The organism is Edwardsiella anguillarum ET080813 (assembly GCF_000264765.2).
In the GTDB taxonomy this organism is placed as follows: Bacteria; Pseudomonadota; Gammaproteobacteria; order Enterobacterales; family Enterobacteriaceae; genus Edwardsiella; species Edwardsiella anguillarum.
On the sequence record NZ_CP006664.1, the window covers coordinates 2,871,856 to 2,928,728 of the forward strand.

55 protein-coding genes and 1 pseudogene (2 of these 56 only partly in view) are annotated in these 56,873 nt (G+C 60.3%); 28 read left to right on the forward strand and 28 right to left on the reverse strand.

What is annotated here, in order from left to right:
* From ETEE_RS21940 to ETEE_RS12940, 8 genes are all read right to left on the reverse strand, one after another.
* Positions 1-31, reverse strand: the 5' portion of a protein-coding gene (locus ETEE_RS21940; RefSeq protein WP_034163752.1) for a nucleoside triphosphate pyrophosphohydrolase family protein. Its footprint begins 458 nt before the window's first position; only the first 31 of its 489 coding nucleotides appear in the window; it begins with the start codon at positions 29-31; the stop codon falls past the left edge of the window.
* Between the two features lie 77 nt (positions 32-108).
* Positions 109-633 (reverse strand): host-nuclease inhibitor Gam family protein, encoded by a 525-nt coding sequence (locus ETEE_RS12915; RefSeq protein ID WP_034163751.1) that lies wholly within the window; start codon positions 631-633, stop codon positions 109-111.
* On the reverse strand, positions 608-910 hold the full coding sequence (locus ETEE_RS12920; RefSeq protein ID WP_034163749.1) for a hypothetical protein: 303 nt from the start codon (positions 908-910) through the stop codon (positions 608-610). Before ETEE_RS12920 ends, ETEE_RS12915 begins: the two co-directional genes overlap by 26 nt.
* A gap of 94 nt (positions 911-1,004) precedes the next feature.
* On the reverse strand, positions 1,005-1,259 hold the full coding sequence (locus ETEE_RS12925) for a hypothetical protein (protein ID WP_034163747.1): 255 nt from the start codon (positions 1,257-1,259) through the stop codon (positions 1,005-1,007).
* Positions 1,260-1,264: 5 nt separating this feature from the next.
* A complete protein-coding gene (locus ETEE_RS21945; protein ID WP_071881916.1) occupies positions 1,265-1,492 on the reverse strand; it encodes a hypothetical protein in 228 nt (75 codons plus the stop codon).
* Between the two features lie 2 nt (positions 1,493-1,494).
* Complete coding sequence (locus tag ETEE_RS12930; protein ID WP_034163745.1) at positions 1,495-2,433, reverse strand: AAA family ATPase; 939 nt, start codon at positions 2,431-2,433, stop codon at positions 1,495-1,497.
* A 67-nt stretch (positions 2,434-2,500) separates the two neighbouring features.
* Complete coding sequence (locus ETEE_RS12935) at positions 2,501-4,570, reverse strand: Mu transposase C-terminal domain-containing protein (protein ID WP_034163743.1); 2,070 nt, start codon at positions 4,568-4,570, stop codon at positions 2,501-2,503.
* A 2-nt stretch (positions 4,571-4,572) separates the two neighbouring features.
* Entirely contained in the window at positions 4,573-4,806 is a 234-nt protein-coding gene (locus tag ETEE_RS12940; RefSeq protein WP_034163742.1) for a helix-turn-helix domain-containing protein, read from the reverse strand.
* Between the two features lie 143 nt (positions 4,807-4,949).
* Between ETEE_RS12940 and ETEE_RS12945 the strand changes: the two genes are divergently transcribed.
* Positions 4,950-5,543, forward strand: a complete 594-nt coding sequence (locus ETEE_RS12945; protein ID WP_034163740.1) for a helix-turn-helix domain-containing protein — start codon at positions 4,950-4,952, stop codon at positions 5,541-5,543.
* A 257-nt stretch (positions 5,544-5,800) separates the two neighbouring features.
* Here the strand turns inward: ETEE_RS12945 and ETEE_RS12950 are convergent.
* Positions 5,801-6,361, reverse strand: a pseudogene (locus ETEE_RS12950) (N-acetylmuramic acid 6-phosphate etherase); the annotation flags it as partial.
* Positions 6,362-6,556: 195 nt separating this feature from the next.
* Between ETEE_RS12950 and hypT the strand changes: the two are divergent.
* Complete coding sequence (hypT, locus tag ETEE_RS12955; RefSeq protein WP_034163738.1) at positions 6,557-7,483, forward strand: hypochlorite stress DNA-binding transcriptional regulator HypT; 927 nt, start codon at positions 6,557-6,559, stop codon at positions 7,481-7,483.
* Positions 7,484-7,520: 37 nt separating this feature from the next.
* On the opposite strand, the gene ETEE_RS12960 is transcribed toward hypT, so the two are convergent.
* Together ETEE_RS12960 and cuyB are read right to left on the reverse strand one after the other, a co-directional pair.
* Complete coding sequence (locus tag ETEE_RS12960; RefSeq protein ID WP_034163824.1) at positions 7,521-8,822, reverse strand: anaerobic C4-dicarboxylate transporter; 1,302 nt, start codon at positions 8,820-8,822, stop codon at positions 7,521-7,523.
* Positions 8,823-8,899: 77 nt separating this feature from the next.
* Positions 8,900-9,619, reverse strand: a complete 720-nt coding sequence (cuyB, locus tag ETEE_RS12965) for a cysteate racemase (RefSeq protein ID WP_034163737.1) — start codon at positions 9,617-9,619, stop codon at positions 8,900-8,902.
* 457 nt (positions 9,620-10,076) lie between these two features.
* On the opposite strand from cuyB, the gene ETEE_RS12970 reads away from it, so the two are divergent.
* The 5 genes from ETEE_RS12970 (at position 10,077) to ETEE_RS12990 (ending at position 13,429) form a co-directional block, all read left to right on the forward strand.
* Positions 10,077-10,322 carry a DinI-like family protein gene (locus ETEE_RS12970; RefSeq protein ID WP_034163736.1) on the forward strand — a complete coding sequence of 82 codons (246 nt, stop codon included), beginning with the start codon at positions 10,077-10,079 and terminating at the stop codon, positions 10,320-10,322.
* 213 nt (positions 10,323-10,535) lie between these two features.
* Complete coding sequence (modA, locus tag ETEE_RS12975; RefSeq protein WP_034163734.1) at positions 10,536-11,282, forward strand: molybdate ABC transporter substrate-binding protein; 747 nt, start codon at positions 10,536-10,538, stop codon at positions 11,280-11,282.
* 6 nt (positions 11,283-11,288) lie between these two features.
* Positions 11,289-12,077, forward strand: a complete 789-nt coding sequence (locus tag ETEE_RS12980; protein ID WP_034163733.1) for an ABC transporter permease — start codon at positions 11,289-11,291, stop codon at positions 12,075-12,077.
* A complete protein-coding gene (locus ETEE_RS12985; RefSeq protein ID WP_034163732.1) occupies positions 12,064-12,684 on the forward strand; it encodes an ATP-binding cassette domain-containing protein in 621 nt (206 codons plus the stop codon). The genes ETEE_RS12980 and ETEE_RS12985 overlap by 14 nt, the downstream gene beginning before the upstream one ends.
* Before the next feature lie 100 nt (positions 12,685-12,784).
* Positions 12,785-13,429 carry a YoaK family protein gene (locus ETEE_RS12990; RefSeq protein ID WP_034163823.1) on the forward strand — a complete coding sequence of 215 codons (645 nt, stop codon included), beginning with the start codon at positions 12,785-12,787 and terminating at the stop codon, positions 13,427-13,429.
* A gap of 12 nt (positions 13,430-13,441) precedes the next feature.
* Here ETEE_RS12990 and ETEE_RS12995 read toward each other — a convergent pair whose 3' ends face one another.
* The 5 genes from ETEE_RS12995 to ETEE_RS13015 form a co-directional block, all read right to left on the reverse strand.
* Entirely contained in the window at positions 13,442-14,332 is an 891-nt protein-coding gene (locus ETEE_RS12995; RefSeq protein ID WP_034163731.1) for a dihydrodipicolinate synthase family protein, read from the reverse strand.
* A gap of 169 nt (positions 14,333-14,501) precedes the next feature.
* The gene (locus ETEE_RS13000; protein WP_034163729.1) at positions 14,502-15,392 is read right to left on the reverse strand and encodes a MurR/RpiR family transcriptional regulator; all 891 of its coding nucleotides are present in this window, start codon (positions 15,390-15,392) and stop codon (positions 14,502-14,504) included.
* 143 nt (positions 15,393-15,535) lie between these two features.
* On the reverse strand, positions 15,536-17,017 hold the full coding sequence (locus tag ETEE_RS13005) for a sodium:solute symporter family protein (protein ID WP_034163728.1): 1,482 nt from the start codon (positions 17,015-17,017) through the stop codon (positions 15,536-15,538).
* A 358-nt stretch (positions 17,018-17,375) separates the two neighbouring features.
* Positions 17,376-18,065 carry an oligogalacturonate-specific porin KdgM family protein gene (locus tag ETEE_RS13010; protein ID WP_034163727.1) on the reverse strand — a complete coding sequence of 230 codons (690 nt, stop codon included), beginning with the start codon at positions 18,063-18,065 and terminating at the stop codon, positions 17,376-17,378.
* 109 nt (positions 18,066-18,174) lie between these two features.
* Complete coding sequence (locus ETEE_RS13015) at positions 18,175-19,332, reverse strand: N-acetylneuraminate epimerase (protein WP_034163726.1); 1,158 nt, start codon at positions 19,330-19,332, stop codon at positions 18,175-18,177.
* A 315-nt stretch (positions 19,333-19,647) separates the two neighbouring features.
* On the opposite strand from ETEE_RS13015, the gene ETEE_RS13020 reads away from it, so the two are divergent.
* Genes ETEE_RS13020 through ETEE_RS13030 form a run of 3 tightly spaced genes read left to right on the forward strand, consistent with a single transcriptional unit; the run spans position 19,648 to position 22,766 of the window.
* Positions 19,648-19,887 (forward strand): DUF1656 domain-containing protein, encoded by a 240-nt coding sequence (locus tag ETEE_RS13020; RefSeq protein ID WP_034163822.1) that lies wholly within the window; start codon positions 19,648-19,650, stop codon positions 19,885-19,887.
* A 6-nt stretch (positions 19,888-19,893) separates the two neighbouring features.
* Positions 19,894-20,751 (forward strand): efflux RND transporter periplasmic adaptor subunit, encoded by an 858-nt coding sequence (locus tag ETEE_RS13025; RefSeq protein WP_034163725.1) that lies wholly within the window; start codon positions 19,894-19,896, stop codon positions 20,749-20,751.
* A gap of 14 nt (positions 20,752-20,765) precedes the next feature.
* Positions 20,766-22,766 (forward strand): FUSC family protein, encoded by a 2,001-nt coding sequence (locus ETEE_RS13030; RefSeq protein WP_034163724.1) that lies wholly within the window; start codon positions 20,766-20,768, stop codon positions 22,764-22,766.
* Here ETEE_RS13030 and ETEE_RS13035 read toward each other — a convergent pair.
* On the reverse strand, positions 22,763-23,077 hold the full coding sequence (locus tag ETEE_RS13035; RefSeq protein ID WP_034163723.1) for a hypothetical protein: 315 nt from the start codon (positions 23,075-23,077) through the stop codon (positions 22,763-22,765). The two genes, ETEE_RS13030 and ETEE_RS13035, sit on opposite strands and share 4 nt — an antisense overlap.
* Positions 23,078-23,701: 624 nt before the next feature.
* On the opposite strand from ETEE_RS13035, the gene yjjG reads away from it, so the two are divergent.
* Positions 23,702-24,376, forward strand: coding sequence for a pyrimidine 5'-nucleotidase (gene yjjG, locus ETEE_RS13040; protein WP_034163722.1), 675 nt, complete (start codon positions 23,702-23,704; stop codon positions 24,374-24,376).
* Positions 24,377-24,593: 217 nt separating this feature from the next.
* Here the strand turns inward: yjjG and ETEE_RS13045 are convergent, their stop codons facing one another.
* The gene (locus ETEE_RS13045; protein ID WP_005296746.1) at positions 24,594-24,797 is read right to left on the reverse strand and encodes a hypothetical protein; all 204 of its coding nucleotides are present in this window, start codon (positions 24,795-24,797) and stop codon (positions 24,594-24,596) included.
* Positions 24,798-24,974: 177 nt separating this feature from the next.
* On the opposite strand from ETEE_RS13045, the gene ETEE_RS13050 reads away from it, so the two are divergent.
* Complete coding sequence (locus ETEE_RS13050) at positions 24,975-25,262, forward strand: DUF2623 family protein (RefSeq protein ID WP_034163721.1); 288 nt, start codon at positions 24,975-24,977, stop codon at positions 25,260-25,262.
* Positions 25,263-25,365: 103 nt separating this feature from the next.
* A complete protein-coding gene (locus tag ETEE_RS13055) occupies positions 25,366-25,794 on the forward strand; it encodes a TOBE domain-containing protein (RefSeq protein ID WP_034163720.1) in 429 nt (142 codons plus the stop codon).
* A gap of 81 nt (positions 25,795-25,875) precedes the next feature.
* On the opposite strand, the gene ETEE_RS13060 is transcribed toward ETEE_RS13055, so the two are convergent.
* The 5 genes from ETEE_RS13060 to ETEE_RS13080 form a co-directional block, all read right to left on the reverse strand.
* On the reverse strand, positions 25,876-27,243 hold the full coding sequence (locus ETEE_RS13060) for an APC family permease (RefSeq protein ID WP_034163719.1): 1,368 nt from the start codon (positions 27,241-27,243) through the stop codon (positions 25,876-25,878).
* Between the two features lie 611 nt (positions 27,244-27,854).
* On the reverse strand, positions 27,855-29,207 hold the full coding sequence (gene yegD / locus ETEE_RS13065; RefSeq protein ID WP_034163717.1) for a molecular chaperone: 1,353 nt from the start codon (positions 29,205-29,207) through the stop codon (positions 27,855-27,857).
* 33 nt (positions 29,208-29,240) lie between these two features.
* Positions 29,241-32,273: a diguanylate cyclase domain-containing protein gene (locus tag ETEE_RS13070; RefSeq protein WP_034163716.1), complete on the reverse strand. Its 3,033-nt coding sequence runs from the start codon at positions 32,271-32,273 to the stop codon at positions 29,241-29,243.
* 178 nt (positions 32,274-32,451) lie between these two features.
* On the reverse strand, positions 32,452-33,903 hold the full coding sequence (locus tag ETEE_RS13075; protein WP_034163714.1) for a magnesium transporter MgtE N-terminal domain-containing protein: 1,452 nt from the start codon (positions 33,901-33,903) through the stop codon (positions 32,452-32,454).
* A 128-nt stretch (positions 33,904-34,031) separates the two neighbouring features.
* Positions 34,032-34,211 carry a YfgG family protein gene (locus ETEE_RS13080; protein WP_071844228.1) on the reverse strand — a complete coding sequence of 60 codons (180 nt, stop codon included), beginning with the start codon at positions 34,209-34,211 and terminating at the stop codon, positions 34,032-34,034.
* A gap of 349 nt (positions 34,212-34,560) precedes the next feature.
* Here ETEE_RS13080 and ETEE_RS13085 point away from each other — a divergent pair, with 349 nt between their 5' ends.
* The 3 genes from ETEE_RS13085 (at position 34,561) to proY (ending at position 40,306) form a co-directional block, all read left to right on the forward strand.
* A complete protein-coding gene (locus ETEE_RS13085) occupies positions 34,561-36,783 on the forward strand; it encodes an EAL domain-containing protein (protein ID WP_071881918.1) in 2,223 nt (740 codons plus the stop codon).
* 678 nt (positions 36,784-37,461) lie between these two features.
* On the forward strand, positions 37,462-38,769 hold the full coding sequence (brnQ, locus tag ETEE_RS13090) for a branched-chain amino acid transport system II carrier protein (protein ID WP_034163710.1): 1,308 nt from the start codon (positions 37,462-37,464) through the stop codon (positions 38,767-38,769).
* A 139-nt stretch (positions 38,770-38,908) separates the two neighbouring features.
* Positions 38,909-40,306: a proline-specific permease ProY gene (gene proY / locus ETEE_RS13095; protein WP_034163709.1), complete on the forward strand. Its 1,398-nt coding sequence runs from the start codon at positions 38,909-38,911 to the stop codon at positions 40,304-40,306.
* A gap of 86 nt (positions 40,307-40,392) precedes the next feature.
* Here the strand turns inward: proY and ETEE_RS13100 are convergent, their stop codons facing one another.
* Positions 40,393-40,659: a hypothetical protein gene (locus ETEE_RS13100; protein WP_034163708.1), complete on the reverse strand. Its 267-nt coding sequence runs from the start codon at positions 40,657-40,659 to the stop codon at positions 40,393-40,395.
* A gap of 131 nt (positions 40,660-40,790) precedes the next feature.
* The gene (locus ETEE_RS13105; RefSeq protein WP_034163706.1) at positions 40,791-42,068 is read right to left on the reverse strand and encodes a mechanosensitive ion channel family protein; all 1,278 of its coding nucleotides are present in this window, start codon (positions 42,066-42,068) and stop codon (positions 40,791-40,793) included.
* Between the two features lie 287 nt (positions 42,069-42,355).
* Here ETEE_RS13105 and malZ point away from each other — a divergent pair, with 287 nt between their 5' ends.
* The gene (malZ, locus tag ETEE_RS13110) at positions 42,356-44,146 is read left to right on the forward strand and encodes a maltodextrin glucosidase (RefSeq protein WP_034163705.1); all 1,791 of its coding nucleotides are present in this window, start codon (positions 42,356-42,358) and stop codon (positions 44,144-44,146) included.
* A gap of 54 nt (positions 44,147-44,200) precedes the next feature.
* Here malZ and ETEE_RS13115 read toward each other — a convergent pair whose 3' ends face one another.
* Positions 44,201-44,803 (reverse strand): peroxiredoxin C, encoded by a 603-nt coding sequence (locus ETEE_RS13115; protein ID WP_034163704.1) that lies wholly within the window; start codon positions 44,801-44,803, stop codon positions 44,201-44,203.
* 260 nt (positions 44,804-45,063) lie between these two features.
* Positions 45,064-45,645 (reverse strand): ACP phosphodiesterase, encoded by a 582-nt coding sequence (locus ETEE_RS13120; RefSeq protein ID WP_034163821.1) that lies wholly within the window; start codon positions 45,643-45,645, stop codon positions 45,064-45,066.
* Positions 45,646-45,884: 239 nt separating this feature from the next.
* On the opposite strand from ETEE_RS13120, the gene queA reads away from it, so the two are divergent.
* From queA to pgpA, 11 genes are all read left to right on the forward strand, one after another.
* Positions 45,885-46,958 carry a tRNA preQ1(34) S-adenosylmethionine ribosyltransferase-isomerase QueA gene (queA, locus tag ETEE_RS13125; protein WP_034163703.1) on the forward strand — a complete coding sequence of 358 codons (1,074 nt, stop codon included), beginning with the start codon at positions 45,885-45,887 and terminating at the stop codon, positions 46,956-46,958.
* 147 nt (positions 46,959-47,105) lie between these two features.
* On the forward strand, positions 47,106-48,245 hold the full coding sequence (gene tgt / locus ETEE_RS13130; RefSeq protein WP_034163702.1) for a tRNA guanosine(34) transglycosylase Tgt: 1,140 nt from the start codon (positions 47,106-47,108) through the stop codon (positions 48,243-48,245).
* A 140-nt stretch (positions 48,246-48,385) separates the two neighbouring features.
* Positions 48,386-48,718 carry a preprotein translocase subunit YajC gene (gene yajC / locus ETEE_RS13135; RefSeq protein WP_034163700.1) on the forward strand — a complete coding sequence of 111 codons (333 nt, stop codon included), beginning with the start codon at positions 48,386-48,388 and terminating at the stop codon, positions 48,716-48,718.
* A 27-nt stretch (positions 48,719-48,745) separates the two neighbouring features.
* Entirely contained in the window at positions 48,746-50,602 is a 1,857-nt protein-coding gene (secD, locus tag ETEE_RS13140) for a protein translocase subunit SecD (protein WP_071844197.1), read from the forward strand.
* A gap of 11 nt (positions 50,603-50,613) precedes the next feature.
* Positions 50,614-51,582, forward strand: a complete 969-nt coding sequence (gene secF / locus ETEE_RS13145) for a protein translocase subunit SecF (protein ID WP_034163698.1) — start codon at positions 50,614-50,616, stop codon at positions 51,580-51,582.
* 295 nt (positions 51,583-51,877) lie between these two features.
* A complete protein-coding gene (nrdR, locus tag ETEE_RS13150) occupies positions 51,878-52,327 on the forward strand; it encodes a transcriptional regulator NrdR (RefSeq protein WP_034163697.1) in 450 nt (149 codons plus the stop codon).
* 22 nt (positions 52,328-52,349) lie between these two features.
* Positions 52,350-53,471 (forward strand): bifunctional diaminohydroxyphosphoribosylaminopyrimidine deaminase/5-amino-6-(5-phosphoribosylamino)uracil reductase RibD, encoded by a 1,122-nt coding sequence (gene ribD, locus ETEE_RS13155; protein ID WP_095666560.1) that lies wholly within the window; start codon positions 52,350-52,352, stop codon positions 53,469-53,471.
* Between the two features lie 153 nt (positions 53,472-53,624).
* Entirely contained in the window at positions 53,625-54,095 is a 471-nt protein-coding gene (gene ribH, locus ETEE_RS13160; protein ID WP_012847839.1) for a 6,7-dimethyl-8-ribityllumazine synthase, read from the forward strand.
* A 21-nt stretch (positions 54,096-54,116) separates the two neighbouring features.
* Entirely contained in the window at positions 54,117-54,536 is a 420-nt protein-coding gene (gene nusB / locus ETEE_RS13165) for a transcription antitermination factor NusB (RefSeq protein WP_012847840.1), read from the forward strand.
* A gap of 109 nt (positions 54,537-54,645) precedes the next feature.
* On the forward strand, positions 54,646-55,617 hold the full coding sequence (gene thiL / locus ETEE_RS13170; RefSeq protein ID WP_034163695.1) for a thiamine-phosphate kinase: 972 nt from the start codon (positions 54,646-54,648) through the stop codon (positions 55,615-55,617).
* A complete protein-coding gene (gene pgpA, locus ETEE_RS13175) occupies positions 55,610-56,119 on the forward strand; it encodes a phosphatidylglycerophosphatase A (RefSeq protein WP_034163693.1) in 510 nt (169 codons plus the stop codon). Before thiL ends, pgpA begins: the two co-directional genes overlap by 8 nt.
* An 80-nt stretch (positions 56,120-56,199) precedes the next feature.
* On the opposite strand, the gene dxs is transcribed toward pgpA, so the two are convergent.
* Positions 56,200-56,873 carry the 3' end of a 1-deoxy-D-xylulose-5-phosphate synthase gene (gene dxs / locus ETEE_RS13180; RefSeq protein WP_034163692.1) on the reverse strand. It continues 1,192 nt past the right edge of the window, so 674 of the gene's 1,866 nt are visible here — the last part of the coding sequence; the start codon falls outside the window, past its right edge — the gene reads right to left on this strand; the stop codon is at positions 56,200-56,202.

Here is a 56,873-nt window from a genome sequence, read left to right on the forward strand (position 1 = left end):
ATGCTGCGTCATAGATTTCTTTCTTATCCATAATATTGCTCCGATAAATTTGGCGCGCACGAACCCATGACGCGAGCGCCAAATTAAAACAGGGTTTAACGTTCTTTTTTAAATGCCAGCGTCTTGTTCAAATGGGGTGATAGCAAAATCCTCTATTCCTGATTTTACAGAGATACCTGCCACACCCGCTACAGACGTCGGTTCGTTCAGGATAGCTTCTTTATTAACTTCCTCTTTAACTCTGATAAAACGCTCTAACTTGAGGCGTTTTAATGTTTCCAGAACCGAGTCCACCCCACGAATAGATACAGAGGGTGGGCGATTACGCCAGGCGACTTCACCCGTTACCATATTGGCTGTTTTTGTCTTGCCATTTTCTGTGAGTTCATCACGGTGAGACTCACACCAATTTTGAACCCCTTTAGAAAGTACCTCCAAGTCATTTTTAATCTTTTCTATTTCGGGTAAGCATCGCTGTGTAATTTGTGCAATATCGTCATTCATCAACGTTTCGAGGCGAACCGCCTCACGCTGGAGGTCACCGATTTTGCGGATATCACTCGCGGCCTCCGCTTTTGACTGCGGAACATATAGCGCTGCTGCGGATTTAATGCGCTTGGTTTTTGTTGCCATGACTACACTCCGTATTCTTTGAAATAAGTTTGGTATTAATAACTTCACCGCCACATGCGGCTACCGCACGATCGACCTCCATACTCACCAGCTTGATAATTTCACTGGATATTTCACTCATAGCAAGGGCATAGACAGCATCAAGCCCTTTCTTTTTGTCATTGATGCCATCAATAGATATGGTGACACCCACCTCAGTATTATGTTGAAGCCGCCCATCCTGTAACTTTGTTGAAGTATCGCCATCAACATGAAAATCAAAAACAACCCGCACCATAACTAGCTCCTTTTATTACAAGAAAGAATGATTGGAATGATCACAAAAAACACCAGTGCGATAAGATCATCATCTGACATTACCATTAATTACCTCAGCGATTTAAACGCTCCTTAATCAGTTTTGAAAAGTGCAATAGCGCGTCAACAGCATCATTCTGTGAATCGGCCTCCGGGATACCCGGAACATAAATTTCATGCCCGTTATACGAATGCCGTGCCAATACGATGACATTATCCATAATCTGTTGTTTATCGCCTTTGGCGATAGGTAATGCTCCAGGCGGAACACTGTTACCAAACTCAATCAAACCGCTAGCCCAGGCATAGGCGGTAATTTTCTGTGTCATCGCCTTTACTCCCAATAAACCGTGCAACCGTTGATTCTAACTGCATGAACGCGGCGACGTAGGCCGTCAGTTGTTACTGTGATTTCGATGGCTCCGTCAACGGGGGGATGCGTCATGCCTAATACCTCTACCGCTGGGCGCTGACGGTAACGCTTTGAGCGACCAATAACGGCACCTGTTGGCTCCACCATGCGACGAACGGCATTTACAGCATCAAACATATTTACAGGCATAATTAACCTCCTAACGCGATTAAGTCGGTATCAATATTCAGGTCTTTAAATGCAGCACGAATATTGGTCTCAGTTAGTTTCTCGCCATCTGCACTTGCCGTGATATGTGCAAGTCGCAAGGTATGCGATAGCACGCGTAATGCGCCGGGTTTCTCGGCAATGGCGTGCAATAACTTACGCTCTGCCTCGCCTTTGATATCCCAGGCATCCGCAATAGCATTAACATCGGCCTTTTTAGCCTTATGGATCCGTGATGGTTTAGCAATTCGACTAAACAACCGGGCCAATTCAATCGGACGGCGTCCATCACCGGTCATTTGTGACAATACCCGTAGATTACCAATTAGCACCATGCCAATTTTCGTCGCATCTTGCAGAGAACGCAGCTCCTCCAATGCCTCCATATTTAAATGATCTGCCTCGTCAACGATAACCAGGCCACTGGTGCCATTCATACGGCGGCGAATAGCGCGCGCCAATGGGCCTTTACGGCGAGGCGCATCGCTAATACCTAAAACCTCGGCTAGTTCGGTTAAACACTCCGTAACGGTGGCGCAGGAGGGGGAAGCCGTCATCATCCAAACGTTCGGCTTAATACTGTATTCGCGCGCCGCGACGGTTTTACCTACACCAGGGTTACCTGCAATGACGCTGATACACTCTGCTAACTGTGCAAACTGGAATACCGTCCAGATTTGGCGCACTGTTTGTGTTTCAACAAAGCGCGGAGGCTCGGCCAGTGTTGATTTTTGCTGGTAGTTATCCAGCCATACCTCGACGGCCTCCGCTACACGTCCATTATTCCCCTTGTAATTGCCATTGGCGAAAGCGGAGATCACCGCTACCGAGAAGCCGGTCTCGCTGGCAATTTGGGTCATAGTGGCTTTCTCTGCATCAACCATGTCACGGATAGTCTTGCTAATCGCATTAATATCGCTCATAATTCCCTCGTTTTATGATCTTTGTTGTTCCAGATAACCTGAGTGGCTGCTCGGGTTATTTTTTTGCTTAAATTCCGCTATTGCGTGCTTTCTGTTTGGCCAGCAATGCAACGCCTCGCTGGAATGCATCGTCGTCTTCTACATCTTCCACTTCCACCGTGACCGCTTTTAGGGCCGTATTTCCTATAGGGCGGTATACATTTGCTGGGAGCCACTCTGGCGCACCCGGTGCAGGTAACGTCTGTTGATTTTCGGCTTCGGCCAGTCGGATTTTTTCCTCGCCACGCTGGCGCATACCTTTGATCCGCTGCTGGCGGTTGTGATACGCCGCTGTAACCGGGAATGCCTCTTTTTTGTTGCCATCCCAAATCGCGTCACAAATCAGCGTGCCATCCATACGGCAGACAATAACTTTGGACGCATCATGTACGTCATAGCTCACCAACACCTGGCGGCCATGCTCATTGCGTAATGCTTCCGAGTAGTAAAGGTTATTGAATAACCTGACTTCACAACGGTTTACTGTTCGCTCAATCTGCGGCATAAACATATGGCGCAATTCGACGTTGGACAGCCATTCAAGCTGCGTACCCTCCTTTTCCAGCTTGTAACGCCGAAATTGTGCTGGTGTGAAATGCTCGCCATCACCCCGCTTAGGCAAGGATGAGTGGGGGCGATTGTTGTACCACTCAATCCCGTCTTCAATGGCGGCCACCATTGCGTCCCAAGAGGGCAAATCACGTAATGTCTGCTGTTGTTTGGCGGTTAACACCTTGCCCTTATCAACAGCGTTAAGCGCTGATTTAAGCGCTTTTCCCATACGCCGAACCGTGCTTTTATCTGCCCCGGTGCCGTAGTAGGTGGCAAATTGGCGCGCGATGCGCATCCCTAATGTGCGGTTAAGGCGCTCAATAATGCCCCGGCCCTGTGGGTTCTCTGGAATACCTAGCCGGTGATCGATACCCAGGCGAGGCAAAATACCCGTTATATCCGCATCAAATGCCGTATTAGTCTCACCACCACCATTATCTGAGTAATAAATCCAGGGCTTACCATTCTTCGCTATGCTGTAGCGCAGTGCATCGGCAACCGCGATCACACTCTCGGACAATGCCAGGCTCCAGCCCACGATGTAACGACAGCTACCATCGAGAATAAACGTCACCTCGGGTGAGAATGGGTTACCGTGGTCAGGATGCGCGACTTTAACCTTCATCCCATGACCATCGCCGATCCAGACATAATTCACCGGTAGGCAATTCCAGTCACGGCGGACAAAACCTTCAATCTGGCGAGCTTCGCTGCCCGTTATCCGGCCTTTTTGCTTCACCACCGCAGGTAGCTTGTCCATTGCATAGCGGATTGCATCATAAGAGGGCACAGCCGCCTGCATATCCGGCTGATCTGCATAGCGATCCATCCATTCCGCGACAAATGCCTCATAAGCCTCGGTCATCAAAATCCCATTGGGATCTCGCCAGTACTCCAGGAAAGCGGGGAGCCAGGCTATCTGCTCTGGCGGTACTGGCTGGCGCTTACCGGGAGCCAGCAAAACCAGACGTTCGGCAGCCGAGGAAGCCCGTTTATAGTCGGCAACCCAGCGCTTTAGCGTGATTTCACTCAGCGCACGGCTTTTTCCCTTTTTGGCATTGGCTTTTGCCGCAACCTCAGCGAGGCGCTTCGGCAATGCTCCCTCTTTGGCTTGCTTGACCAGCTCTCGGATAGCCTTAGCGCAGCTATAGCCTGGAATTGAACCCAGTTTTAACGCTTCTGCGACCAGCGCCATGCGAGCGTCAGCGGTTTCACGTTGTGCGGTGTTGAGTTCAGCCAGTTTTTGCTCCATCAGTGCCGGGCACTTGCGATAAAGGGCGATTTTTCCCTCATCACGACCTTTTCCCTGCGGTGTAACGGGAGCTAGGGCCGCTACTGGAGAAGTCATCATCTGTTTTACATAGCGAGTACGCACCTGCTCCTGGATAGCTGTCGGTAAGCAATCAATGCTGTACTCAAACGCCTTTGTGCCAGGGCGTTTCCGCTTCATGCCGTCACAAGCCCATTTGTTGAGTGCTGCACGAATTCCCTGCACTGTGCCAGGAAGTCCAGATATACCGACTAATTCATTTACAGAGACAAACATGATCACGCAGCCTCTCGTGAGTAACGGCTGGGCCAGATATCCTCAGGATTGACGCCTATTGCGGCGGCAATAATGCGCTCATATTTGGGACACTTTCTATAAAGCGCATTTTTTAGCGAGTCTTGCTTCAACCCTGCACCAAGGGAGAGTTCACGGAGGGTGAGCCCCTTGACATGGACAGCCGCTACAACATTAGCGGGGTGCCAGTCCTGCTTTACCACTTCATTTCTCATCATCGTTCGCTTATCCTTAAAAGTTATCTGTGCGGATAATCCCGCCGGATAATCTCTACAGATAAATAATTGATCACTACAAAAGAAAAGTAAAGCCTAAAAATCACTTTCTTTGGTTAAAAGTATCTACAAAAGGATAAATTGTTATGAATCATGATGTTATGAGAAAGGAAAGCGTTTTAAGTAAAGGTGATGATTTTTCTTTTCCCTTGATTCAAAAAGAAAGCATAAGAGCAAGGCTTAAGATGTTAATGAAGGGACGCTCTAAAAGTGCTGTAGCAAAGGCATGGGGGCTTCCGTTCTCTACTTTAAATAATTACTTTGAAAAAGATGCCATCCCATCTCTACAAGTAGCGAGTCAAATTGCAGAAGCAGAAGGAGTTAGCATCGACTGGCTTGCATTTGGCAAGAGCGGTGACTCCGTACCCGCTCCCGAGAGGCAGACTTGCACCCCGTTAACAATTTCTCAGGACGTTGTATTGCAACGTTTAATCGCCATTCTCAGTGCTCTTGACGTTGATGACGCGGAGGCGTTATCCAAGTTACTCGCTCTCAACGGTGCTCGCTATTTATCACGATTGCTAAATGCTGAGAACCAGAGTCTGCTGCGCTTAGAGGGGAGAAAACGTATAGCTGCATTGATGCTGGAAGATATGCCTGACGAGCGTGTCAGAGAGATTTTGGCTGAAATTGAAAACGATAAACAGGCTGCTGACGTTGTAAACGTAAAAGCGGGCTAGATCATGGATGTAAAGCCCGTCCTACCGCCAACAGGGTCAGACATGTTAGAATAAGCTTCATAGGGTTTTGAAAGTGTTTAAATCCCCTTGAAAGCAGTTTGAGTGAAGTATCAATAGTTTTCCCGATCGGGGCTATTTTTAGAAATCGGTATCAAAAGGCTGGATTCCCCATCAACAGCCTAACCCTTAGAAATCCCATCAGTTTTCACTTACTCCCGGTTGTTCCCACCAGTATCAAATATCTTCCCTAGTCATAGGCCGACGATCGGCGTCAGGAGGATATCGGCCAGCGGCGCCATCGGGCTGTCTGGGTTACAGCTCAGCGCCACGGTGGTCGCCCCGAGGTCGCGGGCGTAGCGCAGGGCGCCCAGGACATAGGGGGTGCGTCCGCTGGCGGCGATACCGACCACCACGTCGCGGGACGACAGCGCCAGGCGCTGCAGATCGTCCTGCGCCGCCTGCGGGTTGTCTTCCGCATTCTCTACCGCCTGCAGAATGGCCCGCTGTCCGCCGGCGATCACGCCGATCACCTGTCCTGCCGGGGTGCCAAAGGTGGGGGGACACTCGCTGGCGTCCAGGATCCCCAGGCGCCCAGAGGTGCCGGCGCCGCAGTAGATCAGTCGTCCCTGACGCGCAAAGGCGGCGCTGACGGCATCCACCGCCTGGGCGATCTGCGGCAGGATACGGGCAATGGCCGGGGCGACCTTACTGTCTTCGGCGTTGATCAGGTTCAGAATGTCCAGGGTGGACAGGGTATCGATGGCGGCGCTGGCCGGGTTACGGCGTTCGGTCATCATGGCGTCAAGGTTCAGGCTCATGGGCTCCTCTTTCTGGCTGTGGGTAGCGCGGCGCAGACGGCCGGCGCCGCGCGGTGACACAGCATAGCACCGTTGGGAGAGACCGGCGTTATCGCACATGATAACGCGCCGCGCCGGGGTATAATCAGCGCAGGTTTCGGGGCCGGCGCGCGCGGCGCGGCGGCGGAGCAATCGCGATCGCGGCGGAGAAAGGGCATGGAGCGGGTAGGCTATGGGCAGGGGCATAATATTGAAACCAAATGGCTGTACGATTTTTTAACGCTGGAGGGGTGTCGCAATTTTTCCCAGGCCGCCATGCGGCGCAATGTCTCCCAGTCCGCGTTTAGCCGCCGTATTCAATCGTTGGAGCAGGCCTGCGGCGTCGTGCTGTTCGACCGCGGCATATCGCCGTTGCAGCTGACCGAGCAGGGAAAAATTTTTCATTCGCAGGTGCGCAGCCTGCTGCAGCAGCTGGAGAGCAATCTGGCCGAGCTGCGTTCGGGGGGAGATCCGGCCCAGCAGCGGATCGCGATCGCGGCGGCCCACTCCCTGTCGCTGGGGCTGCTGCCCTCGCTGGTAAAGCGGATGCCGGCGCCGTTTAGCTATACGGTCGAGGCCATCGACGTGGACAGGGCCGTCGATACGCTGCGCGAGGGGAAGAGCGACTTTATCTTTTCCTATCATGACGATAACCTGCTTCAGACGCCGTTTGCCCACATTCATCTTTTCTCCTCTCAGCTGTTTCCGGTGTGCGCCACCGATCGGCACGGTCAGCCGCTGTACCGGCTGGATCAGGCCGATGCGCCGCTGCTGAATTACACCGCCAACTCCTACATGGGGCGGCAGGTTAATCGGGTGCTGGCGCGCGATACGTCGCTGAATTTTCGTACCGTCTTCGTCTCGTCGATGAGTGAGCTGCTCAAGCAGGTGGCGCTGGATGGCTCGGGGATCGCCTGGCTGCCGGGCTACGGCATCCGTCAGGAGCTGGCGCAGGGGCGCCTGGTCGCCCTCGATAGCCAGGCCCTGCTGATCCCGATCGATGCCTATGCCTACCGCCTGGATACTCGGATGAGCCAGAGCATGGAGCGTTTCTGGCAGCTGCTGGGCGAGCTGTTTAGCGTCAGGGCGGGGGAGATGGAATAGCTCCGCCCTGGGGCGGAGCAGACGCAGCGGGGTGTACTCAGACCACCAGCGGGGCGATGAGGAAGCCGAAGGCGACACCCGCGACGATCCCTCCCAGCCCCGGCAGCATAAAGGGGTGGTTGACGATGTACTTACCCACCCGCGTGGAGCCGGTGGTGTCAAACTCCATCGCCGCCAGCGAGGTCGGATAGGTCGGCAGCACGAAGACACCGGTGACGGCGACATAGGATGCCAGTATGGCCCAGACGGGGACGTCGAGCGCGATGGCCAGCGGAATGATCAGCGGCGTGGTGGCCCCCTGCGAATAGAGCAGCGCACAGGTTAGAAACAGCACCAGCGCCAGCAGCATCGGGTAGGCGCGCAGGACGTCACCGGCGATGAACTTGATCTGATCCATATGGGCGTCGACGAAGGTGGTGCCCAGCGTCACGATCCCCAGGATCACCGCCAGCGAGCTCATGCCGGAGCGAAACGTGGGCGTCATCACTATCGCATCGCCGTTGGTTTTACACAGCGGCACCATCAGGCAGGTGCAGGAGAGCATGCAGATGATGATGATATCGCGGGTGCCCATCGGCTTGCCGATATCAAAGCCGGGACGCAGCTGCGGGAAGGCCGCCAGGATCACGATGGCGACGGTCGCCAGCAGAAACAGGGCGACGGAGCGCTTGGCCTGCGGCGTATCGACGTTCTGCTTCTCCTGGTATTTGCTGACCAGCCCCTTCTGCAGACGCGCCAGGTACACCTCGTCATCCTGCAGTTCGCACCCCTGGCGCGAGGCGATCAGCGCGGCGACCATCGCGGCGACAAACGAGGCGGGCAGACAGATCGCCATCACCTGAATAAAGGTGACGCCGTTGCCCTCCATGATGGTCAGCATGGCGGCCATGGCGGCGCTGATCGGGGAGCCGGAGATGGCGATCTGCGAGGCGACGACGGAGCCGGCCAGGGTGCGCGATGGCCGGATACCGGAGTCTTTAGCGACCTCGGCAATGACCGGCAGCGTTGAGAAAACGATGAAGCCGGTACCGGCCATAATGGTCATGGACCAGGTGATGATAGGTGCGATGATATTGATATAGCGTGGATTACGGCGCATGAAGGTGCCAGCCAGTCGCACCAGATAGTCCATCCCCCCCGCGGCCTGCAGCGCAGAGGCGGCAACGACAACGGTCATGATAATCAGGATCACGTCTACCGGCGCAGAGCCGATGGGCAGGCCAAGGCCCAGCGTCAGAATGGCCAGCCCCAGCCCGCCGCACAGGCCGATGCCGATCCCCCCCATGCGGATCCCAAAGAAGATTGCGCCCAGAACAACGATGATTTCTAGCCATACCATAAAGGCCTCCAGAGGCAGTGCAATGCCGTTTAGCAGCAATAGTGAAGAAAAGGGGGCGGCGGCCGCCGCCGTGCGGGTTATTGCGTCAGGAGGTCGGTTTTTCCGACGCGTTTTTCATACCAGCGGATGCCGGCCCGCACCAGCGCACCCGTCGATTCGATATAGCGTTCTGGCTGCGCCCTTTGCGCCTCGGCCAGGATCACCGGCACCTCGGTACAGCCCAGTACGATGATCTGCGCGCCGCGGGCGAACAGCGCGTCGGCCTGCCGCTCCATGAGCCTGCGGGCACGCTCGGCGTCGCCGGCCTTGAGGGCGTAGATGCTTTCCATGACCTGCTCCTGCCCCTCGCGATCGGGGGCGATGCAGCGCAGGCCGTGCGCCTCGATGGCCTGCTGATACAGCCCCATATACAGCGTGGCGTTGGTGGCCAGCAGGCCGATGTGGCGCTGACCGCTGGCGCACACCTCGTTCAGGGTCGCCTCGACGATGTTGAGCAGTTCGACGTGACAGGACTGGCGCAGCTCATCAAACCAAAAGTGGGCGGTATTGCAGGGGATCACGATGCACTCGGCGCCGGCCTGTTCCAGGCGCTGTAAATAGTCGCGCATCGCCGGCAGCGGTGAATGGCCCTCCTGCATCAGCGCGGCGGTTCTGTCTGGAATATCTGGAATGGAGGAGATCAGCAGCGGAATATGCTGTTGATCGCTGCTCGCGCTGGTAAATGTGACGAACTTATTGAACATATCCACGGTGGCGGCTGGCCCCATGCCGCCCAATACGCCAATTAACCCTTTCACGCTGTTTCCCCCGGTTGACTGAGTACGCTGTCCACGGCCAGGGCGTGCCGAGGCACGTCATGGCGTCTTGACAGAATGCTAGGCGGCGAAGCGCCTTCGGTGGAAATGCAATAAAACGTGTATCAATGCAAATTACACATAGTATGGCTTGGTATGGATGGTGTAATAGTGGGCTATCACCTACTACAATGCGGTTTTGATAGGGTTTTATTGCGTAATGCGGTACAGCGGCGTCATGCGAAAAAGGCTTGATATATGCAAATAGTGCATAGTTTGCGGCGCTTGCGCGAGTGCCGTAGCCGGGCTGCGCCCGGTGCTCCGCGGCGGGCGCGATAGCGGAGATCGGCATAAAATAATGCTTATGGCTCAGCAGGATGAATGCGTTGCATTGTCTTAGGTGAGCTCTTACACTCATGACGGTTCGTTTACCATCCGCCCTTAATGTGAGGAGTCTGTCATGGATATTAAAATCAGTATCGCTGATACCAGCATTGCACACCTTTCTGCCACGGAATATGACGCCTACGTTGCAGAGCTGGGAGCGCGGGTGAAAGAGGTCTACCCGGAGAGCAGTCTGCTGATCGTGCATGACGGCGATGAAACGACGTTTACGGCAGAGGGCTTTCACGATAATGAGGAAGTGCGTATCGTGCTCCATGAGCTGCAGCAGGATGTGCAGCAGCACGGCCACTGGCGCAGCTGATCGCCCGCGTGATCTCGTAGGGAGCGGCGCTACCGCTCCCCGCCCTCAATCTCTCTTTGCCACACCGCCACACCGCCCCGTCCGTCCCCCCCGCGTCTGTCCCCATCTAAAAAGCCCGAGTGCGATCACGTTGCCCGCCTTTGGCCGTTGTCGGGCTAGCGTAATATATTTATATATATAGCGATTGGATCGACCGAGGAAGACGGAGTGAATATGAAATGGCGTGTGGGGTTAGGGATGGCGTTACTGTGGGGCTGGGGGGCACTGGCCGCCGCGGCAGAGCTGCATCTGTACGCCGGCGCCGGCCTGCGGGAGCCGGTAGAGGCAGTGGTCAGCGCCTTTGAGAAGCAGAGCGGCCACCGGGTGACGGTGGAGTACGGCGGATCGGGGCAGCTGCTGACGCGCATTAACCTGACGCACGCCGGCGATCTGTTTCTACCCGGTTCGGCCGACTATGTCGAGCGCCTGCGCGCTCAGGGAAGGGTAGCCTTCTCCGCGCCGCTGGTGCTGCATACGCCGGTGATGGTGGTGCGGCGGGATACCGGCGCTCAGGTGGAGACGCTGGCGCAGCTGGCGCAAAGCCCGCTGAGGATCGGGATGGGCGATCCGCACGCCATTGCGCTGGGGCGCAGCGGCGATGTGCTGCTGGAGGCCAGCGGATACGGTCAGGCGCTGCGCAGCAGGGTGGTGGTTCAGGCGACGACGATTAAACAGCTGCTGCTGTATGTGCTCAACGGCGACGTGGATGCCGCGGTGATCGGGCGGGCGGATGCCATGCGCCACCGCGATCGGCTGCGCCTGCTGCCGACGCCGCTCGGTGTGCCGCAGGAGGTGGCGACGATCGCGGTGCTGCAGGGCAGCGAGCAGGCCCCGGCGGCTCGGGCGCTGGCGGAGTACTTCGCCTCGCCCCAGGGGATCCGCGCGTTCACCGATCGCGGCTATTTGCCGCTGGCGAAGTAGCGTCCGGTGCGCGCGCTGGCGCTGCTGCCCCTGCTGCTGCTGCTGGCGCTGATCGTCGGTTCGCTGGCCTCCCTGCTGGGACAGATCGATCTTGCCATGCTGGCGGCGCTGCTGCGCGATCCAGAGATTCGCTTCGCGCTGGGGCTCTCTCTGTCGACGGCGCTGCTGTCGCTGGCGCTGGCCTGTCTGATTGCGCTGCCGGCGGCCTGGGCAATGATACGGGTGCCGCTGCCGGGAAAACGCTGGCTTAATCTGCTGCTCGATTTGCCGATGGTGACGCCGCCGCTGGTGACCGGCATCGGCCTGCTGCTGCTGCTGGGACATCAGGGGCCGCTGGGGGGCTGGCTGCCCGGGCTGGCGCAGCGGCTCTTTTCTCCGCTGGGGATCGTGATCGCCCAGACCTATGTCGCCACGGCGATTTTGCTGCGCAGCGCCGGCGCCGCCCTGGCCAGCATCGATCGCGCCTGGCTGGAGACCGCCCATAATCTGGGGCTGGCGCCGCTGGCGACGTTCCTGCTGGTGGAGATCCCGCTGGTGTGGCGCGCCCTGGTCAGCGGGGCGGTGCTGGCCCTGTCGCGGGCGCTGGGGGAGTTTGGCGCCACGCTGATGCTGGCGGGGGCGACGCGGATGAAAACGGAGACCCTGCCGATCGCCGTGTATCTGAATATCGCCGGCGGCGACTTCTCCGCCGCGGTCGGCTGCGCCCTGCTGCTGATCCTGCTGGCGCTTGCCCTTCTGCTGCTGCTGCACGGCGTGCGCCCGCCGAAGGAAAAGGGGACATATGCTGCATATTGATGCGCTGCACTGTGCGATCCTGCGCGGCGTCAGCCTGTCCGCCGCCGCCGCGGGTTGTACCGCCGTCTGCGGGGCCTCGGGCAGCGGCAAGACCACCCTGCTGCGGGCGATCGCCGGTCATCTGCCGTACCGGGGCAGCGTGTGCGTGGCGGGACGCCCTATCGATGGGCTGCCGCCCTGGCGTCGGCCCTGCCGCCACCTGAATCAGCGGCTGTATCTATTTCCGTTTCTCAGCGTAGAGCAGAATCTGGCGCTGGCGCAGTTTGCGACCGGGCGACCGCGCTGCGCAGAGGATCGCCTGTCGCTGCTCCGGGAGCTGGAGGTGGACCATCTGGCGCAGCGCTATCCCCAGCAGCTGTCCGGCGGCGAGCAGCAGCGGGTCGCGCTGGCGCGCGCCCTGGTGAGCGCCCCGCCGCTGCTGCTGCTGGATGAGCCCTTCTCCAGCCTGGACTGGCCCCTGCGCCGGCGGCTGTGGGGCTGTCTGCGCCGGGTGCAGCGCCAGCGCGCCATGACGCTGCTGCTGGTCAGCCACGAGCCGCGCGAGGTCGATGCCCTGGCCGATGCCTGCTACCAGCTACAGGCGGGGCGGCTGCGGCGCCTGACCTAGCGCGTCCGCGATGGCGTCCGGACGCCGATCGGCTATGCTGTGGACGGTGTGGACGGTGTGGACGGTGTGGACGGTGCTGTTGGTCTTGAGGGTGCGCGGGATGGATAATCGGATTCGGGTATTGCTGCTGCTGACGCTGGTCGGCGGGTTTGCCGATGCGGGCGCGTTTGTCCTGCTGGGTACCTTTACCGGCCATATCACCGGGAATGCGGTGCTGGCGATGATCTATTTGGCGCAGGGACGCTGGCTGACGCTGGGCTACTGCGCCGTGGCGCTGGTCTGCTTCCTACTGGGCACCTATTGGGGGAGTCGCTGGCGTCTGCGTCGGATGACGGACAGCGATACGCGGCGCATTGCGCCGCTGCTGTCGCTACAGCTGCTGCTGATGCTGGCGGGGGCAGGACTCTGGCGCTGGGGCTGCCCCAGCGGCTTTATTCTGCTGCAGGCGTTGGCGCTGGGGCTGCAGAACGGCGTGATCCAGAGCCTGCATACCACCAAGGTGCACTCGACCTACATCACCGGGATGTCGACGTCGCTGCTCAACAGCCTGGCGGCGGGGCGGGCGGCGCCGGATCGTCCGGCCCGTGCGACGCTGCTCTGCGGTATTCTGGGGTTTGTCGGCGGCGCATTGCTGGGGGGAACCCTGACCGACCGCTTTGGCGCGGTCGGTTTTATCGCGGTTGGTATACCGCTGCTGGCGGCCGCCCTGCTGAGCCGTCGCATCGCCGGGACGCCGGGCGGCTGACGACGCGGGGGGTTACAGGAACTCGGCGGCGCGGAATTTGGCCAGCGCGTCGGCCTTTTGCTGGGTCGTCATCGGGCGCAGCGGACGGCGCGGATCGCCGACGTCGATGCCGTGCAGCTGCATGGCGACCTTGCCCGCGGCGACGCCGCCATATTCGACCAGCACCCGGATGATGGCGATCACTTTATCCATGCAGCGGGCGACATCCTGCATATCGCCGCGGCGGAAGCTCTCCATCAGGCGCAGATAGAGCGGCGCGGCGTAGTTGTAGGTGCTGCCGACGGCGCTGGTGGCGCCGCAGGCAAGCCCGGCGGGCATAAACTCATCGACGCCGAACGGAATATCGAAGCGGCCGTTCTCTACCCGCAGGCAGCGCTGGTACTCATACATATCGCTGGCATTGAACTTCATGCCGCTCAGGTTGGGAATGCGCCCGGAGGCACTTTGTAGGAAGCGCTCCATGTCGATGCTCAGGCCGGACATGCTGGAGTGATAGTAATAAAAACCTTTATCCGGCGCGGCCTCGGCCACCAGCCGGCAGTATTCGACCAGGTCATCTACGCTGCCCGGTTTAAAGAAGCAGGGGCCGATCACGGAGGTCGCCATGATATCCAGGGTATTGGCATGACGCGCCAGCGTCACGGCGTCGGCAATGCTCAGCGCCCCGGTATGAACGATCAGATCCAGCTTTCCCTGACTGGCGTCGACCCAGCGTTCGGCGATGCGCATACGCTCTTCCACCGAACACTGAATACCCTCGCCGGTGGTGCCCAAGACATAGGCGCCGGTGACGCCATCAGCGATCAGGTGTTCGGCAATGCGGTCGATGACCGGGTAGTTAACGCTGCCGTCGGCCTTAAACGGGGTATGCGGTGCAGCGATCAAACCGGTTAGCTTTTTCATGCTAGCATCCTTTTGGAGTTATCTTGTTTTTTGGCTTTCTTGTATGGAGTTTGACTCCATTTTAGGGCGTCATACGGTGAGCTGCAACCGTCGCAGCGCGTGACGACGGTAGATTTTCGTTAAACTGTGAGCTCCTGCATTTTTTGCCCGCCGGGGCGCGGGCGGCCGTTCACGACAGCGCTTTAGCGCTCTGCAGCGCGTTCAGCGTCCGCAGCTTTTGCGCGGTAACGCGCTGCGGCTCCGCCTGAACCAGCAGGGTGTACAGCAGATCCAGTACGAACAGCTGGGCGGTCTTGGTGCCGATGGAGTCCCCCTGCAGCTTCCCCTGATTATTGCCGTTGATCAGGCTGATATCGGCATAGCGCATCAGCGCCGACCCCAGATTGTGGGTCAGGGCGATGGTGCGCGCGCCGGCCTCCTGCGCCAGCTTGAGCGCGTGTACCGTCTCCGGTGAAGCCCCGGAGTGACTGATGGCGATAGCGACATCCCCCGGCTGCAGCAGCGAGGCCTGCATGTACATAAAGTGGTTATTGCTGGTGCCGTTAACCCGGTAGCCGATGCGCATCAGCTTGTTTTTCATGTCTTCGGCGGTGATGCCGGAGGAGCCGACGCCGCAGATAAACAGGTAGTTGGCCTGACGAATCGCATCGACCGCCGCCTGTACCTGTGCCATGTCCAGCAGGTTCAGCGTCTCTGACAGGACGCTGTTGATGGCGGACTGCAGCTTGCGGCCAATGGTCGGTACATCGTCGCTGTCGATGATTTCGGCATCGAGCAGCGGGGTTTCCTCCGCGTCGCCGCGGGCGAGTTCAATCGCCAGGTCCAGCTTGAAATCCTGAAATCCTTTATAGCCGAGGGTGCGGCAGAAGCGGATCACCGTCGCCTCGCCGGACTGCGTGGCCTGGGCAAGCTGGGCGATGGAGAACTGGGTGACCTGCGCCGGGGTGCGCAGGATATAGTCGGCAATCCGTTGAGATACGCGGGTCAGGCTGTTCTGCATGGCAGAGAGCGTGTCGAGGATTTTTCCGGGCTGTAAGCGAATCTGCTGAGAGTCCTTCATGAGAGGGCGCCTTGATTGATGAACTGCACCGTCCAGCGGCGCTGCGGGATAGGAATTGGGATATGTAACGTTAAGCGTAGCAAATAACCACGTTTAAAAAAAGTCAGCCCGGCATGGACCGGGCTGGGAGAGAAGGGCACGCGTCAGACGCGTTCGCGATCCAGCGTAACCTGTTTGGCCGGCGCAAACAGCGGCGCGGCGAGCACGCCGACCACGACGACCGACATGGCGCCGACGACGCCGTAGAAGAAGAAGTTGAGGTCAGAGGCGTAACGCGTTAGTAGCACGGCGACGATGCTGACCAGGATCCCGCAGAAGGCGCTGCCGGCGTTGGCGCGTTTAAAGAAGATCCCCAGCATAAACAGGCCGGTCATGGGGCCGCCCATCAGGCCGATCAGGCTGTTGAAGGCATCCCAAATCTCGGACTCATTGGAGAGCACCAGCCAAATGGTGGCCAGGCTGCTCAGCAGGCCGGCGAGGATAATCACCAGACGGGCGATCTTCATCTTCTGCGGCGCGCTGCGCTCGTGACGGCTGAGCCGCACATAGATATCGGAGTTAAAGCAGCTGGAGATGCTGTTCAGGCTGCTGGAGATGCTGGACTGGGCCGCCGCGAAAATGGCCGCGATGATCAGCCCGGCGATGCCGCTGGGCATTTCGGTGACCACGAACAGCGGCAGGATCCCGCCGGTGTTAAAGCCCTTCGGCAGCAGCTGCGGATTCTGCTGATAGTAGACAAACAGCGCGGAGCCGATGGCGAAGAAGAAAATGGGGATAATCGCCACCAGCTTGGCGTTGGTGATCAGCGTCCGCTTGGTCTCCTCGATGGAGTCGGTCACGATGTAGCGCTGGACTACGTCCTGGCTGGCGGTAAATTGCTGAATATTGGCAAACAGAAAGCCTATCATCAGCACCGGAATGGTACTGTTGGTCCAGCTCCAGTGAAACTGGCTGTCCGGGAAGAATTTATCGGCGGCGGCGGTGACGCTGTAGATCTCGCTAATCCCGCCGTTCACCTTCCAACAGATCATGATGAAGATCAGCACGGCACCGCCGGAGAGCAGCAGCCCCTGGATCACGTCGGTCCAGATAACCCCTTCAATCCCCCCCATCCAGGTGTAGATGATGCACAGAATGCTGATCAGCAGCACCAGAACCACCGGATCGATGGCCAGGAAGGGACGCAGGGCCAGCACGGTCAGATAGGTGATAATGGCGATGCGGCCGATGTGGAACAGCATGAACGAGAGGCTGGCAAACAGCCGGCTGCGGACATCGAAGCGCGCCTCCAGATACTCGTAGGCCGAGGTGATTTTCAGCTTGCGGAAAAACGGAATGTAGAAGTAAAACACCAGCGGCAGAATGGCGATAGCCAGATACTGGCCGATGATGAATGTCCAGTCCGAGGTATAGGCCTTGGCCGGAATGGACATAAACGTGATGGAGCTCAAGGTGGTGGCAAAGACGGAGACGCCGGCGGCCCAGCCGGGAACGCGGCCGCCGCCGCGGAAGTAGTCATCCGCCGTTTTCTGGCGCTTGGCAAAGTACATCCCCACCAGCATCATCGCCAGCAGGTAGCCGAACAGGACGGCATAGTTAAGGAATCCGAAGTCATGAATCTGCATGTTTAATTCCTGCCATGGGTAAGGTAAGAGGGAGGGCGCTGACGGCGATAGTCCGGCGGGTGCGCGCGCCGCGGGGGGATATTGGATAGTGCATCACGCCGTCCTCCGTTAGGGTCGTTGTGTCGGCTCTGCGTCCTGGGGCAGAGGCGGGTCTTGTTGGTGTTTTGCTCCGTTATGATTATTTTTTCGGAGCGTTGCTTCATCAAGCGAAAAAATGGGGAAGTGTGAGGCGTCGCATAATGTGGTACGAAAATCGCTCTCTTATGTAGTGCAGCGCACACTTTCCCATTGATGAATTTAAAGATTACAGCCCTGTCTGTGCCGTTAGCGGAGCGCGCGGCGGCGCCCCGCAGAGGCGTTAGAAGTTGTACTGAAGCCCGACGCGGTAGCGCGTCTGGCGCGCATCGCTGTTGCTGTTGACGGCGACGTTGCCGACTTCGATATAGGGGGTAAAGGACGGATTTATCCGGTAAGAGAGGGCGACGTTGTGTTCATAATTGGTCTTTTTATTATCGTATTTAAGTGCGTCGCTATACATTTGGGTATAATCATATTCAACACGCCAATCATCAAATCGATAGCCAATATAACCATCCAGGCGGTTTGTCTGTTCGTCGTTTACGCCATCCTGCGTTTTTCTCGCATAGTCAAAACGGTAACGCCCGGCGATGTAAATACCGCTGTCAAAGCTGTATTGCGCTCTCAGGTAAGGCTTATAGATAGCGGTATCCGCGCTGCTCTCAAAAATAATGCCTGGCTGTAGCGTGATATTATCGGACAGCTTATGGCTATAGCTCAGTCCCATTTCAATAGCGTTGGTTACTAGATCGCTTAAAAATTTATCCTGCTCGCTATTTACGCCACCGGATTTTACGCTAGCATCAACGTAAAATCCTACGCCGCTGGCAAAGTTATGAATGATGGCGATGCGATCCTTATTAATGCGTGAGGCATCTGCATATTCATGGCGAAAGTCGATGGTGGTGGCCTGCGCGTTTATTGCAGAGAAAATGAGAGATAGCGCTAATGATATAATGGTCTTTTTCATTTTTCATTCCCAGAGATATTGAGTGGTTTTTGATTATTTATGGGTACAGCTAGTCGTCGCCGCGATAGAAGGGATCGCGGCACGGGTAATCGTTATCGGCGGCGGCGTATCAGCGTTCGATGATCAGCCTGCCGTCGCGCATGCTGAGCGTGATGACCGAATCGACCGCCTGGCCCTGTAGCGTCTCTCCGCCGATCAGGTAAAGGTGCTGGCCATCGCTGACGGAGACGCCGTAGCCCAGCGGGACAGGCAGCTCGCCAATGGCCTGCCAGCGCTCGCCCAGCTGGGCATAGATGGCCTGCTGCCAGTGCTTATTAAGCCCTTGATGGGCATAATAGTGCCGTTGGCGATAGTTGGCCCGGGCTCCGGGGAAGTTGGCGCCGCCCGCCACCAGCAGGGTTCCATGGCTGTAGCCTGCGTAGGCACCGGCCAGCCCCTCTTGAAGCGGCTCTCCCGGCGGCGGCGGCAGCGCACCTTCGCCGGTCCAGCGCAGCCGATCGTGGGACCAGGTGGCATAGTGGATCCGCTCTGTGCGCAGACCCGGCTTGATCTCGCCATTGATCAGCGTGATGCGTTCGCCGCTGCGCACCAGCGCCGAGCCCGCCGTTCCGGCAAAGGGGGTGACGCCGAGCGACTGCCAGCGTTGGCCGTCGGCATCAAATAGCAGCGCCTCCCGACTAAAGAAATAATCCTCGCTCGGCTTATCAAAATAGCGCTGAATAATATTATCAGAGGCTGGCTTATTATCTTTATTTTGATGAATGTCTCGGAGGTAACCATCAAATATTTGTTTGTTTACGCCGCCTAAAAATAGCCCCTGGGTGCGGTTGAGCGCGACGGCGGCGTGACCGACAAAGCCCCGTGGCGGATGCGTATCTATTTTTTGCCATTGATCGCTCTGCGGTATATAGCGATAGGTATCGGTTAATGCGGAGGGCGTCTCATCGTGCTGGCTAGCCTTACCGCTGCCGCCAAACACGTACAGGCTATTATTTAACGCCAGCGTCACCGCCTGATCCCGGGCCGTGCCAGGAAATGCAGCAATAGGCTCCCAGCGCTTTTCCTGGGCGGCCAAGTCCAATCGATACCAGGATTTATCGGCGCTGCCCAGCCCGATATAAATCGTGTTGTTGAGAATGGCGCCGGTGCCGCCTTTAAACGGCGTTGGCAGTACGGGTAATATCTCCGCATTTCCGGCAGGAATAATCAAGGCAGATAAAATCACGGCGGCCAGAAGACGGACGACTGGCTGCGTTAACCCAGGCATATAAGCTCCTTGCGATTAAAGTATCATGATGCGGTGGCCGTTCTGCCCGCGGGGTGGACGACGGACATGACAGGACGTTGTTGTAGTATTGCTCCATTATAAAATGATCTTTGGAGTTATACTTCAATCTGCTTTTGTGTGAAGTGTGAGAGAGTTCAAAAATGAATCCGTTGCTTTATTGTGCAGCGCCATCGGGTCGCGAACCCAACGGGTTTATAGGCATAGAAAAATCATCACTAATTATACTTCGCGTGCTAATATTGGGTAAATGTTATTAGTCTGCCGATGCCGCGCATCGCAATAGACACCGTGGTGATGCTAACGATCATGCCGATCTTTCCGCTCTCCCCCCTGACCGACCTGGTCGTTGGGGCTTCACTGTACTTTCCCCCGCTGTTTAAGGCGGTGGCGCTGGGACTGCTGCTGTGGCTGATCGTTCACCGCCTGCTGCGCGCCCAGATCTACGGCGGCGATATCTGGCATCCCACGCTGCTGGATCTCTCCCTCCTCGTGATATGCATCACCCTGGCGTTTGCCTTGCTAATCTGCGGATAGTCTTCGATGAAACTGCACTCCCTGAAATATTTTTTGAGCGTGATCGCCTGTGCCATCGCCCTGTGCGCCGGCGGATGGCTGTGGAACTACTACATGCAGTCGCCCTGGACCCGCGACGGTAAGGTCCGCGCCGAGCTGGTCAGCGTGACGCCGGAGGTCTCTGGGCGCATCACCCGCGTGGCGGTACGCGATAATCAGGCTGTGACCCGGGGGCAGCTGCTGTTCACGCTGGACAGCCAGCCGTTCATTATTGCCCGCGATCGGGCCAACGCGGCGCTGATGCGGGCGCAAAGCGATCTGGACAAGGCGCAGCACGAGGCCGCGCGGCGGCGCCGTCTGCCGGCGGACGCCATCTCCGCCGAGTCGCTGGATACCGCGCAGCTGAATGTTAAGGCGATGCAGGCCGCCTATCAGGTCGCCCGCGAGAGCCTGGCGCAGGCCGAGTGGGACCTGGCCCACGTGCGTATCGAGGCGCCGGCGGATGGCTTTATCACCAACCTGCGCAGCCGGGCCGGCAACTATGCCCACGCCGGCACGCCGCTGGTGGCGCTGATCGATCGCCATTCGTTCTATGTGATGGGATACTTTGAAGAGACCAAGCTGCGCCATATCCGGGTCGGCGATCGGGCCGATATCATGCTGTATGACGGCAGTACGCCGCTGCAGGGGCGGGTTGAAAGCATTGGGCGCGCCATCGACGATCAGAGCGCCGAGCCGGGCGCCGATATGCTGCTGAATGTGAAGCCCAACGTGCCCTGGGTGCGTCTGGCGCAGCGCGTGCCGGTGCGTATCGCCCTGGACGGCGTGGCGGCCGATACGCTGCTGGTTTCGGGCATGACCTGCACCATTACCCTGAAACCCTAGGGCGGAGTGGAATGATGACGCGCAACGGCGGTCTGTGGCAGCAGCTGCCCTGGGGAAAGGCGACGGCGGGGCAGTGGCGCTACGCGCTGCGCAATACCCTGGCGATGTGTCTGGCGCTGTGGATCGCGTTCGCCCTGGATCTGGATGAGCCCTACTGGGCTTTTACCTCGGCGGCGGTGGTCAGCTTTCCGACGGTGGGCGGGGTGATCGGCAAGAGCATCGGCCGGATTATCGGCAGCCTGCTGGGGGCGCTGGCCTCAATGGTGATCGCCGGGCTGTGCCTGAATGAACCCTGGCTGTTTACCTTTTGCATCGCGGGCTGGATAGCGCTGTGCACGTATGTTTCTAACCACTATCAGAACAACCTCTCCTATGCCTTCGCGCTGGCGGGCTATACGGCGGCGATCATCGCCTTTACCACGCCGAACAGCAGCGATACCATGCAGATATTCGATATCGCTCAGGCGCGGGTGTGCGAGGTGATCACCGGCCTGCTGTGCGGCGCCCTGATGATGATGATCATGCCCAATGACTCGGACGGCGCCAATCTGCTGACGTCGCTGCGGCGCATGCATCAGCGCTTGCTGGAGCATGCGCTGATGCTGTGGGCGCCAGCGCCGGGCAGCGATCTGCGCACGGCCCATGAGACGGTGATCCGCGAGATCCTCACCCTGAACCTGCTGCGTATCCAGGCCTTCTGGAGTCACTACCACTTTCGCCGCAACAATCATCTACTCAACTATCTGCTGCACCAGCAGCTACGGATGACCAGCGCCATCGCCATTATCCGTCGCATGCGGCAGCACTGGCCCGATGCGCCGCCCGCGCTGGAGACGGTGCTGACGCAGATCGTCGATGCCCTGCGGCAGCCGACGTGCGATCCCTACCGTACGGCGCGCCTGCTGGCGCCGCTGTACGCGAGCCCGACGTCGCGGGTGCGTCTGCAGGCCTTTGTCCGTCAGGTGCAGCGCTTTGTCCGCCTGTACCTCGGCAGCTTTCGCTGGCTGCAGCGGCTGGCTCAGAGCGGCAGCGAGAGTGCGGCGCTGACCCCACCGAGCACGCCGCCGCTGGCGCTGCATACCGATACGCTGGAGGCGGCCTACAATGCGCTGCGAACTTTCTGTACCCTGGTGCTGGGCTGCGCATTCTGGATTGAGACCCAATGGGATAGCGGTGCATCGGCGCTGGCTATCGCCGCGGTAACCTGCGTGCTGTACTCCGCGTCGGCCTCGCCGATGAGCAGCCTGATGACGCTGTTTAAGGCGATGATCATGCTGTCAGTCTTCTGCTTTTTGCTGAAGTTTGGCCTGATGATCCAGATAAATGATTTCTGGGTTTTCTGTCTCATTCTGGCGCCGATCCTGCTGACCATGCAGCTGCTGAAGCTGCAAAGCGCCCGCCATGCGGCGCTGTGGGGGCAGGTTATCGTATTTATGGGATCGTTTCTGATGGTGACCAATCCGCCGCAGTACGACTATGCCAGCGTGCTGAACGGCAGCATCGCCAAGATCGGCGGCGTGCTGCTGGCCGCGCTGGCGTTCCAGATCCTTCATCCTAGCTCCGATCGGCGTAAAGGTCGCCGGATCATCCGGGCGATGCGCCGGGACTTTATCGGGCAGCTGGCGGCCCACCCTCGCAGCAGCGAGGCGCAGTATGAGTCGCTGATCTATCACCGTATCAGCCAGCTGAACCAAAGCCGGGATGCCTTGGCCCGCCGCTGGCTGCTGCGCTGGGGCATGGTGCTGCTGAACTGTACGCACATCGTCTGGCAGCTGCGTAACTGGGAGGCGCGCGGCGACCCGCTGGAGCGAGTACGGGATCTCTGCCTGCACGGTCTGCACGGCATCATCAGCGAGGAGGGGGTCCAGCAGGCACACCTGACGCACACGCTGGCGCAGCTGGCGCGCATGAGTGAGCTGCTCGCCGCCCATCCTAACCCCAGCGCCCGCGATCTGGCCGGTGTTATCTGGCGCTTATACTGCGCCCTGAGTCAGCTGCAGATGGCGATGGACTAAGCCAGATAGAGCGCGTTGAGGCAGTCGTACTGCCGCTCCTGCGGCAGAAAACAGCGAATAAACAGCTGCAGATCGGTTTTTTCGCCGACGAACATCACCTGTAGACAGGGGGCATCGCTGATGCTGATGCGGTGCAGGGTGCAAAAGTCGCGCATCTCTTCACTGACGCTGAGCAGCGAAACCAGCAGGCGGTAGCGCGGCGGCGGCGGTACCGCCTGCTGTTTTTCTGCAATTTGATCGATTAGCGAGCGCAGACGTGGCCCGCTGTCCGAGCGCGGGTTTCCGGGCATGTGCCATCTTCGGGAGGCCATAGATCTATCCTGATATTGACTGTTTTTTGTCCTTAAATGACCGCTGCATGTCCCGCTGTGGCCGGCCTGCCAGCGGCGACAGACGCGTAGCCAGGGGACTCAGCGGTCGTGTTCCAGATAACCTAGCTATAAAAAGAGCATAGCCAAAAAGGGTGTCGGCGCCTGTATAGCAAGATTGCGGCGGCAGCGTCAAGGTGCTTTTCTAAAGAAAACTATCAATAAAAACAAATGGCTGTAGAAAGATATTAGGATTTTTCGCACGACGCGCTATTCGGGGCGTAATTGCCAGCATGCCGTGCGGGGAGCGCGGCGTTTTTTTGGGGGAACGTGTCGATTTAAATGAAATTAACCCTATTGGCGCCGCGGTGCGTGGGATCGTCTATTGCGCCGGCGTCCGCGGCGTTTTTTCGCGGCGCTTTTTCCCGTTGCGTAAGGCGCCCTGCCCATTCTGTGGCACAATAGCCCGTGTTTTTTGCGCCCGGATACGCTGGTCGCGGGGGAATGCCGCCGGCGTATCGCGTCAGGCGACGCCGCGCCGGGCCAGCGCGTTATTTTCATGCCCTCTTCGTCGTCGCATGCCGCGGCGTGGGGCGCGCAGGTGAAGTTGAGTGGAAAGTGAGCGAGATGAAATACAGTTGGATTTTGTTTGATGCGGATGAAACGCTGTTCCGCTTTGATGCCTATCAAGGGCTGCGCCTGATGTTTTCCCGCTTTAACGTCGATTTCAGCGTGGAGGATTACCAGGCCTACGAGGCGGTGAACCAGCCGCTGTGGGTAGATTATCAGGAGGGGCGGATCACCTCGCGCCAGCTGCAGGAGGTTCGGTTTGAGGGGTGGGCCCAGCGCCTCAATATGACGGCCTGCGCGATTAACGATGCCTTTGTTCAGGCGATGACCGAGATCTGCGAGCCGTTGCCGGGCGCCCGTGAACTGGTGCTCTCCCTGCGGGGCCGGGTGCGGATGGGTATCATCACCAACGGCTTTACCGCCATGCAGAATGAGCGTCTGCAGCGCACCGGTCTGAGCGATGCCTTCGCGACCCTGGTGGTCTCGGAGGAGGTCGGGGTCGCCAAGCCGGACGTGGCGATTTTTGAGCATGCCTTCGCCCTGATGGATAATCCCCCGCGTGAGCAGATCCTGATGGTGGGCGATAATCCGCACTCCGATATTCTGGGCGGTATCAATGCCGGTATTGATACTTGCTGGTTGAATACCCGCGATGAGCCGGCGCCGCAGGGGATCACGCCCAGCTACCAGGTCGGATCGCTGCGCGAGCTGCAGCAGATTTTACTAGCCTGATCGCGCTCACAGCGCCGTCTCCGGCGGGAGGCGGCGGGCTATGGGCACGCGCTGACGCCGGCGCGGCAATAGGCAATAGCCGATCGCCGTGCGTATGGCGCGGGGAATCCCAAACGGAGAGGGTGTACGGGCAGCCTGCCGAATGATGCCGCAGGTCAGCGAAGCGGGCGCCGCGATGGCTATCGGCGGCGTTGTGCGCGGGAAGAGAGTGCGGGAGTTAGCGCTGGCGCTGGGACTTGGCCCACTGTACTTTTTGCCAGTCTTCGCAGCAGTCGCTGTCGCAGAAGTTTCCCGTCGGGATCGGTGCGTGACAGTTGTAGCAATACCCGGTAGGCGCCATGCTGGGTTTGTGACGGTTGGCCAGCGCCAGATCGCGTTCCAGTTCTTCCAGCGCGCTGGCGTTGTCAAATTCGTCTGCCATAAAAATACCTCGTGTTGATGGATAGGTGATAGACCGGCGCCGATTATACCGATTTCTGGGCGCAGCGTGGAGTAGCGATAGTAGTATTCTCAGCTCCTTTTCGGGGATGGCATCCGATCCCACATTCGTTATATATTTACGTATATAACGAATGGCCGTGTGGATCGGGGGGAGAGGATGGGAAATAACCACTTTGGCGATGGAGTCATGGACGGCGTAAAGAGCTACGAGCCCTGCGGTGCCGGCGAGATGCGGCGCCGCTGCTTTGACTACCGGCGCGGCTATGTGTGCGGTTTCGCCTACAGCTTTGCCAAGCGCATCGATAATCGCTATATGGCCGCCTGTCGCGCCGGTGAGCTGGCCCGGCTGTACGGCCTGGAGCGCGACGCTATCGCCGAATTTTTTCTCAGCGGTGAGGATAGCCAGCTGCAGCGCTATTACTACACCGGCTATGAACGAATCTGATCCAGATCGTACTCTGCTGCAATGACGACGCATCGATGTTGGTGAGTCTGTTAGGCTATATCGACATTCATTATCGGTATTGACGATCGGATAGGAGAAAAAAATGACCGTATCAGCCCGCAATCAGTTACAGGGAACCGTTTCAGCCTTGGCGGAGGGGGCGGTGAATGATGAGGTGGAACTGACGCTGAGCGGCGGGGAGAAGCTGGTGGCAGTCGTCACCAGCGCCAGCCGCGACGCCATGGGGCTGGCGCAGGGCAAAGAGGCCATTGCGCTGATCAAGGCGCCCTGGGTGATGTTGGCTTCGGAAACCTGTGGCCTGAAGTTTTCGGCGCGCAATCAGTTCCCCTGCGAGGTCATGGCGCTGCAGCACGGTGCGGTGAATACCACCGTCGAGCTGAAGAGCGACAGCGGCCTGACGCTGGTCTCGATCGTGACCAACGAGAGTGCGGACAGCATGGATCTGCACGCCGGCAGCAGGGTGATCGCGTTGGTGAAGGCCTCCAGCGTGCTGCTGGCGGTGCGTCAGTAACGCCGCGAGCGCCAAAGATAAAAAAGCGCCCCGGGGGCGCTTTTTTTACGTTTTACGCAGCGACGGCGCGCGTAACGCGCGTTACTGTGCGGCCTCCGCATCCTGATACTGCGGCGGCGGCTGACGGAAGCGGCGGGTCAGCACGGCCAGATAGCCGAGGCCGATGGCCGCCCAGACCAGGCCCAGCGTCATGGAGCTGGCCTCGAGGTTCATCCACAGCACCCCGACGGTTGCCGCGCCGATCAGCGGTAGGATCAGGTAGGCAAAGGTCTCTTTCAGCGTGCGGTTGCGGCGCTCGCGGATATAGAACTGCGAGATAACCGACAGGTTGACGAAGGTAAAGGCTACCAGTGCACCGAAGTTAATCAGCGCGGTTGCCGTTACCAGGTCAAAGGAGACCGCAGACAGCGCGATGGCCCCGACCAGCAGAACGTTAAAGGCCGGCGTACGCCACTTGGGATGAATGTAGCCGAAGAAACGCTCCGGGAATACCCCGTCGCGGCCCATCACGTACATCAGACGGGAAACCCCGGCGTGCGCCGCCATCCCGGAGGCCAGCACCGTTACGCAGGAGAAGACCAGGATGATGGACTGGAAGAATTTACCGGCCACGTACAGCATGATCTCCGGCTGCGAGGCATCCGGATCCTTAAAGCGGGAGATATCCGGGAAGTACAGCTGCAGGAAGTAGGAGACCACGATAAAGATGATGCCGCCGATCAGCGCCGTCAGGAAGATGGCCTTCGGGATGACGCGTCCGGCGTCTGGGGTCTCTTCCGACAGGGAGCTGATGCCGTCGAAGCCGAGGAACGAGAAGCAGAGTATGGTGGCACCGGTGATCATCGGGATCAGGTGGGCATCCTCTGAGACGAACGGACGGCTGCTGAGCAGGGTGCCAGCGCCTTCGCCCTGCGTGATGCCGTGCACCACCAGGCCGAGGAAGATGATCATGATGGCGACCTGCACGATCACGATGCCGGTGTTCAGGTTGGCGACCAGGTTAATGCCGCGCAGGTTGAACAGCGTCATCATGGTGACCAGCGCCATGACGAAAATCCACGACGGAACGCCGGGGAAAATCGCTTCCAGGTAAATTTTGGCCAGCAGGATGTTGATCATCGGCATAAACAGATAATCGAGCAGGGAAGACCAGCCCACCATAAAGCCGACGTGCGGGCTGATCGCCTTCTGCGCGTAGGTATAGGCCGAGCCGGCAGACGGGAAGCGTTTAACCAGCTTTCCGTAGCTGATCGCCGTAAACAGGATGGCAATCAGCGCAATAGCATAAGAGGTGGCAACGTGACCGTTGGTCAGTCCACTGACGATACCGAAGGTATCAAAGATGGTCATCGGCTGCAGGTACGCCAGGCCCATCATGACCACCTGTACCAGGGTCAAGGTCTTGCGCAGCTGAACGCGGTTTTGTGAAGCGGCGGAATTAGCGGCCATGACGCAGTCCTCCCATGCTCTCGACGTTTTGATTTGATGAAGCGCAAAGCGGAGAGGTCACAGGAAAACTTCGTGTGAAGCGGTATGCTGGATATTCAAAGAGGGGATGGGATAAAGAAGCGCGAACGGAAAACGGCGCGCTTGCCCCATAGTCGCTGCTGCTGCAGCGCATACCGGTGAAGCCCGGTGCGAAAGCGAATGATTGCCCCATCTAGATTTCCTCAGTCAACATGCGGGGGAACCGCATAAATAGCTATTATCATGTCCGGTCGAAGGCCGGCCTCAGTCATCTACTTGATTTTCTGCACTACAAAAAAATAACCGACGTCCATTGGTCTTTACTTAATGACACAACGTAAAACATCGGCTATTCGCAGGGCGCGTATTTTGCCGCACTCAATCGGGGATGACAAGCGATGAATGCGATTTATTAAATTTATTTTTTGTCCGGCGGGATTCTTATTAACTTGTTGTTTTTTATTTGATTTATTTTATTCAGCGGCGCTAAAGATACGGATGACCGGGTTTAATCAGTTTGTCTGAAACAAATTGACATAAAACACCATTAGCGTACCGGATTTCCGCCGCCGATATCGGCGGCGGGAATCGATTTAGCCGTAGCGCCGCTGCGCCGCGCGCGCCAGTCCGGCGGTCACCGAGCCAAAGTCGTCGCCGCCGGCCAGCGGGATGCCGGGCAGCTGCTGCGCCAGGGCGCGGCGGATCAGCGGGGAGCGGGCGCTGCCGCCGGTCAGATAGATGACGTCCGGCGTGATAGCGCTGACCGCCAGCGCCGCGCTGACCTGTTCCTGAATCCGCGCCAGCGGCTGGGTAATGGCGGCCGCCAGCGCCTCGTCGTGCAGGGTCGTCTCCAGCCCCGACGCGATGAAATCCAGCGCGACGCGGCAGTGGGGCTGCTGCGACAGGGCGATTTTCCCCTCTTCGGCGCAGCGTACCAGCCGGTAGCTCAGGCGATCGCGATAGACCTGCAGCAGGCGCTCTACCTGCTGCGGCTGGCTGGCGTCGCGCAGCAGTTCGCGCAGTAGCCGCCCATTGGCTGCGCTGTAAAAGTCACTCTGCGCCGGAACATCGTTGATGGCGACGGCATTCCAGTAGGGCAGCGACGGTAGGGCGATCCCCTTGAGGGTGCTGCTGCCGGCGCCCAGCAGCGGCATCAGCTGACGAAAGGCCAGCATGATATCGAGATCGTTACCGCCGATGCGGCAGCCGCTGTGGCCCAGCAGGCTTTGGCTGCGATCCTGCATGGCGCGCCAGCGTGGCCCCATCAGCAGGACGGAGCAGTCGGTGGTTCCGCCGCCGATATCGACAACCAGCACCCGTCGCTCGTCGCTGAGGGTCGCCTCAAAGTCCAGTCCGGCGGCGACCGGCTCGAACTCAAACGTCACCTCGCGCAGTCCGGCGCGGCGCGCGGCGCGCTCCAGTATCCCCTGGGCCTGCGCGTTGGCCTCATCGCCGCCGCTGCCCTGGAAGTTGACCGGACGGCCGATGACGGCCTGATCGATGGGGCGCTGCAGAGAGGCCTCACCCCGGCGGCGAATGTGCACCATCATGGCGCAGACCAAATCTTCAAATAGGGCTATCTGCTGCTCTTTAAGCCCGGAGGCGCCCAGAAATGACTTCGGCGACTTTACAAAGTACACATCCTGCGGGTCGCGGTTGTAGCTGTGCAACGCCTGTAGGCCAAACTGCAGGCTGTCCGCATCGACGTGAATATCCTCTTCGCGATTGGCGGCGACGGCGCGCTGCAGCAGGCGCTGGTTCTCGTCGCTGCCGGTGGGGATGTGCCAGTGGCGGTGTAAGCATTCGCTGACCGCATCGCGCGTCGGTGCGCACAGCATTGACGGAAGGTAGGGCGAATCCTGCTCCAGCGGCAGCATACGGATCTGCTCGCCGTCCATGACCGCCACAGAACAGTTGGCGGTGCCATAGTCAAAACCAATATACATCGTTGTTTCCCATGCCGGTGAAGGGCGGCGACTTTACTGCATTGCGGCGTCCTCGGCAATGGGGGCGCTGTGGTCGGCCGTCGCCGCGGGCGGCGGCGCCCCGCGGCTCAGGTGCTTCAGCAGCTGGGGCAGCGTGAGCGTGGGGTGCACGCTGCTGCCAAACAACAGATCGATGCCCAGCAGGTTCAGGGTGGCCAGCGTAGCGGGCAGCTCGGCGGGGCCGGCGATGGTTTGCAGGCCGCAGCTGCGGGCCTGGGTATGCAGCAGCGACAGCATGACCTCGTCCATACGGTTGGCGTGGGCCTGCGCAACCAGTTCGCTGCTGGCGAGCAGGTACTCCACCGGGCTATGCTCCAGGCGGGCGATATTCTCCAGACGGCGTTCAAAGCCTTCGGCAATCAGGCGACAGCCGCAGTGATGCAGAGCGCTCAGCGCCGGGGCGGTTTGTGCCTGGCGGTCGATCAGCGCGCTCTCCTCCAGGCGCAGCAGCAGCTGACGGGCGGGCAGCGGGGAGCTGCGCAGCGTGTCGCACAGCCAGCTGACAAACGTTGGCTGACACAGGCTGGCGGTGGAGAGCGAAACGGCCAGCGCCAGCGGCTGTTGGCTTAAGGCGCGAGCGTGGCGGATCAGTAGCTGGCTGAACAGCCAGCGTTCGACATCCTGCTGACGCTGGTAGCGTAGGCAGGCGCTCGCCAGCGCGGAGGCGCTGAACGGTGAGCCGTCCGGGCGGCGCGCTTCGGGATCCAGCAGATAAAACATAATCTGCTGGGGGGCGCTGCGTGGACAGACGGCGCGCAGCAGCAGGGTTATGCGCTGCGCTGCCAACAGCTCGCTGAGCTGGGCGGCATCCGGCTCATGTACGCCGTGAGGGGCGCTGGGGAGCCGGTCGCCCTGATGGCAGAACGCCTGTCCGCGCCCGCTGCGCTTGGCCATATAGCAGGCGGCGTCGGCCTGGTTGATCGCCTCATCGGCGAGGGCGTTGCGGTGCCACAGGAGGGTTAGGCCCGCGCTGGCGCCAATGCGATACAGCCCCCCCTGCCAGTAAAAGCGGTAGGCGGCGATCTCATGGATCAGCTGATCAACCATGCGCTTTCCCTGGGCGATATCGCAGTCGCTGAGGATCATGGCGAACTCATCGCCCCCCAGGCGGGCCAGGGTGTCCTGGGGGCGCAGCAGGGAGCGCATCATCTGGGCGATGTTTTGCAGCAGGACATCGCCGGCGGCGTGGCCCGCGCTGTCGTTGATGGCCTTAAAGTAATCGAGGTCGAGGAAGACCAGGACGTGATGCCGCTGTGACTCGATAGCGGAGCGCAGCGCGCGGCGCAGGGCCTGCTCGAAGCTGACTCGGTTTGGCAAACCGGTCAACGGATCGTGCAGCGCGCTGTAGGAGAGCTGGCGCAGCAGGGTTCGCGTCTCGCTGACGTCCTGAAAAACCACGACATAGCCCATCAGAACGCCGTCGCTGTGGCGCAGTTCGGCGACCCGGCTCTGTACCTCGTAGCGTTGTCCGCTGCGGCTGACCAGGCGCTGGCAGTCGTTCTCCGCGCCGTCGCCCTCTTCGTCTGCAGGGCGCAGCACCGAGAGGGCGGCGCCGCTGACGCTGTCCTGCAGGGTAACGATCTGTCCAAGGGGGCGTCCGATCGCCCGGGTTTGCGCCCAGCCGGTCATCTTCTCTGCGCTGGGGTTCATAAAACGGATTATCTGCTGGGGATCGGTGCTGATCACCGCCTCGCCAATGGCGCTCAGGGTGATGTGTAAGCGCTCACGCTCCTGATGCAGGGTATCCAGCAGTCGCTGCTTTTGGCGCTCGTTATTTTTGATATCGTTAATCTCTTTCATCTGCGCCACGAAGTAGAGCGACTCCGCCTCCGCCTGCGGCGGGCGCACCAGCGAGACGGTCAGCAGCGTCCAGATAATGCGCCCGCTGCGGTGTACATAGCGCTTTTCCAGGGTATAGCTGTCGATATGGCCGGCCAGCAGATCGGCCAGCTGGCGCTTATCGCTCTGCCTGTCCGGCGGGTAGATCAGGCTGCGGTAGCGCAGACGCTGCAGGATCGCCGCATCGTAGCCCAGCATGCGGCACAGCGCCGGGTTGAACTGTATCCAGCGCCCGCGCAGGTCGATCAGGGCCGTGCCGATAGCGGAATACTCCATGACGTTGCGCAGCCGGGTTTCGTTCTCCTCCAGACGCCGGCTCTCGCGGCGGTAGGCATGCGTCTGGATGGCGATGGCATGGGCCGGCAGCAGCACCAGCAGGATCGGCATATACAACAGCAGGGGGTTTTCGCCGGCGATGGCATGACCGTTCATCTGGGCGCACAGCAGCAGCGCCGTGCAGCAAAAAATCAGGAACGCCGGCCACAGCGGCAGCGCGACGGCGGCCCACAGCAGCGGGATAAGAATAAAGGTAAAGGGGTACGGCAGCAGCGGCAGCGCATAGTAACCACTTACCAATGTTATCAAGAGAATAGGGAGCGTCTGTAGGGGAATGACGCGCCTCAGGCCGCCGGGTGGCCTGGCCAGCAGCCCGAGCGGAGTGAGCGCCAGCATCCCCAGCGCATCAGACATAAAGGCGAATCCGGCACCGCTGAGGAAGGCATCCCGGTGCAGTAGCGTGGCGACGCCCGCCGCCAGGATGGCGCACAGCAGTGGAATGGCCAGCACGGCGATCAGGATAAAGTAAGCCCATTGCATCAGGCTGCCCAAGGGGGGGCTCCCGTGTAGGCAGCGGCGCAGCGCCAGCGCGCAGAGCAGCGCCTGCAGCTGATCGATCAGGGCGTGGAGGAGCCCATAGTGCAGCGGAGGAAAATAGGTGGGGGATAGGAGCAGCGGGAGCAGGCTGCTGAGCAGCGAAATGCCCACCAGGCGGGGCCAGTCCCGCTGCCGGCAGTGAAACAGGATCGCGGTGGTCGCCGCCGTCGGCAGCCACAGCGACGGCAGCGCCGCGTCGCTGCGGATCAACAATAGGCTGACCAGCGCCAGCAGCGCGTTTACGGCGGCAAACAGCATCAGCTGCCACGGGGCAGGGTGTACCTCGTCGCGGATACACGGAGAATTGCTTGCCATATAACTGCCCCTGATAGCCAAAAAGTGTATCCAACGCACGGCCCGTGGAAGTGTCGCAGCTGCGGCCGTGAAACGATTTTTCTCAGTATAGTGTCGGTCTGTCGCGCCGAGGCAAAACCTAGACCTTAGTCGATTAAAAGCGGAGGCGAATCGCGGCCTCTCCCAGGCCGCCGCCGCGCTATGCGATGCCCCCTAAAAACAGCCGGGCCAGCAGCAGCAGCAGCAGGCAGGCGAGGCTGCCGCCCAGGGCGCCGATCAGCGCCATGCTGGCCTGCCGCTGCCGTCCCCCCAGCCAGGCCAGCAGGCGCGGCAGCTGAACGCCAAGCAGGGCGGACAGCATCATGGCCACGACGGCGATCAGCACCACCAGGCTGCCTATCTGCGCATCCTGGTAGTAGAGTCCGCCGATAACGCCGAGCAGGCTGCCGATGAGCAGCCCCTCCAGCAGCGCGACGCCCAGCTCACGCACCACGATCGGCGCCGCGTTGGCGCGCAGCAGGTGTCGCCGGTTTAGGGCCCGCTGGGCAACGGCGGCGCTTTGCCATGCGCCGCTGGCGCACAGGAGCATCAGCAGGGGCAGCAGCAGGGCCAGCATCGGCCAGTGGCCCAGCAGCGGGCTAAGGCCGGCGCTGAGCAGGGCGGCGGGCAGCGCCAGCGCGCAGATCCCCGCCAGCGGGAGCGCACGGGCGCGCAGGCTGCGGGTGATCGGGGCGAACAGATCCTCATCTTGACGCAGGCCGGCCAGGCGGAACAGGCGCTGCTCGTGGTGGCGCTGCAGGCACTGCGCCGCCTGGATCAGGTTAAACTGCCCCAGCAGCATGCCCTTATCGTCGGTGACCGGGACGCAGGCGCGCCTCTCGCGTATCAGCATGGCGGCGGCGTCGAGCGCATCATCGTCGGGATGCAGGCTCTGGGGCGGTGGCAGCATGATATCGGCGACGCGGCCATCCGGCGCGGCAGCCAGCAGGGTGCTCAGGGGCAGCTCGCCGCACAGGCGGCCGTTGCCGTCGGTGACAAACAGCCGATCGCTGCCGCCGGGCAGCGGCGGCCGCTGGCGTAGCCACTGCAGCAGCAGCAGTAGGGCCATATCCTGACGTACGCTGCGGGTTTCCGTATCCAGCGTCATCTGGGCACCGACGCTGTGCAGTGCGTAGCTCAGCAGGGTGCGTGCGCGGCTACGCTGTTCGCCCTCCATCAGGGTGAGCATGCGTCCGGTCAAGGGCTGCGGCAGCTGGCGGCCGAGCGTGATGCGGCGCTCCAGCGGTAGGGACTGCAGGGTTTGCAGCAGGGCCTTGTCACTCAGGGTGGCCGTCAGCTCTGGCCATAGGCAGGGATCGCTGTGGGCCAGCACCTGTGCCTGCTGGCCCTGGCTTAGCTGCGACCAGAGCGCCAGGCGCCGATCGCAGGGCAGGGCGCAGAGGATATCGCTGAGATCGTCGGCCGGCAGCGTGCGCGCCGCCTGGCGGATCTCGGCGCTGTCATCCAGCAGCTGCGGATCGTTGAGCAGATGGGGATCGTCCAGACGACCGAGCAGACCATCGCTAACGGCCTGCTCCGTCAGCAGGATCTGCAGAATACGCGTACGCGTCTGCGCACGCTGCTCTGCGCTGAGGGTAACGGTGGCGGACATCGTGACTCAATCCTTGTGATGGTTGATCAATGGGGTTAATGGGCGTTTTGCGGACAGCGGCGATCCGCCATTATCGGTTCCGCCGCCGGGGGACGCAACGGGGAGATCGCGGGGGCGTACGGGAACGCTCAGCGGCGGTCGTTGGCGTCGTTCTGGGTCAGGGGCTGCGATTGTTCTACGGAGGTGTTCTGTTGACTGCGGTGATGGTCCAGCGCGCCGATGGAGGCATACAGCAGACGGCCAAACAGAATGATGAAGCTTATCAGCAATACGATCCGGGTCATACGTATGTTGGTTCGTCGTTTCATCTTGTGGGTCATTATCATCATTAAAACGTAGGGTCTCTTATTCGAAATTATAGGGTGATTTAGGCACAGTAACGGGCGGGCGTCAATGGCCGGCGATGTCGCTATCCTCTCCCGGTGATCGCGATCCGGATATGATGATGAGCTCTATTACATAAAAAATATTGATGATTCTTGCGCCGTCGCCGGGCGCGCGCGATGTTTCGCCGCTGTCTCCCGCGGCGGCTGACGCATTTTTCTGCCGCGGTTTTCGTGATACCATCGCAGGGTAACTAAATAGGGCGATCGGGGCGTAACAGGGGTCCGCCGGCGAGTAGCGATGAGCGATAAGGGCAGTGATTAAGCCGTTTCCATGAAAGCAGATAAGCGTCGCACCATATCGGGCTGGTCCCGCTGGGGAGAACCGTTGCTGTTCGCCCTGCTGGTTATTCCACTCAGTATTTTATACTCACCGCGGGTGATCCTGCCAAACGGGCAGGCGTACCTTATCGCCCTGCTGCCCGCCGCCGCGCTGGCGCTGAGTTTCCTGTACGGTAGCCGTATGCTGGCGCCGATCGTGCTCGTGGCGCTGGCGACGCTCTATCTCGCCTATGGCGTGACGCCGCTGCTGGCGGTTGGGCTGCCCTTCAGCCTGACGTTGCTGCTCTGCTGGTGGGGCTATACCCAGCAGGTCGGGCCCCGCTGGCGCGCCGGGCTGGCCAAACCCCATCAGATGCTGCCGCGCCTGTTCTGGCTCGCCGGCATGTTTCCCCTGCTGTTCATTCTGTTGACCCAGATAGCGGTCACCATGGGGATGTTTTCCGGGCACTCTTTCTTTGCCGAACGGCTCCCCTTTTCAATGAGTACGCTGACTAACTACCAGGGGATGGTGCTGGGCGCGTTGGTGGGTGCCCCGCTCTATTATCACCTGCTGCGTCTGCTGCGCCGCCCGCGCTACTGGCAGGTGATGCGCCGCCGCTGCCGGCGGGAGCAAACGGGCGACGCCGCGGGGTGGGAGCCCTACCTCTGGGGCGGCGTCGTTGCCGTGATGATCGCCCTGCTGTGCATCCGCGCGCAGGCGCAGGGCAGCATTCTGTTTACCGACTATACGCTGACCCTGCTGCTGCCGGTGATGATTTTTGGCGCCATGCGCTATGGCTATCTGCTGAGTACGCTGGTCTGGTCGGTGGCGGTGATAATCCTGCTGCTCAACTATGAAGGCTATGTCGAGCCGGACGATCTGAGCCGCAATATCTGTTTTATTACCGCCATGCTGATCGTGTTTACCCTGACGGTGATCCTGATGGCGGCGATCAATGGTCGACAGCGCCGCCTGTACCGCCATATGCGTCGGGCGGCGATGATCGATCCGGTGGTACAGCTGCCCAACGTCGGCTGTCTGGAGCAGGATCTGCAGCGCTATGGCCGCTCGGTGCTGTGCTTCGTACGCATTTCCAGCCTGGATACCCTGTGCCGTACCTACGGCATGCAGGTACGCTTGAGCTATAAGCAGCGTCTGGCGGCCGCGTTTCGGGCGGCGCTGCACGCCGATGAGCGGGTGTATCATCTGCCCGGTTATGATCTGCTGATCCGTCTGGAGCCCGGGCGCGCGCAGCAGACGCTGCGCCACCTGGAGCAGGTGGCGCACGCCTTTCGCCTGCAGTGGAATGGGCTGCCGCTGCAGCGGCAGCTGGGGCTGAGCTACTGTGGCGTCCCGGGAACGGTCGAGGCGCTGTATAGCCTGATTGGTGAGCTGAGCGCGATGGCGGAGCAGTCGCTGGACAGCGGGCGGCTGGAGAGCCTGGCGCTGAATCAGCGCCGTCTGCAGCAGGGGATTGGCCGCAAGGCCGGCCTGCTGAAAACGCTGCAGCGCGCGTTGGAAAACGATCGCTTTATCCTGTCTGCTCAGCCCATCGAAGGCTTTCGCGGCGAGAGCTATCAGGAGATCCTGCTGAAGGTGGTCGATGAGCAGGGGAGCCACCTGAGCCCGGAGAGCTTTTTGCCGATCGCCGAGGAGTTTGGCCTGACGGCCACGCTCGATCGCTGGGTCTTGACCCATACGCTCGCCTTTATCGAGCGGCACCGGGCGCAGCTGCCCGGGATCCGGGTGGCCATTCCGCTCTCCTGCGCCGGGCTGAGTCCGCCGACGCTGCCGGCGCTGCTGGAGAGCGTGCTGGCGCAGTACCGCATCGAGCCCTGGCAGCTGCTCCTGACCTTCCGGGCGGACCAACTGGCGGCGCTGTCGCCTGCGCCGTCGGCGCTGAGCGCGCTGCGTGCCCTGGGGTGTCACGTCGCCCTGAGCGGCATCGACTTCGTGCACGCCGGAGGGCAGCCGGAGCTGGATGCCGATATCCTGCAAATGACGCCCGCGCTGAGCCGCCGTCTGGGAGCCGACAGCGCGGAGCAGTATATTGTGACAGCGCTGTGTCAGGTCGCCCACCTTCGGCGTCAGACGGTCGTGGCCCGGGGGGTGGACAGCAATGCCCAGCGCGCACGCCTGAAGCAGCTGGGGGTCGACGCCATTCAGGGGCGTCTGGCCGGGACGCCGATCCCGCTGAGCGCGCTCTTGCCTAGCGCGGAGACAGCAAAAGAATAGCGGCTTATCGCGTCATTTTATGTGCAACGGGGGAAAGCGATAACTCTCGATAGTTATCAGATTGATTCATCGCGGGTAACATGCCGACTCTTTCACAGTTTTCTTGACGCTGGTTACGCGATGTCTCCCGCTGTGCCATACAGAGGAAAATGCTTTTTGCCGGCGTTTTTTTGCGCTAACGCCCGCAGGGTACACCAGCGATGGGGGCAATTTATCTCTGGTCATACTCCAATAACTCCAAATCATTATCTGAACTGGTGTATTTATATGGAGAATGATTCCGCAGTTGAATTTAATCCTTGTCTTTTACTGGCGGTAACGTGTTTACTTATTACCGCTGTCGCCATATTACGCCTGTCGTGCATGGGGATCGTGAATGCCGTCGCCGTCAGGGCGCGGCAGGGCTGTGCGGCTCCCTACGGGAGCGCGTGCACGGTTTCCCCGCGGCGTGGTATGTGTGGATGTAAATGCGGTTAAGGACCTGGGCACATGCCGCCCTGACGCGATTCTGAGGTAAGCTCCCCCAGAGTAGTGAGAGTGATCTCTGTTGCCATCCGCAAGGAGTTTTCCCCCGCGATACCAAATAGTGACGCTTCCCAACCGCTGCGCGCCACCGGGCCGCCGCGCGCTGTGGACAGCGGATATATCCTAAGAATTAAGGCATCACGACATCATATTATGACGCATCGTTTAACCTCTAGAGATATCCTGGCGCTGGGTTTTATGACCTTTGCGCTGTTTGTCGGCGCGGGCAATATTATTTTCCCCCCGATGGTGGGGCTGCAGTCCGGCGAGCATGTCTGGATTGCCGCGCTGGGCTTCCTGATCACTGCCGTCGGTCTCCCGGTGGCGACCGTGGTGGCGCTGGCCAAGGTCGGGGGCGGCATTGACGCCCTCAGCTCGCCGCTCGGCCGTCGCGCCGGCCTGCTGCTGGCGACGGTCGCCTATCTGGCGGTCGGGCCGCTGTTCGCCATTCCGCGTACCACCACCGTCTCCTTTGAGGTCGGCATCGCGCCGTTGACCGGCGAGGGAACGTGGCCGCTGCTGGGCTATAGCGTGATCTATTTTGCGCTGGTGGTCGTGATTTCGTTGTACCCGGGAAAGCTGCTGGATACGGTGGGCCACGTCCTGGCGCCGCTGAAGATTGCCGCGCTGGCGATCCTGGGCATTGCCGCGCTGATCTGGCCCGCGGGCAGCTTGGTTCCGGCGACCGAGGTGTATCGTCAGATTCCGTTCTCCACGGGCTTTGTTAACGGCTATCTGACCATGGATACGCTGGGCGCCATGGTGTTTGGCATCGTCATCGTCAACGCCGCCCGCTCGCGCGGGGTCAGCGATGCCCGCCTGCTGACGCGCTACACCATCTGGGCCGGCCTGATCGCTGGCCTGGGGCTGACGCTGGTATACCTTAGCCTGTTTAAGCTGGGGTCCGACAGCGGCGTACTGGTGCCGGATGCCCAGAACGGCGCGGTGATCCTGCACGCCTATGTGCAGCACACCTTCGGCAACATGGGCGCCATCTTCCTGGCGGCGCTGATCTTCATCGCCTGTATGGTGACGGCGGTCGGTCTGACCTGCGCCTGTGCCGAATTCTTTGCCGAGCATCTGCCCCTGAGCTACCGTACGCTGGTGTTTATGCTGGGTCTGTTCTCCATGGTGGTCTCCAACCTGGGGCTGAGCCTGCTCATCAAAATCTCGATCCCGGTGCTGACGGCCATTTATCCGCCCTGTATTGCGCTGGTGGTACTGAGCTTTACCCTGCGCTGGTGGCACCGCGCGCCGCGGGTCTTTGTACCGGTGATGGCGGTCAGTCTGCTGTTCGGCATTCTGGACGCGCTGACCGGCGCGGGAATGGTGACGGCCCTGCCGGGGTGGATTCAGCATCTGCCGCTGGCGGAGCAGGGGCTGGCATGGCTGCCGCCGTCGCTGGCCATGATGGCGCTGGCCGGTCTGTTCGATCGCCTGCTGGGGCGCGCCCGGTCATGATGTAAAGCGTGGCCGTCATGAAATTGTTACAGTTGATGACGTGAACTGCGCCGGCGGCCACTCTATAATCATCGGTGTTTTTCAGCACGGGCGTCTGCGTCCGTGTTTTTTTTTGACAGGCGAATGGGTAACTCATCACATGCAACAACAAGCCAATAAGCTAAAGCGGGGGCTCAATGCGCGCCATATCCGCTTTATGGCGTTGGGGTCGGCGATTGGCACCGGCCTTTTCTACGGTTCGGCCGACGCCATTAAGATGGCGGGGCCCAGCGTGCTGCTGGCCTATCTGATCGGCGGCGTGGTCGCGTTTATCATCATGCGTGCCCTGGGTGAGATGTCGGTTAATAACCCACAGGCCAGCTCTTTTTCGCGCTATGCGCAGGACTATCTGGGACCGATGGCCGGCTATATCACCGGCTGGACCTACTGCTTCGAGATCCTGATTGTTGCGATCGCCGACGTGACGGCGTTCGGCATCTATATGGGGGTCTGGTTCCCCGCGGTGCCGCACTGGATCTGGGTGCTGAGCGTGGTGCTGATCATCGGCGCGGTGAACCTGATGAGCGTGCGGGTGTTTGGCGAGCTGGAGTTTTGGTTCTCCTTTTTTAAGGTCGCCACCATCGTGGTGATGATCCTGGCGGGCTTTGGCATCATTATCTGGGGCATCGGCAACGGCGGTCAGCCGACCGGTATTCATAACCTGTGGAGCAACGGCGGCTTTTTCAGCCACGGTGTGATGGGGATGATCCTGTCGCTGCAGCTGGTGATGTTCGCCTATGGCGGGATTGAGATCATCGGTATCACCGCCGGCGAGGCGGCCGATCCCAAGACGGCGATCCCCAAGGCGATCAATTCGGTGCCGCTGCGGATTCTGGTGTTTTACGTCGGCACTCTGTTTGTGATCATGTCCATCTATCCCTGGAATGAGGTCGGCACCCAGGGCAGCCCCTTCGTCCTGACCTTTCAGCACCTGGGGATTACCACCGCCGCCGGGATCCTGAACTTTGTGGTGATCACGGCCTCGCTGTCGGCGATTAACAGCGATGTGTTCGGGGTGGGCCGCATGCTGCACGGTATGGCGCAGCAGGGACATGCACCGCGTATCTTTGCCCGCCTCTCTCGCCACGGCATTCCGTGGGTCACGGTGGTGGTGATGGTACTGGCGCTGCTGGTGGCGGTATACCTGAATTACATCATGCCGCAGAACGTCTTTCTGGTGATCGCCTCGCTGGCGACCTTTGCCACGGTGTGGGTGTGGATAATGATCCTGCTGTCGCAGATCGCCTTTCGCCGCCGCCTGACGCCGGAGCAGGTCAAAGGGCTGGATTTCCCGCTGCGCGGCGGTGTGTATACCTCTCTGCTGGGGATCCTGTTTCTGGCCTTTATCATCGCGCTGATCGGCTATTTCCCGGATACGCGGATATCGCTGTACGCCGGCGCCATCTGGATCCTGGCCCTGCTGATCGGCTATCGCTTTGTCCGCCAGCCGGCGTCGCCGGACCTGGCGCAGTCGCTGCCGCCGGAGCACGTGGAGTGATACGCGCCGCGCGACGCTGAGCGCAAGAGAAAGAAACGGAGCCTAAGGGCTCCGTTTGTCGTTATAGAAGGGCTCCGTCTATCGTATCAGTGAGGGCGACGGCGGGCGCGGACTTCGCTCACACCGGTGAAGGGGTCGGCCGGGGCCTCCTCCCGCTCATCGCGCCAGGCGCCGTTGCTGCGCTGGCGCAGCGCATCGCGGACGTCGTGCAGGGTATTGATCATCTCTTCATAGTGCTGTGCGGCATGCAGGGCGTCGGGTGAGACGCCGTTGCCGCTGGCGCCGTGCAGGCAGCCCACCAGGATCAGGGCCGACAGCAGCGGCAGCAGATGTGTGCGTAGCCGTGTAAACAAAGCAAATTCTCCCGGTTAAAAACGTGCGTTGTCTTTGTATCCTAGCCACGGCGGGGCGTGAACCCCGTATTCATATCGTGAGAGAGATGGGGGCGCTTTGTTACGGCACGAAACATCTGCGTCGGCAACTGTCAGCTGAGGGTAAGGTTACCCCCGTCGTCTCGGGGCAGGTGCTGCGCGATGGCGCGCACGTCCGTACCGGTTGGCGTCTGGTGGATCCGCAGGCCAAACTGCTCGATGACGGCAAAGGTGTGATCGAAGATATCGGCTTGAATCCCCTCGTATTCGGCCCAGATAACGGTATTGGTGAAGGCGTAGATCTCAATGGGCAGGCCATCGGAGGTCGGCGCCAGCTGACGCACCATTAGGGTCATGTCCTTGCGGATACGGGGGTGCTGCAGTAGATAGGCCTGCAGATAGGCGCGTAGGGTGCCCAGATTGGTCATGCGACGGCCGTTGAGCGGCGAGTCCAGATCGATATGCTGCCGCTGGTTATCGTTGGCAATCTCCAGGCTCTTGTCGTGCAGATAGGGCTGTAGCAACGCGCTGCGGCGCAGCCGGGCCAGATCGTCATCGTTGAGAAAGCGAACGCTGGTGGTATCGATGTTCAGGCTGCGCTTGATGCGGCGCCCCCCCGACTCCGACATGCCGCGCCAGTTTTTAAACGAATCGGATACCAGGGCATAGGTGGGGATGGTGGTGATGGTATTGTCCCAGTTACGTACCTTCACGGTGGTCAGACCGATGTCGGTGACTGCCCCGTCGGCGCCGTACTTGGGCATCTCCAGCCAGTCGCCGAGGTGCAGCATGTCGTTGGCCGATAGCTGGATCCCGGCGACCAGTCCCAGGATCGGATCTTTAAACACCAACATCAATACTGCCGCCATGGCGCCGAGGCCGCTGATCAGCAGGATCGGTGACTGCCCCATCAGCAGCGAAATCATCAGGATGCCGATAAGGATCGCCGCCAGCAGCTTGGTGCCCTGAAAGATGCCGCGCAGCGGTAGCTGCGTGGCGACGGCGAGCTGATGGGAGAGATCCAGCAGGATATCCAGCAGGGAGAACAGGGAGAGCAGGGCGAACAGCAGGATCCACAGCTGGGCGGCGACGATCAGCGCATAGCCGGCGTCGGTGCCGGGGTGCAGCCAGAATACGGCCTGAATATTGACGATGATCCCCTGGAACATCGAGGCCAGGCGGTGGAAAAGCTTGTGCTGGGTCAGCGCCTTAATCCACATGTTCTCACTCTGCAGACCGCGCGCCTGCAGACGGGTGAGCAGCAGACGGTGCAGCAGCAGGTGAATGATCGCCGCCGTCAGAATAATCAGTCCCAGAACAATCACCAGCGAGGTCACATGGGTGAACTCAAAACCGAACTGCTCCAGCCAGCGCATTAATACTTTTTGCATGCAGGCTCCTTCATTTTTCTTGTGATGCATTGCGTGTGGTCACGGGCGCCGCGGCGCCCCTCCCGGCGTCGATGCGCGGCGAGGGCGGGCGACCCTGTGATAGGCTAACGGCTGCAGGCGAGCAGTCAACCGGTTTTCTCTTTATTTGACACTGACTTACAAAAAATCTGGCGCGGGTATCGCCTCATCCCCCGCGCTCATCCCCCTAAAATAGCGCGATAGGGGAGGCGCGGCCACGCTGGGCAGTGTCATGATCGCGGTATCTTGCTGAATGAAGGAAGGGAATCATGTTCAATGCCTGGCATCTGCCGGTCGCGCCCTATGTGCGTCGCCGCGGAGACGATCTGGTGGTGACGCTGCTACTGGCGGGTGAGGATCTGCCGCAGCGGGTGCTGCTGCGCTGTGAACCGGACAATGAGGAGTGGCTGCTGCCGATGCGCCGTTACCGGTGCCGCGCGGGCGTGTGCTACCGGGGCCGCCTTTCGCTGCGGGAGGGCGAACCGCTGCGGCGCTACTGTTTTAAGCTGCTGTGGGCCGATCGTCAGCGCTGGTTCACGCCCCTGGGGTTGCGGGAGACGCCGCCGGGTCAGGAGATGCAGTTCGCCGTCAGCATACCGTCGCCCTATCCCGAGTGGGTTGCCGACCAGGTGTTTTACCAAATTTTTCCCGATCGCTTCGCCCGCAGCGCCGCGGCGGAGACGGCGCCGGCCCCGGGCTGGCGCGACTGGGCGACGCCGCTGGACGATACGGCGGATGCCCACACGTTCTACGGCGGCGATCTGGATGGCGTCACCGCGCGGCTACCCTATCTCCGGGCGCTGGGGATTACCGCGCTCTACCTGAACCCCATCTTCAGCGCGCCGAGCAACCATAAGTATGATACCGCCGACTATTATCGGGTGGATGCGGGGCTGGGGGGCGATCCGGCGCTGATCCGGCTGCGTCAGGCCACCGCCCAGGCGGGTATCCGCCTGCTGCTGGACGGCGTATTCAATCATACCGGCGACACCCACCGCTGGTTCGATCGCCCGCGGCGCGGTGAGGAGGGCGCCTGCCACCACCCCGCGTCGCCGCAGCGTGAACGCTACAGCTTTGACGCCGACGGACGGGCGCTGGGCTGGAAGGGAGAGGCTTCCCTGCCCAAGCTGGACTATGCCAGCCCACGGGTGATCGACAGCATCTATCGGGCGGATGACAGCGTGATGCGCTATTGGCTGCGCCCGCCCTATGCCATTGACGGCTGGCGGCTGGACGTCATCCACATGCTGGGCGAAGCGGGCGGCACCCGGGGCAACCTGCATCATCTGGCGGAGATGTACCGGGCGGTGAAGGCCGAAAATCCCCAGGCCTACGTGCTGGGCGAGCACTTTGGCGACGCGCGCCGCTGGTTGCAGGCTGGGGTGGAGGACGGCGCCATGAACTATATGGGCTTTGCCCTACCGCTGCGCGCGTTTCTCGCCGGCGTGGACGTCGCCTACCAGCCCATCCGGCTCAGCGCGGCCCAGTGCGCTGAATGGATGGAGTCATATCGCGCCGGTCTGAGTCAGACGCAGCAGCTGTGTCAGTTTAACCAGCTGGACAGCCACGATACCGCCCGTTTTATTACCCTGCTACGGGGAAACCGTCAGCGGATGATGCTGGCGTTGACCTGGCTATTTACCTGGATCGGGGCGCCCTGCCTGTACTATGGCGACGAGATTGGCCTGGCGGGGGAGAACGATCCCTACTGCCGGGCGCCGTTTCCCTGGGATCCTGCGCAGTGGGACAGTGCGCTGCACAGCCTGTGCCGTCAGCTGGCGCAGATGCGTCGCCGACACGCCGCGCTGCGCCGCGGCGCCTGTCAGGTCATCTATGCCGATGGCGAAACGCTGTTGTTTATCCGCCGGCTGGAGCGGCAGTCGGTGCTGGTGGCTATCCAGCGTACCGGCGAGGGCGAGGTGCGGTTGCCCTGCACGCCGCTGCTGCCGACGGGGGCGTGGCGTGCGCTGTGCGGCGCCGGATGCCTGGAGGCCGGGGCGGAGACCCTGGCGCTGAGGCTTCCCGCCGAGAGCGCCAGCGTGTGGGTACTGAAGGGGTGAGCGGGCATAAAAAAAGCGACCCGTGGGTCGCTTTTTTGGGCGCAGGATAAACGATTACAGCTTAGCGGCGTTTTCAGTCAGGTACTTGGCAACGCCGTCCGGAGAGGCGCCCATGCCTGCTTTACCTTTTTCCCACTGGGCCGGGCAGACGTCGCCGTGCTCTTCGTGGAACTGCATGGCGTCGACCATGCGCAGCATTTCATCAACGTTACGGCCCAGCGGCAGATCGTTGACCACCTGGTGACGTACGATGCCATCTTTGTCGATCAGGAAAGAGCCGCGCAGCGCTACGCCCTCTTCTGGGTGTTCGATGCCGTAAGCGCGCATGATTTCGTGCTTAACGTCGGCAACCAGCGGGTACTGTACTTCGCCGATACCGCCCTTATCCACCGGGGTCTTACGCCAGGCGTTGTGAACAAACTCGGAGTCCATGGAGACGCCGACCACTTCCACGCCGCGCGCTTGGAACTCGCTGTAGCGGTGATCGAAGGCGATCAGCTCAGACGGACAAACGAAGGTAAAGTCCATCGGCCAGAAGAAAACCACGGTCGGTTTACCCTGAGTGAACGCTTTGAAGTTGAATTTATCAACGATTTCACCGTTACCCATCACGGCGGCAGCGGTAAAGTCGGGGGCTTGACGAGAAACCAGGACCATAATAACTCCCGTTAATAGTATTCAGTAGGTTATCGAATCTTTATCTGGCGCTAACTATACGAAGTTGTCGTTTGTAAATAAAGCGTGAAGCGCCAATCAATATGATAGTCAATGCCAATCAATTGTTACGAATAATGACCAAAAAATGGCCATCACCGCCGATGAGATGTCAAAACCATAGCGTAAAATACGATTTTAGCCACCCTTTATGTGCCCATATTGTTATGAAAATGCGCGTTTGGGAACATATTGCGCAGGCGCTACAGCGCCTTGGCGTACGCCTGGCGCATCATCTGGGGATAGAAGTGCCAGAACTGCGCCTCCAGACGATCGTAGTGACGTTCGATATCGCTGAACGATCCGCTCAGCGCCGCCAGCCGGGGACGGCGCTGCGCCATGCCGCTGAGCACCCTGGCGATAAACGGCAGTTCGGCATAGCGCTGCAGCCAGCGCTCTTGCCACAGGTGTTGGTTCATCGTGCGAAAGCGCGGCGGGGTTCCCTCGAGATGGGGCAGGATAGCGGCGCTGGCGTGGGCGATAAAGTCGGGCAGCGGCCGCTGCGGCTCCAGCGTTGACCAGTGGCGGGCTAGAAAATGGTCCCAGACGATATCCAGGGTGATCGGAGCGACTCGTCGATAGTCGTCGCCAAACCAGGCGCGGGCGGCGCGAACCTGCGGCAGGCTATCGGTCATGCTATCGACGCGGCGGTGCATGCGGATTCCGGCGCAGACGTCGGCATTATAGTAGGGCTTTGGATCGCCGCGGACAAAGTCGGCCAGCAGGTTGCCGAGCAGCGAACTGTCCGCTAGCGCGGCCAGGTGAAGGTGGGCGAGAAAATTCATCCGCTGAGTATACGGGAGCGCGCAGCGCAGAGCCAGCGTCTGCGCCGATGCGCGGCGCCGGGCCGCATGATCCCGGCCGTCCTGGGAGCCCCGTACCCCGGAGGGCCCCGCCGCCGCGCGCGGAAAAGCGCCTAATTTGCCGCCGGGCGGCATCTGCGGTTGCAGCCTCTCGTCGGCGGCTCTAGACTAAGCCGTTTTTCTTCTGCGTATTACCGTCAATCATATAGTGAAACCAAACCATGCGAGTGTCCGACTTTACCTTTGAACTGCCCGATGAACTGATTGCCCGCTATCCCCAGGAACAACGCAGCGGCTGTCGCCTGCTGTCGCTGGATGGTCCGACGGGCGCGCGGGAGCACGGGGTGTTTACGGATATCGTCGATAAGCTCAATCCGGGCGATCTGCTGGTGTTCAACAACACCCGGGTGATCCCGGCGCGTCTGTTTGGCCGCAAGGCCAGCGGCGGTAAGGTCGAGGTGCTGGTCGAGCGCGTACTGGATCGCGCCCGGGTGTTGGCGCACGTGCGAGCGTCCAAGGCGCCCAAGCCGGGCGCTGAGCTGCTGCTGGGGGATAACGAGGATATCCGCGCCACCATGCTGGCCCGCCACGATGCCCTGTTTGAGCTGGGGTTTGACGATCCGCGCGATGTGTTGACCATCCTCAATGCGGCCGGCCATATGCCGCTGCCGCCGTACATCGACCGCCCGGATGAGGAGGCGGATCGCGAGCTGTATCAGACCGTATATAGCTCACGCCCCGGCGCCGTGGCGGCGCCGACCGCGGGTCTGCACTTCGATCAGCCGCTGCTGGACAAACTGCGCGACAAAGGGGTTGAGATGGCCTTTGTGACCCTGCACGTCGGCGCAGGCACCTTTCAGCCGGTGCGGGTTGAGAGCATTGAAGATCACATCATGCACTCCGAATACGCCGAGGTTCCGCAGGAGGTTGTCGATGCCGTCCTGGCCTGTAAGGCGCGCGGCAATCGGGTGATCGCGGTCGGCACCACCTCCGTTCGTTCGCTGGAGAGCGCGGCGGCGGCCAGTAAGCAGGCGCTTATCGCCCCCTTCTTTGACGATACGCAAATCTTTATCTATCCGGGCTATCACTATCAGGTAATTGATGCTCTGATTACCAACTTCCACCTGCCGGAGTCCACGCTGATCATGCTGGTCTCCGCGTTTGCCGGGTATCGCCACACGCTGGACGCCTATCGCGACGCGGTGGCGCGGCAATACCGTTTCTTTAGCTACGGGGATGCCATGTATATTACCCGTAACCCGCAGGCTGAACAGGAGCAGGTGGTTTCAGCCTGATTTTTACGCGGCCCGCCGGCGTAAGCGGTGGGCCATTTTTCGCCCGATTACGGCGGCTAACGCCGTCGGGGGCCGGTTTCCCGCCGCGTCGGGTGCGCCGGTAGGGCATGACACCATCAGACTGTTTTTCTGATGACGGAGGTTTGAGTGAAGTACGAATTAGTCAGCACCGATGGACGCGCCCGGCGCGGCCGCCTGATTTTTGAACGCGGCGTCGTTGAGACGCCGGCGTTTATGCCGGTAGGGACCTACGGCACGGTAAAAGGCATGACGCCGGAAGAGGTGGCCCAGACCGGTGCCCAGATCCTGCTGGGTAATACCTTCCACCTGTGGCTGCGCCCGGGTCAGGAGATCATGAAGCTGCACGGCGATCTGCATGACTTTATGCAGTGGCCGGGGCCGATCCTGACGGACTCCGGCGGTTTCCAGGTGTTCAGCCTGGGAGCGATGCGCAAGATCAAGGAGGAGGGGGTCTACTTCCGTAATCCGATCAACGGCTCTCCGGTGTTCCTGAGCCCGGAAAAATCGATGGAGATCCAGTACGACCTGGGATCGGACATCGTGATGATCTTCGATGAGTGCACCCCCTATCCGGCGGACTGGGACTACGCCAAGCGCTCCATGGAGATGTCGCTGCGCTGGGCTAAACGCAGCCGTCAGCGTTTTGATGAGCTGGGTAACCAGAATGCGCTGTTCGGAATTATTCAGGGCAGCGTTTACGAAGATTTACGAGATGTATCATTAAAAGGGCTGGTAGAGATCGGCTTTGATGGTTACGCTGTGGGCGGCCTGGCGGTAGGTGAGCCCAAAGAGGATATGCACCGTATTCTGGAGCATGTCTGCCCGATGATCCCGCAGGATAAGCCGCGTTACCTGATGGGCGTCGGCAAGCCGGAGGATCTGGTGGAAGGGGTGCGGCGCGGCATCGACATGTTCGACTGCGTCATGCCGACGCGCAACGCGCGCAACGGCCATCTTTTCGTCACCGGCGGGGTGGTAAAAATTCGCAATGCGAAATACAAAGAGGATACCGCTGCGCTGGATCCCGAGTGCGATTGTTACACCTGTCGCAATTATAGCCGCGCCTACTTGCATCATCTCGACCGTTGTAACGAAATTCTGGGTGCCCGTTTAAACACCATCCACAACCTGCGTTACTATCAGCGTTTGATGGCGGCTTTACGCCAGGCTATCGAGGAAGGTAAATTAGAGCGCTTTGCGGCTGATTTTTATGGTCGCCGAGGTCGTACGGTTCCGCCGCTGGGCGCAGCCGACGCCGCGTCCTGATCCCGCCGTCGTGCGGCGTTAAGGGCGGCAGCGTAGAAAGGTTAGGCCGGTCGGGAAATGGATCCTGGCCGGTTTAATGCACTTACTGTGCTTTGGCAGTGTGTTGTTGCTATCTATAGTAATTAATGAGGGATATTTCGATGAGTTTATTCATTTCTGACGCTGTTGCATCTGCAGGGGCTCCGGCGCAGGGCAGTCCGTACTCTCTGGTGATCATGCTGGTCGTCTTCGGCCTGATTTTCTATTTTATGATCCTGCGCCCGCAGCAAAAACGTGCCAAGGAACATAAAAAACTGATGGAGTCCATCAGCAAGGGTGATGAGGTGCTGACCAACGGTGGTCTGATTGGCCGCGTGGTTAAAGTGGCCGACACCGGCTATATCGCCATTGCGCTCAATGACACTACCGAAGTGATCATCAAACGCGATTTCGTGACCGCCGTCCTGCCGAAAGGTACGATGAAAGCGCTGTAATTTTCGATTTTCCCTAAGGGAACTGCCGTGTTAAACCGTTATCCTTTGTGGAAGTACATCATGCTGATCGTGGCGCTGGTCATCGGTCTGTTGTATGCGCTCCCTAACCTTTATGGCGAGGATCCGGCTGTTCAAATCACTGGCGCGCGCGGTGTCGCCGCCAGTGAGTCAACACTGGTCCAAGTCCGTGATGTGCTTGAAAAACAGCATATCCCCAGCAAATCCATTGCGCTGGAAAATGGTGCCATTCTGGCACGCTTTACTGATACCGACATTCAGCTGCGGGCGCGCGAAGCGCTGGTCGATACGCTGGGTGATAAATATGTCGTCGCACTCAACCTGGCACCGGCTACCCCGAAGTGGCTGGCGATGGTCGGCGCCGAGCCGATGAAGCTGGGTCTTGACCTGCGCGGCGGCGTGCATTTCCTGATGCAGGTGGACATGGATACTGCGCTGAGCAAGCTGCAGGAACAGACCATGGATACCCTGCGTAGCGATCTGCGTGACAAAGGCATTCCTTACTCTACCATCCGTAAGCTGCCCGATCCCGCCAGCGGAGGCGTGGAGATCAGCTTCCGTGACGCCGCCGCCCGCGATGCGGCCAGCGATTACCTCTCTCCGCGCCACCGCGATCTGGTCTTCAGCAACGCCGGTGATACGGCGTTGAAAGCGGTGATGACGGACGATCGCCTGCGTGAGGCCCGTGAGTATGCGGTGCAGCAGAACATCAATATCCTGCGTAACCGCGTGAACCAGCTGGGCGTTGCCGAACCGCTGGTACAGCGCCAGGGCGCCGATCGTATCGTGGTTGAGCTGCCGGGTATCCAGGACACGGCGCGCGCCAAGGAAATTCTGGGCGCGACCGCGACGCTGGAGTTCCGTCTGGTCAACAGCAACGTGGATGCACAGGCCGCCGCCAGCGGTCGCGTGCCAGGTGACTCCGAGGTCAAATATACCCGTGACGGCCGCCCGGTGGTGCTGTACAAGCGGGTGATCCTGACCGGTGACCACATCACTGACTCCACCTCCAGCCAGGATGAGTTTAACCGTCCGCAGGTTAATATCTCCCTCGACAGCGCCGGCGGCAGCGCCATGTCTAACTTCACCAAGGACAATATCGGCAAGCCGATGGCGACCCTGTTTGTGGAATATAAGGACAGCGGCAAGAAAGACGCCAGCGGCAAGCCGATCCTGGAGAAACAGGAAGAGGTGATCAACGTGGCGACGATCCAGTCACGCCTGGGTAACAGCTTCCGGATTACCGGCATCGATAACCCGGCTGAGGCCCGTCAGCTCTCTCTGCTGCTGCGCGCCGGCGCGCTGATTGCGCCGATCCAGATCGTGGAAGAGCGGACTATCGGCCCAACCCTGGGGATGCAGAACATTGAGCAGGGGCTGGAAGCCTGCCTGTGGGGCCTGGTCGCCTCCATCGTCTTCATGGTGGTGTTCTACAAGAAGTTCGGTCTGATCGCGACCACTGCGCTGTTGGCTAACCTGGTGATGATCGTCGGGATTATGTCGCTGCTGCCGGGGGCCACGCTGACCATGCCGGGCATTGCGGGGATCGTGCTAACCCTTGCGGTAGCGGTTGACGCCAACGTACTGATAAACGAGCGTATCAAGGAGGAGCTGCGCAACGGGCGAACCGTCCAGCAGGCGATCCATGAGGGCTACAAAGGCGCGTTTTCCAGTATTATCGATGCCAACGTGACCACGCTGATTACCGCAGTGATCCTGTACGCCGTGGGCACCGGCTCCATCAAGGGCTTTGCCATCACCACCGCTATCGGTGTGGCGACCTCGATGTTTACCGCCATTGTCGGTACCCGCGCCATTGTCAACCTGCTGTACGGCGGCAAGCGCATCAACAAGCTGTCTATCTAAGGGGTTAGGGAATGGCACAAGATTATACCGTTGAACAACTTAACCATGGGCGTAAGGTCATTGACTTTATGCGCTGGGATTACGTTGCCTTCACGCTTTCCGGGCTGCTGCTGCTGGCTTCCTGTCTGGTGATGTACGTGAAGGGCTTCAACTGGGGCCTGGACTTCACCGGCGGGACGGTGATTGAGCTGACGGTGGAGAAAGCACCGGATCTCAATGCGATGCGTGCCGCTCTGGTGAAGTCAGGCTTTGACGAGCCGGTGGTGCAGAACTTCGGCAGCAGCCGCGACATCATGATCCGCATGGCGCCGATTAGCGGCAACGAGGGTCAGGAGCTGGGTAACCGGATCGTGGCAGTGGTCGAGCAGGTCATCGATGGCAATGCCTCCGTTAAGCGTATCGAGTTCGTCGGTCCGAGCGTGGGCAGCGATCTGGCGCAGGCCGGCGGCATGGCGCTGCTGGTGGCGCTGATCAGTATCCTGATCTACGTCGGCTTCCGCTTCGAGTGGCGTCTGGCACTCGGTGCGGTGCTGGCGCTGGCGCACGACGTGGTGATCACGCTCGGGGTGCTGTCGTTGTTCCACATCGAGATCGATCTGACCATCGTGGCATCGCTGATGTCGGTTATCGGCTACTCGCTCAACGACAGTATCGTGGTCTCTGACCGTATCCGCGAAAACTTCCGTAAGATCCGTCGCGGTACGCCTTATGAGATCGTGAACGTTTCGCTGACGCAGACCCTGAGCCGTACCATCATGACCTCGGCGACGACCTTGGTGGTAGTGCTCTGTCTCTACATCTTCGGTGGCGCGATGCTGAAAGGCTTCTCACTGACGATGCTGATCGGGGTCTCCATCGGTACCGTGTCGTCTATCTATGTCGCCTCGGCGCTGGCGCTGAAGCTGGGCATGAAGCGTGAGCACATGCTGCAGCAGAAAGTGGAGAAAGAGGGCGCCGATCAGCCTTCGCTGCTGCCATAAGCGATGCGAATGGCCGCCAAGGGCGGTCGCGCAGACGGAACAAATCCGCCATTACAGACCGTAATGGCGGATTTTTTTATGTCTGTAGCGCAATTATTGGTGTAAAGGCGGTAGCTGGCGGGGGTTTATACCCCCACTGAACAGTAGTTTTAGAGGATTGGGGGATATAGCCGGCGAAATATGCGTTTTATCGTGCGGTTGTGTGATTTTCCCGGCAAACGAAGGGCCCTCTCCCTTTGTTGTCGGCGAGGTTGGGGGTACACTATGGCGACCCCGAAGCCGTCCAGGAAGAGTTATGCACTGTCCGTTTTGTTCCGCTGTCGATACCAAGGTCATTGATTCGCGTCTGGTGGGCGATGGCTCGCAGGTGCGCCGCCGTCGCCAGTGTCTGGTTTGCAATGAACGATTTACCACCTTTGAAGTGGCCGAACTGGTGATGCCCCGGGTGGTCAAGAGCAACGGTGTGCGGGAGCCCTTCAACGAGGAGAAGCTGCGCAGCGGCATGCTGAAAGCGCTGGAGAAGCGCCCGGTGAACTCCGATGATGTCGAGATGGCCATCAGCCATATTAAATCTCAGCTGCGCGCCACCGGCGAGCGCGAGGTCGCGACCAAGATGGTCGGTAACCTGGTGATGGATGCGCTGAAGAAGCTGGATAAGGTGGCCTATATCCGCTTTGCATCCGTATATCGCAGCTTTGAGGATGTGCGGGAGTTCGGTGAAGAGATCGCCCGCTTGCAGGAGTAGCACATTCAGCGTAGGAACCGTGATGATGATGTCTGCAGCCCATTCCGATGAATTTTACATGGCGCGCGCCTTTGAGCTGGCGCGCCGTGGTCGTTTTACCACTACCCCTAACCCTAACGTCGGCTGCGTACTGGTGCGCGACGATCGCATCGTGGGCGAAGGGTTTCATCTGCGCGCCGGAGAGCCCCATGCCGAGGTCCACGCTCTGCGGATGGCCGGAGAGCAGGCCCGCGGCGCGACGGCCTATGTCACCCTGGAGCCGTGCAGCCATCATGGCCGTACGCCTCCCTGTGCTGACGCGCTGGTGGCCGCCGGCGTTAGCCGGGTGGTCGCGGCGATGCAAGACCCAAACCCCCACGTGGCCGGCCGGGGGCTATTCCGCCTGCAGCAGGCGGGGATTAGCGTGCGCCACGGATTGATGCTGGCCGAGGCTGAAGCCATCAATAAAGGCTTTCTGAAGCGGATGCGCACCGGTTTTCCCTATGTACAGCTGAAGCTGGGCGCCTCGCTTGACGGGCGTACCGCGATGGCCTCCGGCGAAAGCCAGTGGATCACCTCTGCCGACGCTCGCGCCGACGTCCAGCGCTACCGGGCGCAGAGCTCGGCGATTTTAAGCAGCAGCGCGACGGTGCTGGCGGACGATCCGGCGCTGACGGTGCGCTGGGCGTCACTGGATGAAGAGACCCAGCGCCTGTATCCGCGTGAACACCTGCGCCAGCCGCTGCGGGTGATCGTGGACAGCCATAACCGGGTAACGCCGCAGCATCGGCTGATAACACAGCCCGGCGAGACCCTGCTGGCGCGGGTTGACCCCGATATGCAGGCCTGGCCGTCGACGGTGAGCCAGCTGGCGGTACCGCGCCACGGCGAGGGGCTAGATCTGGTGCTGCTGATGATGCAGCTGGGTAAAATGCAGCTGAACAGCGTGTGGGTCGAGGCCGGGCCACGCCTGGCCGGCGCCCTGCTGCAGGCTGGACTGGTCGATGAGCTGATTGTTTATCTGGCGCCGATGCTGTTGGGTGATGCGGCGCGCGGACTGTGTCACCTGCCTGGGCTGGATCGCCTGGGCGATGCCCCGGCCCTGACGTTTAGCGACGTCACTCGGGTCGGCAACGATTTGCGTCTGACGCTACGCATGGTCTAGGCGGCGTCATCCCGCCCGACAGCGCGTGAGCGCTGACGTCGCGTTCGGCTGGGCGCGGCCGCCGAAATGACAATGGATCTGAGCAGAAGCGCAAAGAGTATGATAGAATCCGCCCCCCTGCGGGGTATAACTGACGTATGTTAAGGAAACCGTATGAAAACGATTCAAGGCGTTGTTGCTGCTCCCCAAGCGCGTGTTGCCATCGCGATCGCGCGCTTTAATCATTTCATCAATGACAGTTTGCTGGAAGGGGCGATCGACGCGCTGAAGCGTATTGGTCAGGTTTCTGACGAAAATATTACCGTAGTGTGGGTGCCGGGCGCCTACGAGCTGCCGCTGACCGTTCGCGCACTGGCGTCCTCTGGCCGTTACGACGCCGTCGTGGCGCTGGGTACCGTGATCCGCGGCGGTACCGCCCATTTTGAATTCGTTGCCGGTGAGTGCAGCTCCGGCCTGGCCAGCGTCGCGCTGAATACCGACGTACCGGTCGCCTTTGGCGTGCTGACCACCGAAACCATCGAACAAGCCATTGATCGTGCTGGGACCAAAGCGGGTAACAAAGGTGCGGAAGCCGCGCTGACCGCGCTCGAAATGATCAATGTACTTAAAGCCATTAAAGCCTGATTTATTAGTAAGGGGAATTCCGTGAAACCTGCTGCCCGTCGCCGCGCCCGTGAGTGTGCTGTCCAGGCACTCTACTCTTGGCAGATCTCTAAAAACGACATCGCCGATGTCGAATACCAGTTTCTGTCAGAGCAGGACGTGAAAGATGTTGACGTTAACTATTTCCGTGAGCTGTTGTCCGGTGTGGCAAGCAATGCGGACTATCTGGATGGCCTGATGGCACCCGTGCTGTCACGTCAGCTGGAGGAGCTGGGACAGGTTGAGAGAGCTATCCTGCGCGTGTCCATCTATGAGCTGAGCAAGCGTCAGGATGTCCCTTATAAAGTGGCCATCAATGAAGGCATTGAGCTGGCAAAAACCTTTGGCGCCGAAGACAGCCACAAGTTTGTCAACGGCGTATTGGATAAGGTTGCACCGCAGGTGCGTCCGAACCGTAAATAATTATCGCGGGTCGTCCGCTCGGCCTTATGGGGCCTGACAGCTACGCAACAGGCCGGTTTTCCGGCCTTTTTTTCGGCTGTGCGACCGGCCCGATCGCAGGAAACAAGCTATGGCACACGGTGAATTTGATCTGATAGCCCGTTACTTTAACCGTCGGTGCACCCCGCGACACGATGTCCAGCGTGGTATCGGCGATGACTGTGCGCTGCTGTCGGTGTCGGAAAAACAGTGGGTGGCCGTCAGCAGCGATACGCTGGTCAGCGGCATTCATTTCTTGCCAGAGATTGATCCGGCCGATCTCGGCTATAAATCCCTGGCGGTAAACATCAGCGATTTGGCGGCGATGGGCGCCGATCCTGCCTGGGTATCGCTGGCGCTGACCCTGCCCGCGGTGGATGAACCCTGGCTGCAGGCTTTCAGCGATGCCCTGTTTGAGCAGTTAGACTACTACGGCATGCAGCTGATCGGGGGAGACACAACCCGCGGCCCGTTGAGCCTGACCTATACCGTTCAAGGATTGGTGCCGGCCGGCCGGGCGCTGCTGCGCAGCGGTGCCCGGGTGGGCGACTGGATCTATGTCACCGGGACGCTGGGCGACAGCGCCGCGGGGCTAGCGCTGCTGCAAGCGCGTCTGACGGTGGCCGATGAGGCCGATCGGCGCTATCTGCTCGGGCGCCACCTGCGCCCGCAGCCGCGGGTGCTGCAGGGGCAGGCGCTGCGCGATCTGGCCAGCGCCGCCATCGATATTTCCGACGGGCTGATCGCCGATCTGGGCCACATCCTTAAGGCCAGCGACTGCGGGGCCCATCTGTACCTGGATAAGCTGCCGCTGTCGGCGGAGCTGATGCGCCACGCCGACGCCGAAACCTGTCAGAACTGGGCGCTGGGCGGCGGCGAAGACTATGAACTGTGCTTCACCGTGCCGGAGATGTACCGCGGCGCGCTGGATATGGCGCTCGCCCAGCTGGGGTGCCGCTATACCTGCATCGGGCAGATGGCGCCGGCGTCGGAGGGCATATGCCTGTGGCGCGGGGATCGTCAGGTGACGCTGGATATACAGGGGTTCGATCACTTTGGCTAAAACGACGAAGCAACAGCAGCGGGCGGCCAAGGCGCGTCTGCGGATGGGGAATCCCTGGCACCTGCTGGCGACCGGGTTTGGCAGCGGTCTGAGCCCGCTGGTGCCCGGTACCATGGGATCGATCGCCGCCATCCCGTTCTGGCTGCTGCTCGTGCAGCTGCCGCTGTCGCTGTATATCGTGGTTCTGCTGCTGAGCATTGCGCTCGGCACCTACCAGTGTCACCGCACCGCGCGTGATATGGGGGTACACGATCACGGCAGTATCGTGTGGGATGAGTTTGTCGGTATGTGGATCACCCTGATGGCGGTGCCGGCGCTGGAGTGGCGCTGGGTGCTGGCCGGGCTGGTGATCTTTCGGGTACTGGACATGTGGAAACCCTGGCCTATCCGCTGGTTTGACCGCAACGTGCACGGCGGCTGGGGCATTATGGTCGATGACATCGTCGCCGGGGTGCTGTCGGCGCTGCTGCTGTGGCTGGCCGGGTACTATGGCATACGCTGAGTCAGCGGCTGACGCGACGCGTCGGATGAGGTAACAAAGGGGCCGCAGCGCGGCCCCTTTTTGTCAGCTAGTGGCGGGCGTTAACACGCCAGCCAGGCCTCCAGCTGCGCGAGGATGCCGTCGGCGTCCAGCTGCAGATCGCGGCGGATCTCCTCCTGGCTGCCCTGGGGAACAAAGCTGTCCTGCAGGCCGATGTTGAGCACCGGTCGCGGCAGGCGTAGCTGCATCAGCAGCTCATTGACGCCGCTGCCGGCGCCGCCCATGACGGCGTTCTCCTCCAGGGTGACCAGGTAGTCGTGCTGCTCGGCCAGGCTGCGCACCAGCGCGTCATCCAGCGGTTTAACAAAGCGCATGTCGGCGACGCTGGCGTTCAGACGCTCGGCGGCCTCCAGCGCCTGCGGCAGCAGGGTGCCGAAGTTGAGGATAGCGATGCGCTCGCCGCGGCGGCGCAGGACGCCCTTACCGATCGGCAGGGCCTGCGGCGGCGTCAGCGGTACGCCGGTGCCGGTGCCGCGCGGATAGCGCACCGCCGAGGGCCCCTCGCGGTATTCATAGCCGGTCTGCAGCATTTGACGGCATTCGTTCTCATCGCTCGGGGTCATGATCACCAGATTGGGGATGCAGCGCAGGAACGAGAGATCAAAGGCCCCCTGATGGGTCTGTCCGTCGGCGCCGACGATCCCGCCGCGGTCGATGGCGAACAGCACCGGCAGCCGCTGGATGGCGACGTCGTGGATCACCTGATCGTAGGCTC

Bases quoted from the DNA above. Each gene is read 5' to 3' on its own strand.
- ETEE_RS12985 (WP_034163732.1), top strand. From the start codon at position 12,064: ATGCTGCATATTGATGCGCTGCACTGTGCGATCCTGCGCGGCGTCAGC.
- ETEE_RS12995 (WP_034163731.1), bottom strand. From the start codon at position 14,332: ATGAAAAAGCTAACCGGTTTGATCGCTGCACCGCATACCCCGTTTAAG.
- ETEE_RS13060 (WP_034163719.1), bottom strand. From the start codon at position 27,243: ATGGCCGCTAATTCCGCCGCTTCACAAAACCGCGTTCAGCTGCGCAAG.
- yegD (WP_034163717.1), bottom strand. From the start codon at position 29,207: ATGTATATTGGTTTTGACTATGGCACCGCCAACTGTTCTGTGGCGGTC.
- ETEE_RS21945 (WP_071881916.1), bottom strand. From the start codon at position 1,492: ATGCCTGTAAATATGTTTGATGCTGTAAATGCCGTTCGTCGCATGGTG.
- brnQ (WP_034163710.1), top strand. From the start codon at position 37,462: ATGACGCATCGTTTAACCTCTAGAGATATCCTGGCGCTGGGTTTTATG.
- ETEE_RS12960 (WP_034163824.1), bottom strand. From the start codon at position 8,822: ATGGTATGGCTAGAAATCATCGTTGTTCTGGGCGCAATCTTCTTTGGG.
- nrdR (WP_034163697.1), top strand. From the start codon at position 51,878: ATGCACTGTCCGTTTTGTTCCGCTGTCGATACCAAGGTCATTGATTCG.
- ETEE_RS13115 (WP_034163704.1), bottom strand. From the start codon at position 44,803: ATGGTCCTGGTTTCTCGTCAAGCCCCCGACTTTACCGCTGCCGCCGTG.
- ribH (WP_012847839.1), top strand. From the start codon at position 53,625: ATGAAAACGATTCAAGGCGTTGTTGCTGCTCCCCAAGCGCGTGTTGCC.
- proY (WP_034163709.1), top strand. From the start codon at position 38,909: ATGCAACAACAAGCCAATAAGCTAAAGCGGGGGCTCAATGCGCGCCAT.
- ETEE_RS13080 (WP_071844228.1), bottom strand. From the start codon at position 34,211: ATGAAACGACGAACCAACATACGTATGACCCGGATCGTATTGCTGATA.
- ETEE_RS13025 (WP_034163725.1), top strand. From the start codon at position 19,894: ATGAAACTGCACTCCCTGAAATATTTTTTGAGCGTGATCGCCTGTGCC.
- ETEE_RS12925 (WP_034163747.1), bottom strand. From the start codon at position 1,259: ATGACACAGAAAATTACCGCCTATGCCTGGGCTAGCGGTTTGATTGAG.
- ETEE_RS13005 (WP_034163728.1), bottom strand. From the start codon at position 17,017: ATGCAGATTCATGACTTCGGATTCCTTAACTATGCCGTCCTGTTCGGC.
- modA (WP_034163734.1), top strand. From the start codon at position 10,536: ATGAAATGGCGTGTGGGGTTAGGGATGGCGTTACTGTGGGGCTGGGGG.
- yjjG (WP_034163722.1), top strand. From the start codon at position 23,702: ATGAAATACAGTTGGATTTTGTTTGATGCGGATGAAACGCTGTTCCGC.
- hypT (WP_034163738.1), top strand. From the start codon at position 6,557: ATGGAGCGGGTAGGCTATGGGCAGGGGCATAATATTGAAACCAAATGG.
- ribD (WP_095666560.1), top strand. From the start codon at position 52,350: ATGATGATGTCTGCAGCCCATTCCGATGAATTTTACATGGCGCGCGCC.
- queA (WP_034163703.1), top strand. From the start codon at position 45,885: ATGCGAGTGTCCGACTTTACCTTTGAACTGCCCGATGAACTGATTGCC.
- ETEE_RS13030 (WP_034163724.1), top strand. From the start codon at position 20,766: ATGACGCGCAACGGCGGTCTGTGGCAGCAGCTGCCCTGGGGAAAGGCG.
- malZ (WP_034163705.1), top strand. From the start codon at position 42,356: ATGTTCAATGCCTGGCATCTGCCGGTCGCGCCCTATGTGCGTCGCCGC.
- ETEE_RS12940 (WP_034163742.1), bottom strand. From the start codon at position 4,806: ATGATGAGAAATGAAGTGGTAAAGCAGGACTGGCACCCCGCTAATGTT.
- ETEE_RS13055 (WP_034163720.1), top strand. From the start codon at position 25,366: ATGACCGTATCAGCCCGCAATCAGTTACAGGGAACCGTTTCAGCCTTG.
- ETEE_RS13015 (WP_034163726.1), bottom strand. From the start codon at position 19,332: ATGCCTGGGTTAACGCAGCCAGTCGTCCGTCTTCTGGCCGCCGTGATT.
- ETEE_RS12935 (WP_034163743.1), bottom strand. From the start codon at position 4,570: ATGTTTGTCTCTGTAAATGAATTAGTCGGTATATCTGGACTTCCTGGC.
- ETEE_RS13035 (WP_034163723.1), bottom strand. From the start codon at position 23,077: ATGGCCTCCCGAAGATGGCACATGCCCGGAAACCCGCGCTCGGACAGC.
- thiL (WP_034163695.1), top strand. From the start codon at position 54,646: ATGGCACACGGTGAATTTGATCTGATAGCCCGTTACTTTAACCGTCGG.
- ETEE_RS13070 (WP_034163716.1), bottom strand. From the start codon at position 32,273: ATGGCAAGCAATTCTCCGTGTATCCGCGACGAGGTACACCCTGCCCCG.
- ETEE_RS13085 (WP_071881918.1), top strand. From the start codon at position 34,561: ATGAAAGCAGATAAGCGTCGCACCATATCGGGCTGGTCCCGCTGGGGA.
- ETEE_RS12920 (WP_034163749.1), bottom strand. From the start codon at position 910: ATGGTGCGGGTTGTTTTTGATTTTCATGTTGATGGCGATACTTCAACA.
- ETEE_RS12945 (WP_034163740.1), top strand. From the start codon at position 4,950: ATGAATCATGATGTTATGAGAAAGGAAAGCGTTTTAAGTAAAGGTGAT.
- ETEE_RS13010 (WP_034163727.1), bottom strand. From the start codon at position 18,065: ATGAAAAAGACCATTATATCATTAGCGCTATCTCTCATTTTCTCTGCA.
- ETEE_RS13120 (WP_034163821.1), bottom strand. From the start codon at position 45,645: ATGAATTTTCTCGCCCACCTTCACCTGGCCGCGCTAGCGGACAGTTCG.
- ETEE_RS12990 (WP_034163823.1), top strand. From the start codon at position 12,785: ATGGATAATCGGATTCGGGTATTGCTGCTGCTGACGCTGGTCGGCGGG.
- ETEE_RS13000 (WP_034163729.1), bottom strand. From the start codon at position 15,392: ATGAAGGACTCTCAGCAGATTCGCTTACAGCCCGGAAAAATCCTCGAC.
- ETEE_RS12915 (WP_034163751.1), bottom strand. From the start codon at position 633: ATGGCAACAAAAACCAAGCGCATTAAATCCGCAGCAGCGCTATATGTT.
- ETEE_RS13075 (WP_034163714.1), bottom strand. From the start codon at position 33,903: ATGTCCGCCACCGTTACCCTCAGCGCAGAGCAGCGTGCGCAGACGCGT.
- ETEE_RS12970 (WP_034163736.1), top strand. From the start codon at position 10,077: ATGGATATTAAAATCAGTATCGCTGATACCAGCATTGCACACCTTTCT.
- ETEE_RS13105 (WP_034163706.1), bottom strand. From the start codon at position 42,068: ATGCAAAAAGTATTAATGCGCTGGCTGGAGCAGTTCGGTTTTGAGTTC.
- yajC (WP_034163700.1), top strand. From the start codon at position 48,386: ATGAGTTTATTCATTTCTGACGCTGTTGCATCTGCAGGGGCTCCGGCG.
- ETEE_RS13020 (WP_034163822.1), top strand. From the start codon at position 19,648: ATGCTAACGATCATGCCGATCTTTCCGCTCTCCCCCCTGACCGACCTG.
- secF (WP_034163698.1), top strand. From the start codon at position 50,614: ATGGCACAAGATTATACCGTTGAACAACTTAACCATGGGCGTAAGGTC.
- ETEE_RS12930 (WP_034163745.1), bottom strand. From the start codon at position 2,433: ATGAGCGATATTAATGCGATTAGCAAGACTATCCGTGACATGGTTGAT.
- ETEE_RS13045 (WP_005296746.1), bottom strand. From the start codon at position 24,797: ATGGCAGACGAATTTGACAACGCCAGCGCGCTGGAAGAACTGGAACGC.
- ETEE_RS13050 (WP_034163721.1), top strand. From the start codon at position 24,975: ATGGGAAATAACCACTTTGGCGATGGAGTCATGGACGGCGTAAAGAGC.